The sequence below is a fragment of the Mesorhizobium sp. M2E.F.Ca.ET.209.01.1.1 genome, assembly GCF_004010375.2.
Taxonomy (GTDB): domain Bacteria; phylum Pseudomonadota; class Alphaproteobacteria; order Rhizobiales; family Rhizobiaceae; genus Mesorhizobium.
The window spans coordinates 111,878-166,524 of the sequence record NZ_SADP02000001.1 but is presented as its reverse complement, the minus strand read 5'-3'; the positions used below and the strand labels follow the sequence as shown (position 1 = coordinate 166,524).

The window sequence follows — 54,647 nt, the reverse complement described above, 5'->3', positions numbered from 1 at the left end:
AAGCAGCGAGAAGTCCTCGATCCAGAAGGCTCGCTGATCGCAATTTCCACTGCCTGGCCCAATTTCGCAGTCCGGCCTTGGACCATGCCGGGGTGGCGGTTTTTCACCGAAACGAGTAATGCCACGCCATAAAAGCGCCAGGACCGTGCCCGACCGCACGGCCGAGAGATGGCGCATGGCTTCTATGCCCGTCCCATGAGAGGCGGGATCTGAAAGGAACAAAAATGACATTGGCGAAGGAAACGGCCTCACTTCTTGAGAAACTCGGAGTCGCCAAGGAGGCGCTGTCAGGCGGCGACCTCATCGTGCGCAGCCCAGTGACGGGCGAGCAGATCGCGGCGCTGAAGCAGATTTCGGCCGCCGACGCTGGCAAGGCCATCGATGCCGCTCACAAGGCCTTCCAAGCCTGGCGGCTGGTGCCGGGTCCGAAGCGCGGCGAGTTGGTGCGCCTGCTCGGCGAGGAATTGCGCGCGCATAAGGACGAGCTCGGCCGGCTGGTGTCGATCGAGGTCGGCAAAATCCCGTCCGAGGGTCTGGGCGAAGTGCAGGAAATGATCGACATCTGCGATTTCGCCGTCGGCCTTTCCCGCCAGCTCTACGGCCTCACCATCGCCACCGAGCGTCCCGGGCATCGCATGATGGAGACCTGGCATCCGCTCGGCGTCGTCGGCGTGATCTCGGCCTTCAACTTCCCGGTCGCGGTGTGGTCATGGAATGCGGCGATCGCCTTCGTCTGCGGCGATGCGGTAGTGTGGAAGCCGTCGGAAAAGACGCCGCTGACCGCGCTTGCCTGCGAAGCGATCTTCAAGCGTGCCGCGAAGCGTTTTGGCGCCGATGCGCCGGCAGGTCTGCTGCAGGTACTGATCGGCGACCGTGTCGCTGGCGAGGTGCTGGTCGACCATCCGAAGGTGCCGCTGGTCTCGGCCACCGGCTCGACCCGCATGGGCCGCGAGGTCGGTCCGAGACTCGCCAAGCGCTTCGCCCGCGCGGTGCTTGAGCTCGGCGGCAACAATGCAGGCATCGTGACGCCCACCGCCGATCTCGATATGGCGCTGCGCGCCATCGCCTTCGGCGCCATGGGCACCGCCGGCCAGCGCTGCACGACGCTCAGGCGCCTGTTCGTGCATGACAGCGTCTACGACGCGCTCCTGCCGCGGCTGAAAAAGGCCTATGAGACCGTTTCGGTCGGCAATCCGCTGGAAGGCAAGGCGCTGGTTGGTCCGCTGATCGACAAGGCCGCTTTCGACAACATGCAGAAGGCGCTGAAGGAGGCCGAGGCGCATGGCGGCAAGGTGACCGGCGGCGCGCGCGTGGAGAACGGTCATCCGGACGCCTACTATGTGCATCCGGCGCTGGTCGAAATGCCTAGCCAAGTCTCGCCGGTGACGGAAGAGACCTTCGCGCCGATCCTCTATGTGATGAAATATTCCGATTTCGACGAGGCGCTCGAATTGCACAATGCGGTCGGCGCCGGCCTGTCGTCGTCTATCTTCACGCGCGACCTGCAGGAATCGGAACGCTTCCTCGGCGTTGACGGCTCGGATTGCGGTATCGCCAATGTCAACATCGGCACCTCCGGCGCCGAGATCGGCGGGGCGTTCGGCGGCGAGAAAGAAACCGGCGGCGGCCGCGAGAGCGGTTCGGACGCCTGGAAGGCCTATATGCGCCGCGCCACCAACACGGTGAATTTTTCCAAGGCGCTGCCGCTCGCGCAAGGCGTGTCGTTCGACATCGATTGAAACAATTGAGCGGTTCGGCTTGGAGAAGCCGAACCGCTCGCTATTGCTCCTCAGAAAGCCTTGCCGGTCGCCGGGTCGAACAGGCGCAGCGCGTCTTCGTCGAACACAAACGCGCATGGCTGGCCCTTCTCAACGCGGGCCTGCGGCGGCAGGGCTGCCGTCAGCCTTTGCGCGCCGATCCGGGCGGTGGTGACCTGTTCGGGACCGGTCAGTTCGACGACGTCGATCTCGACTGGCAGCGACAGGTCGGCGCCGCTGCCGGGCCCAAGGCGGAGCGCTTCCGGCCTCACGCCGACAATGACCTGGGCGCCGTCACCGGCTGCGCCTGTGAAGCGTGCCGGCAGCGCCAGACGCGCATCCGTGCCGGCGATGGCGAGCGTGCCGTCCTCGACGGTGGCTTCCAGCATGTTCATCGCCGGCGCGCCGACGAAACCGGCGACATAGAGCGTTGCCGGCTGGTTGTAGATCTCCTGCGGCGTGCCCAGCTGTTCGATGCGGCCGTCGCGCATGACGGCGATGCGGGTCGCCAGCGTCATCGCCTCGATCTGGTCATGGGTGACATAGACGACCGTGGTCTTGAGCATCTCATGCAGGCGCTTCAGCTCGGTGCGCATTTCCAGGCGCAGCTTGGCGTCCAGATTGGAGAGCGGTTCGTCAAACAGGAAGACCTGCGGCTTGCGCACCAGCGCCCGGCCGATGGCGACCCGCTGGCGCTGGCCGCCCGAGAGCTGGCCGGGCTTGCGGTCGAGCAGGGTCTCGATCTGCAGAAGCTTCGCCGCCTCGCGCACCGCCTTGTCGCGCTCGGCGGCGGGCACCTTGCGCATCTCCAGGCCGAAGCCGATGTTGCGGCTGACGGTCAGGTTTGGGTAGAGCGCGTAGGATTGGAAGACCATGGCGATGTCGCGGTTCTTCGGATGCACGCCGAGCACCGACCGGCCGCCGATCAGCACGTCGCCGCTGGTTGCCTCGGCAAGACCCGCGATGATGTTGAGCAAGGTGGACTTGCCGCAGCCGGACGAGCCGAGCAGCACCAGGAACTCGCCGTTTTCGAGCGCGATGTCGATGCCTTTCAGCGTCTCGACGCTGCCGTAACTTTTGCGGACATCGCGGATTTCAAGCGCGCTCATGGTCGGCATCCTCGAATTGGATCTGCCCGCCATAGTCGCGGGGCAAGGTTGAGATGGCGCGCGACGCCACCTTGATGGCGGCGGACAGGCAGTTCTTCAGCGGCCGGCCCTGTGCCAGCGCGGCCAGGAAGGCGGCGTTGAAGACATCGCCGGCGCCGATCGTATCGACCACGGTGACGTGGGGCGCCGGCACTTCAATCAACCCACTATCGGCGCCGATGGCGATCGCGCCGTCGGGCCCGCGCTTGACGACGACCGTCGCGCCATCCTTCATGCCGTCGCGGATCTTGCGCGCGGCCGCTACAGGACTTGCCAGGCCGGCCAATGTCGTCGTCTCGACCTCGTTGAACAGGGCCAGTTCGCAGCGCGACAGCCAGCCACGCGCCCCCGCGCAGTTCGCTTCAGTCCAGCCGTCGATCGGCCATCCGGTGTCGAGCGCGACGGCAATACGATGCGCCTCCGCCCAGTCGAAAAGCGCGCCATAGTCGCGCGTAAGATCGTCGGTAAGGAAGGAGCCGCTGAGCAGCACATAGCCGCCGGCGAGCCGGTTGCCGTCGAGCACCGAAAGCACATCGTCCAGGCTGAAGCGGGGCAGGTGGCCGCGCGTGGTGAAGAAGGTGCGCTCGCCATCGGGATGGGTCATGCCGACCGACAGCGTCGTGCCCTCGGGACGAACCGGCCATTTCTGCGCGCGGGGTCCGAACGCCTCGCGCAGCCAGCGGCCGAACTGGTCGTCGCCAACATTGGCGGCAATCTCGAAGTCGATGCCCAGCGCCTGCCAGGCAAGCGCCGTGTTGCCGGCCTGGCCGCCGACGCGCAGGTCGTCGTGGTCGACGACAGTCTCGGTGCCCGCCTTCGGCCAGGGCGCGACCGGGCCGACGATCAGGTCGACATTGACGTTGCCGATCACCGCAAGCGGCCGCATCATTCGCTCCTGGTGATCTTGGTGGTGCGCACCGGCGTTCCGGCATTCTCGACACGGCTGTCGGCGAAGGCGATCATCAGGCGCTGCGCCACCGGCAGCATGGCAAAGACCGCTGCCAGCCCGGGGGCAGGCTTGAACCTCAATGTAACGGCGCCCGCAATCGGCGGCATGCCCGAGGCGTCGAAGACGATCAGCGGCGCGCCGGTCTCGACGACGGACAGGGCCATCGCGGTGACGAGGTCGGCGGTCGGGTCGTCGCCGCGGAAGAGGACGACGCCGATCTTCGGCCCGAGCATCTCCATCGGCCCATGGCGCAGCTGGCCGCCTTCGAGAGAAAAACAAGGCAGGCGCGACAGTTCGGTGAGGCCGAGCGCCAGGGCTTCAGCTACGCCTTGCAGGCTGCGGCCCGACGTGACCACGGTCGCCACATTGCCGAGAGCTGCAAGCGCCGGATCGATCTCAGCCTTTTCCGGAGTCTTGAGCGCGGCCAGCGCCGCGGCAGGATCCTCGCCGAGCGCGGCCAGGATGGCGAGATGCAGGGCGAAGGTCACCGTCAGGCTGCGGGTCGCGGCGAAGGCGAGTTCGGTGCCGCCGGCGCCGACGAGGCAAGGCACTGTCCGGCCAAGGAACGAGCCGGCCTCCAACGTCAGGCCGAAGGTGTCAGCCTGCGGATTCGTTTCGGCGAACCAGCGCAGCACCTCGGCGCTCTCCCCGGACTGCGAGGTCACGATCACCGTCTTGCCGGCAAGCGGCAATGGCTGTCCGAGCTGTTCCGAAAGCGGCAGCGCGATGGCGTCGATGCCGTGCGCGCGATAGAGCGGCTCGACGGCGCGAGCGACGGCATGCGAGGCGCCCATGCCGAGCAGGAGGAGCCGTCCGGTCTTCCTGATGGAGGCGGCGACCCTGGCGGCTGCCTCGCGATTGCTCTCGAACGAGGCCAGCGCATCCTGATGCTGACGCGCCATCTCGCGGTCGATTGCGAGGAGGCCTGTCGGACGTTGTTTCTTTGCAGTCATCATTATCCTTTCACGCCGCCGCTGGTGAGGCCCGAGATCAGCGCGCGTTGCATGACGAGGCCGATCAGCACCGGCGGCAAGGCCGCGAGCACGCCGGCGGTGGCGATCAATCCGTAGTCGGAGACGCGACCGCCGGCGAGGTCGGCGATGGCGACCGTCAGCGTCTTCGCCCGCTGGTCCGAGGTGAAAAGCAGGGCATAGAAGAATTCGTCCCAGGCCAGCAGCACGGCAAACAGCGCCGATGTCGCCACCACGGGCGCCGCAAGCGGCAAGGTGATGATGCGCCAGGTCTGAAACAGGCCGGCGCCGTCGATCATGGCCGCGGCCTCGATCTCGCGCGGGATGGAATCGAAGCCCGATTTCATCAGCCAGGTGGTGAAGGGCGCCAGGATCGTCAGATAGATCAGCGCCAGGCCAAAGACGTTGTTGAGCAGGCCGAGATGGGAGAGACCCATATAGAGCGGCACCGAGAGCGCCACGGGCGGCAGCATGTAGGTGGCGATCACCATCGACAGCGACCAGCCGACCGACGGCGTGCGCGAGACCGCCCAGCCCGCCGGCACGGCAAGCAGGATCGCGGCAAGCGTCGCCATGCCGGCGACCTCCAGACTGTTGCGCAGCGATGCGGTGAAGGCCGCGCCGGCGCTGTTTTGAGCTGTCGATAGAAGCTGCCCGTAACGGGAGAAGTCTGCAGCCTGCGGCCACCAGCGCAGCGGCTTGGCGGCAAGATCGGCCGCCGGCGAAATGCTCATGACGAAAAGCCAGGCAAGCGGTGCCAGGATGACGGCGGCGAGCAGGATGGCGCAGGCGTAGACGAAGGCGGTGAAGACCGGGCTCTTGCGTTCCATCAGGCAGCGCTCCCCGCAGTCTTTCTCACCAGCGCCGCATAGGCGACGGCGAGCACGGTGACGAGCAAGGTGACGATCAGCGCCAGCGATGCGCCGGAGCCGGCGCGCTGGAAGGAGAAGGCTTCCTGGTAGACCAGGATCGACAGCGAGCGCGTGCTGTTGGCCGGGCCGCCGCGGGTCATCACCCAGATGATGTCGAAGACCTTGAAGGCCTCGATGGTGCGCAGCACCAGCGCCACCATCAGCGGGCCGGCAAGATAGGGCAGGATGACGAAGCGGAAGCGGTTGAACGGCCCGGCGCCGTCGACTAGCGCCGCGGCGGTGATGTCGCGCGGCACGGCCTGCAGGGCGGCCAGCGCGATCAGCGCGACAAGCGGGAAATTCTTCCAGCAGTCGGCAACGATCAGCGCCACAAGCGCCGTGCCCGGCTCGCCTAGCCAGGAGCGATAGTCATCGATGAGATGGAGCTGCGACAGCGCCGCGTTCAGCGCGCCATATTCGGGATTGTAGATCAGCCGCCACAGCGTCGCGTTGACAACGGTGGGCAGTGCCCAGGGCAGGATCATCAGTCCGCGCAGCACGGCGCGGCCGCGGAATTCCTGATTGAGCAGGAGGGCCGCGAGCACGCCGAGCACCATTTCGGCGGCGACCGAGACAACTGCGAACCAGGTGGTGGTCGAGAGCGTGCGGGTGAAATTCGAGCTGGTCAGCATTTTGGTGTAGTTGTCGAAGCCGACATAGTTGCCCGCCGTGCCGACCAGTTGGGCGTCGGTGAAGGAAAGCCTGACCGTATCGACCAATGGCCAGCCGATGACGGCGACCATGATCACCAGCAGCGGCAGCATCAACAGCCACGCGCGAGTCGTCATCCAGGTGCCTGACATCAGAGGCGCCTCTTTCCCTTCATTCGGTCAGAAACAGCACGGGCGGCACTCTTCCCATGAGGCCGCCCGCGTCGAGGAACGTCAGATCAGAGGCCGCTGTTTTCGGCGGCGGTCTTGAGCGCGTCTTCCGGCGTCGTCTGGCCGAGCAGCGATTCCTGGATGGCCTGCTGCAGAGCGGTCGACAGCTGCTGGTATTTCGGTGTGGTCGGGCGCGGGTACATGGCGGCGAGGCCCAGCTTGGCGGTGGCGATCAGCTCTTCCTGGCCCTTGGTGACGGCCGGGTCGTCGTAAGACGAGGCCCAGATCGGCAGTGAGAGCTTGGCATACTGGTTCTGCGTCGCCTGCGAGGTCATGAACTCGATGTACTTCCAGGCCTCGTCCGGATGCTTCGAGACAGCGGTGACGCCGAGGCCCATCGAACCGTTGACGGCCGAGACCTCGCTGGTGCCGGCAACGCCTGGCGCCGGCACGACGCCGACCTTGCCGGCGACCTTCGAGTCCTTCGGATCGTTGGCCATGTTGTACATGTAGGTCCAGTTCAGCGCGAAGGCGGCGTCGCCGTTCTCGAACACCTTGCGGACATCCTCTTCGAGGAATTCCTTGGAATTCGGGTTGGTGAGGCCGGACTTGTAGCTATCGACCATGTATTTCAGCGCCGATGCGCCGCCGCCATTCTGGAAGTCCGGCTTGCCGTCCTTGAGGAAGTCGCCGCCATAAGCGCTTACCAGCGTGGTGTAGTCGCAGATCACGGCTTCGGCCTGTGCCCAGCTCCAGGCGATCGGCGTCTTCAGCAAGCCTTTGTCCTGGATGATCTTGGCCTGCTCGCCAAGCTCTTCCCAGGTCTTCGGCGGCGCCTTGATGCCGGCCTTTTCCAGGATCTCCTTGTTGTAGAACAGATATTTGGTGTCAAGGATCCACGGCATGCCGTAGTATTTGCCGTCATACTGGACGGTGGTCCAGGCGCCCGGCAGCACGCCCTTCTTCATGTCGTCGGTGATCTTCGAGGAGACGTCGACCAGCACCTTGTTGGTCGCATATTCGGCCGGCCAGATGACGTCGAACAGCACCACGTCATAGCCGCCGCCCGACCCTTGAGCGAGCACGGTCTTGTCATGCAGGCCTTCATAGGGAACGAATTCGAGGTTCACCTTGATGTCCGGATTGGCCTTGGTGAAGGCCTCGGTCATGGCGCGCACATCCGCCTCGCTATAGGCGGCCTGCGCCATGAAGAGCGCGTTCAATGTGGTCTCGGCGAAGGCGTGCGGGACGAACAGTCCGCCAACGAACACCGCGCCCAGAAGTGTCTTACCGATCGATTTCAGCATTTGTCTTTCTCCCATTTTCGACAGCTGCGAGCAGGCGGCAGAGGCTTTACCGCTTCCTCGAATGTGCATCGCGCGTGACCGGATTGCCGGAACGGTTGGGCGGCGAGGGCTTTGAGCCATGCCGTCTTTTTCTCGAAACCGTCCGAACATCACCATTAAGTCAATTCGCTTGACTTAATTAGTCGATCAATCCTTTAATGGAGTCAAGAGGGGAAACGACGGTGCACGACATCAACCCGATCCGGGCCAAGAGCGGTACCAACCAGGAAGGTACCAGCGCGCACAACCGCCGCGTCATGATCGAGGCGCTGCGGCTCAACGGCGCGCTGTCGCGTGCCGACCTGGCGCGGGCAACACAGCTCACCAAGCAGGCGGTTTCCAACATCATCGAGGATCTCGAGCGGGACGGCTTGGTCGTGGCGCTGGATGCGGTGCGCAAGGGCAGGGGCCAGCCTTTCACGCCCTACCGGCTGGTGCCCGAAGGCGCCTTTGCCATCGGGTTGCAGATAGACCGGCATCTGACGCGCGTCGTGGTGGTCGACCTCGTGGGCAAGGTCATCGCGCGCGCCGAGGCAGGTCTGCCGCTCGACGAGCCGTCAGCCGGCGTCAAGATCATCCTCGGCCTGGTCGACCGCGTCAGGCGCGAGCTGGCTTCCTCTTTCGCACAGTCCGAACGGCGGCTGGTCGGCCTTGGCGTCGCGATGCCAGGGCCGTTCGGGCTGAAGGAATCCGACGACAAATGGATGATGCCTGCCTGGCAGCAATTCCCGCTGCTCGAGACGCTTGCCGCCGGCACCGGACTGAATGTCGGGATGCAGAACGACGCGGCGGCCTGTGCAACGGCGGAGCGCATCGTCGGCGCCGCGCATGGCGTCGATCACGCCGTCTGCCTGTATGTCGGCTACGGCATCGCCGCCGGGCTGATTCTCAACGGCGAGCTCTACAATGGCGGCAACGGCAATGCCGGCGAGATCGGCAGGGCGCTGCTGTCGCCGGCCGGTCCAGGCTCGATGCCGTTGGAGCATCGCGCCTCGCTTGCCTCGCTCTACCAGCATCTCGGCCTCGACCCCGCCGAGAGGGGGCTTTACGAGACGCTCGGCGCGCTGGCGCTGCAGCGAGACCCGCGGGTCATGAGCTGGGTCGAAAGAGCCGCGTCCGACCTGCGCTGGAGCGTGCATCTGATCGAAACGATCTTCGATCCGCAAACCGTCATCCTCACCAGCACCGCGCCCGAGGCGCTGGCCAGGCTTCTGCTTCAGGCCATGCACCCGCTGCTGCCGTCGATCGCGGACCGGCCCACCCGCCGCCTGCCGCGGCTGCAGCTCGGCACCACCGATCCCTGGGCGATCGCCGTGGGCGCCGCGGCCGAGCCGATCAGCCGGGCCTTCGATCCGCGCTTTTCAGCCATCCTGAAGGCCGGATAGAAAGCGGCATACGCTCAACTGGCCGTGCTCGCGGCGAAGGCTGCGTCGATGATGGCAAGCTTGACCGCCTGCGCGGTGATGTATTCGCCGTAGAATTCCTTCGAGATCCACATGACGGAATGACCGCGCTGCCCGAGCCAGCCGACGCTGCCGAGCGCCTCGGCGTCGCGCAGCTTGCGCGCAAGATGGGTACGCGACAGCTTCAGCCATCTAGCGAAATCGCCGATCGACAGCACGCCGGTCGGGATGCGCTCCTGGCCGGCATTCAGCGGGTCGACGCCGGCGATCAGCCAATCCATGACGACGCCGCCATTGTTGAGCCATGTGAACAGCGAAAAAGTCTGTTGCGGCTCCCGCACCGGCACCGAGGAGATCAGCCCGTCCGCGATCAGCGGCTGCAACCGCGCCAGCATTTGCGGCCTTGCCTGGAACGTTTCCAGCCGGTTCGCGCCGTCAAGAGCATCAAGCGTGCTCAGATGCATATGGATCCAGCCGATCAACGGCTCCAGGGTTATGGCGGGCAGGTGCAGGGGGCGAATGCGGCCGTCGTCGGCCGTTGGCCCGACTTCGACGAAATTATAGTGCTGCATTTCCTTGATGAAGGCATGGGCGGTGTTTCGGCTTGCCACCGCATGCTGAACGGTGACGTCGACGAAACGCGCGGCGGTCAGTTCCTTCCGGTAGTCGCTGGGATCCCTGCGGAAATGCAGGGCAAGACCGATATGCGCCATCAACCAGCGCTGCTGGGTGGCAAAGACCGAGGACGCGCGCGGGTTTCCTTCATAGGCCTGCTGCATCGCCCGGGCCTGTGCCTGGACGGCGGCATGCAGCGCCGGATGACCGACAATGTCTTCGAAGTTCAGCGCCATCCCCCCAGACTCGGCCAAATATCGCAATATGCGATGCGGATAGCAGTTTTGGCCGGCGCCTGCCAGCGCAACCAGCGGTATTTGTCGGCTGGGTCCGGGAAGCGACCGTTGCGCCGTCAGCTCTCGTCCGCCTGGGACAAACTACCCTCGAAAGCCATGTCGACGACGGCGAGCTTGGACGCCTGCACCGCCATGTACTCGTCGAAGAACTGGCGTGAAACCCACATGACGGAATGACCGCGCTGGCCGACCCAGCCGATGCTGCCAAGCGCCTCGCCATCGTTGAGTTTCCGCGCCAAGTGGGTGCGCGACAGCTTCAGCCAGTGCGCGAATTCACTGACCGAGATGACGCTGGTCGGTATCCTGTCGAGATGAACGTCCTCCGGATCGATACCGGACATCAGCCAGTCCATGACGATGCCGCCATTGTTCAGCCAGATAAACAACGAGAAAGTCCGCCCAGGCTCCCGCACGCCCTCGCTGGCCAGCAGTCCGTCGGCGATGAGCGGCTGCAGCCTGGACAGCATCCCGGGTCGATCGAGGAAAGTCGTCAGCCGGTTTCCGCCGTCTATGCGGTCGAGCGTCCTCAGATGCGCGTGGATCCAGCCGGTGAAGGTTTCGATGGTGCCCTCGGTGACCCGCATGGGGTGGGCGCGGCCGTCGCCGCTGGCCGAAACATACTCGGCGATGTTGTAGCGCAGCATCTCCTTGACGAAGGCTTCGGCGGTATTGCGGCTGGCCACGGAATGGCGTCGCACGACCTCGATGAACCGCGCCATTGTCATTTCGGTGCGGCGGTCATTGGGGTCGCGCCGGAAATGCAGAGCCAGGCCGACATGAGCGAGCAGCCAGCGCTGCTGGGTGGCGAAGACGGCGGCCAGCCGCGGGGTCGTTTCGAAGACATGGATGAGTGCGCGCGACTGTTCCTGCACACTGCGAAGCGCTGCCGGATGACGGACGATCTCTGCGGCACTCAGCGGCATTTCCTGCGGTACTCCATGCGATTCCACGCAACGACAAATGAAGATTCCCGATCTTCGCCGGTTGTGTCCAGTTGCCTATTGGAACAACGAACGATCATGCGGCGCGTTTGTTGCTAACTCTTTGCATCGGTTCGTTAAACCCGTCCCAATAATAGTCCGGCCCGCGGCCCTGCGTTGAATTGACGAGTCCCGTCAAGCAGGCATAGGTTCCGCGCCATCGGGGGTGCGGGGAGCGCTTTCCCGGAAAGAAGAAACAAGGACAGGGTCTGGCGCCCGATGCGCGGCATCGGCGGTGGCACTGAAGTTCTCGTGTGGACTTTGCGGCGTGGAAGCGGCTACCTATCCTGATGCCTTGACGCCGTTTGCCGAGGCCGCCCGGGTGAAATGATGCCGAGAACAATCCTGACACTGACCGCCAGCGAAGTGGAAACGCTCGTCGACTGGGCGGCTGGAGAGGGCTGGAACCCAGGCATCGGCGATGCCGCGGCGTTCAGGACAGCCGATCCCGACGGTTTCATCGGCGCTTTCGTCGGCCAAGAGATGGTGGCCGGCATTTCGGCCGTCGCATACGGCCCGGGTTTCGGCTTCATCGGCCTCTATATCTGCCGGCCCGACCGGCGTGGCGAAGGCCATGGCAAGGCGGTCTGGGATGCCGGCATGGCACGCCTCGGCAACCGCATCATCGGTCTCGACGGGGTGGCCGAGCAGCGGGCCAACTACCAGCGCATGGGCTTCGTGCCCGTCTATGAGACCGTCCGCTACAGCGGTCGCGCCGCCGGTTTGCCAGGGGGTGGCGAAATACGGCCAGCGACGGCCGGCGACATGGCAGGGATACTTGCCTATGATCGCCAGTGCTTCCCGGCGCCCCGGGAAGCCTTCCTCGGTGAGTGGCTGCGGCAGCCCCGGATTGCGCTGCTTTGTGGCGGCTCGGCCGGCATTGCCGGCTACGGCGCGGCCCGCCGATGCCGGGAAGGCTTCAAGGTCGGGCCGCTGTTCGCCGACAGGACGGACCTTGCCCTGGCATTGCTGGCGGACCTCGCGGGCCGGATCGGCAACGAGGTACTGCATGTCGACGTACCGGCCAGCCAGGTTCAATTCACCGCCATGCTTCAGGCCGCCGGCATGATGCCGGGCTTTGCGACGACACGCATGTACAAGGGCGGCAAACCCGGCAATGCCCCGTCGACGGTTTTCGGCATCACGACGCTCGAGTTGGGATGATCGGGGGCCGGCGGAACTGCTGAGGTCATTGTTTTGCCTGGCTGGTCCATGCGACAGGGCCCCATGACGTGATTTAGGAACATGGTTTGCCTTTGCCGGGCGCTGCGTGGCGTGGAGGTTTATCGAATGGTTGGCAGGACGGTTCTGATCGCCGGTGGCGCCGGGGGCATGGGGCTTGCGACGGGACTGCGCCTCGCGGCCGACGGCGAGCGGATCGCGCTTGCCGATCTTCCCGGCGCCAAGCTCGACGCAGCCGTGGCCAAGATTGTCGCGACCGGAGCGGATGCGGTCGGCTTGCCGCTCGACATCCGTTCCGTCGCTGCCTGCCGCGACGTGGTGGCCAAGGCCAGGGACTGGGGCGGCGCCATAGACATCCTCGTCAACGCCGCCGGCATCTGGCTCGAGGGGCCGGCGAGCGGGGTCCAGGAAGATCAGTGGGACCTGGTGCTGGACGTCAATCTCAAGGGAGCGTTCTTCCTGATCTCGGCGGCTGTCCCCCATCTGTCGGCGGCGCAAGGCGTGATCGTCAACATCGCGTCCGATGCCGGCCTCGTCGGCAACAATGGCGCGGCCGTCTATTGCGCCTCGAAGGGCGGGCTGGTTCTGCTGACCAAGGCTCTCGCCCTGGAACTCGCCCCGCAAGGCATCAGGATCAACGCCGTTTGCCCCGGCGATACGGCGACGCCGATGATCGAATATCAAGCCAGGACCTATGGCGGGGACGATCCCGACGGCTACAAGCGCCGGCTTCTCGGGCACTATCCGCAAGGGGACAAGGCAAGGTTCATTCAGGTAGAAGAGATTGCATCCTTCATCCACTATCTGTGCCAGCCGGGCGCGGCGCCGATCACCGGGGCCGCGCTTTCGATCGATTTCGGCGTCAGCGCCGGCTATTGAAAAAAGCCTGGGCGGTTTCATCGCGGGTATGACTGCCCGCGTCGGCATGCCGGCATTCCAATCGTGGAGAGGAAATGATCGTGTTCCGCAAGTCCCGCAGGGCGCTGGTGACAGGCGCGGGCGCTGCCGATGGCATCGGCATCGCGACCGCGCGGGCGCTGGGCGAGGCCGGCCTTTCGGTCGTCATCACCGCTTCGTCCGCGCGCGTCGAGCAGCGGGCCGGGGAACTGCGGGCGGAGGGGCTCGATGTCCGCGCCGTTGTGGCCGACCTGACGCTTTCGGGCGATGTCGAGCGCTTGTGCTCGCAGGCCGGCGAGATCGACGTCCTCGTCAACAATGCCGGGATGGGGACTGTCGGCCAGCCGGCGCTGCAGCGGCGGTTTCTCGATCTCAGCGAAAGCGACTGGGACCGCGGAATCGACGTCAGCCTGAAAACCGCGTTCTTGAGCACGCGCGGATTTCTCGCCGGCATGGTGCGGCGCGGCCATGGGCGCGTCGTCAACATGGCCTCAGTGACCGGGCCTTACGTCTCCAACGAAGGCGAGGCCGCCTATTCCGCGGCCAAGGCCGGCATGATCGGGCTGACGCATACGCTTGCGCTGGAGGTCGGACGCAGCGGCGTCACGGTCAACGCGGTCGCGCCGGGCTGGATCGCCACGGGAGCCTCGACGCCGGAGGAACTTGCCGCCGCCCGCAACACGCCGCTCGGCCGCGCTGGCAGCCCCGCGGAAGTCGCGGCCGCCGTGCTGTTCCTGGCATCCGACGGAGCGAGCTACGTCAACGGCGCCATCCTCGTGGTGGATGGCGGCAACATCCTGCAGGAACGCAAGGGATAAGCGCGGGGACGCGAAAGCTAGAAACGTGGGGCGATGTTAGCGGGGGTGCTACCGACTTTCCCCACACCGATCAGATCGAGGGTTCCGCTCAGCTGTCGATCTTGGGCTTCGGTAATCACGCAGTCACCGCCCGGTTGCGGGCCACGATTTCGTCGTGGCTCAGCTTACCGCTGGCTGCCATGAATTCCCTGAGAAGGGCGTCACGATTACTGGCAGCGCGAGACCACTTCGCCGACTGCAGCGCCGATTTCAGCTCGTCTGCCGTCAGCTCCGTGCAATAGGCCGGAGTGCCGGGTTGCTGGCGCGAACCAATACCCTCTCACACGGGCAGCTCGAGCTGCTTTCGCAGGCTTTTGTCAAACGCGGATGCGGGGACGAAACGGCGCAGGAAGCTGACCTGGCGCGCCATTTTTCCCGCCGCATAGCGCCTCTTCGGAGTGGGATCGGTCGCAGCCGCCAAAACGGTGTTGGCTACGACTTCGGGCGTATCGCCTTTTTCCATAGCCTTCCGCACGGCTGCATTCATGCTTGCGCGTGCAGTGTCATAGATATCAAGCAGCCGGTCCGGCTTGGCGAGATTGTCTTCGAACGACGTACGGGTATAAGCCGGCTCGACCAACGCGACGCGAATTCCGAACGGTCTCAGTTCGTGGTCAAGCGATTCGGAATAGCCTTCGACGGCATGTTTGGTCGACGAATAAAGCGCGAAATAAGGAGCTGGGATGAACCCCTGCACCGAGCTCAAGTTTATGATTCTTCCGCTCCGTTGACGGCGCATTGTCGGCAGTACCGCGTTGATCATCCGGATGACGCCGAACACGTTCACGTCGAACAAAGCCTGAGCCTGCGCGGTCGAGGATTCCTCCGCGCCGCCAAGGAGGCCCATGCCGGCATTGTTGACGAGCAGGTCGATGTGCCCCGCCTCGGCCAGCACCTCGTCGACCAGCTTCGCCACGGACGCGTCGTCGGTCACGTCGCAGGTCAGCATGGTAATGCCATCGGATTTCTTGGAAGCTGCGCGGCGGGTGGTTCCGAACACACGAAAGCCCGCATTCTGCAGGACCTTGGCGGTCACATGCCCGATGCCGGAGGATGCTCCTGTAACGATGGCGACGCCCGGATTGCTCTTGTTCATGGAGATCACATTCTCTGGTTTTGGTTGGAGAAGCGGGAAGTCCGGAGGGAAGCGTCAGTCATGAGCGACTCGACCGTTCACGCCGCTTGCGTCCCAGCGGCGAAACAGCGCGCTGGCGTTGACGCCTCCGAAGCCGAAGCCGTTGGCGATCGCATAATCCATCTCCATCGGCCGCGCCCGATTGGCGACGAAATCTATCCCGTCGCCTGCCGGATCTGGGGCGCTCAGATTGAGGGTAGGCGGTGCCACCTGATTCCTGAGCGCCAGGATCGTGAAGATCGCGCCAAGCCCGCCGGCGGCGCCGAGCAGGTGTCCGGTCGCCGATTTCGTTCCGCTGACGGCTATCGAGAAATCCGTGCCGAACACGCTCTTGATCGCTTCGATTTCTCCCAGGTCGCCCACCGGCGTGGAGGTTGCATGGGCATTGAGATGACGGACCTCGCGCGGCGAAATCCCTGCCTGGGCGATTGCGATCTCCATGGCCCGGCGCGCGCCATCGCCGTCCTCGGGGCCGGAAGTGACGTGGTGCGCATCCGCCGTCGTTCCGTAGCCGACGACCTCGGCGAGCGGTGTGGCGCCGCGCGCAAGCGCATGGCTCAATTCCTCGATGACCAGGATGCCGGCGCCTTCGCCCATGACGAAGCCGTCGCGCGACATGTCGAACGGACGGGAGGCCTGATCGGGACGGTGGTTGAAGGAGGTCGAAAGCGAGCGTGCGGCAGCAAAGCCGCCCAGACTGACCACGTTCATGCAAGCTTCAGTGCCGCCGCACACGGCGATGTCGGCTTCATCGGCGCGGATGATGCGAGCGGCATCGCCGATTGCCTGAATGCCGGCGGCGCACGCCGTCACCGGTGCGCCGATCTGGCCTTTGAAGCCATAACGAATCGATATGTGGCCGGCCGCGAGATTCACCAGGAACGAGGGCACCGTGAACGGCGAAAGACGCCGAACACCGCGCTGGTCGACTGTCCGCACCGCCTCGGTTATGGCCGGAAAACCACCGACACCTGAAGCGATAATCGTCGCGGTGCGAACCCGATCGCTCTCCGAGCCTGGCTTCCATCTCGCCTGGGCCAGCGCCTCTTCCGCCGCCGCCAAAGCGAAGAGAATGAACCGGTCGATCCTGCGCTGGTCCTTCGGAGCCACGAAGGCATTGGCGTCGAGACCGGCCTCGGGATCGTCTTCCAGAGAGGGAACCACGCCGCCGATCTTCGCGGGCAAATCTCCCACGACCTCGTCGGTAAGCCTCCGGATGCCCGAGCGGCCGGCCAGAAGGCGCGACCAGGACGTTTCGACATTGGCGGCAAGGGGCGTGACCGCCCCCGTGCCCGTAACAACAATCCGCCGCATCTATTGTCCTTTCGATTCCAGCACTCCTCCGATGCCAACCGGCGTGGCTCGGGGCTGGCGCGGCGCCGGCATCCAGCCGAGCTGGATGACCGTTTCGTCGCTCAGAGTGAAAACCACCGAAAAGTCCGAAGTCGAAGATGTGAGCGTCACGGCTGCCTCGCCCTTATGCGCAACTCGGAGACTTGCGCTTCGAGACCCCTGACGCGCCTTTCGAGGAGATCCAGTTCGGTGGTCTCGATCGCTTCCTCAAACCGGTGCAGTTCTTCCAGCCAGTGGCGCCAAGACGCGCCAGAAAATAGCCACCGAAAATTCGGTCGAATCCCTCGTCTCTTGGTTGGGGAAGCCATCGTCATTGGGGCATTTCCCATTGGCGATCAGCGGTCAGCCCTGCGTGTATGCTCTCGGCTGCCGCTTGCAGAAACTGCTTCGACAGCTGCTTGTCGTTGACGGCTCGCGAAAGGACGACCGCACCGACCATCGTCGAGAGAATGGCCATGGCCGCTCCGCCGGGATCCTCGCCGTGGGCATCGCCAACCCACCCACAGAGCAGCCCGAGGTATTCCCTGATCCCGGCTTCGAAAGATGCTTTCACGTCGCTGCCCTGCCTGGCAGCATCCGAGCCCAGCGCCACGACCGGGCAGCCGTCCATCCTTTCTTCGCGATGTCCGACGCTGAGGTAGAACGCGATCACAGCACCAAGCGGGTCCTTGGGACTTTTCGCGGCCGCGTCCGACCATCGACGGAATGCGTGCTGAAGTGCCCGCCTGGACGCCAGTGCCTCCAAGTCCTCCTTTGACGCGAATTGCTTGTAAAAGGCGCCCTGGGTCAGCCCGGCACCTTTCATCAGATCCTTGAGGCCGATGCCATCAAAGCCGTGTTCCCGGAAAAGGCGGCTTGCCACATCGATCACCGTCTCCCGGTTTTCCGCAGCCTGAGTGCGACTTACGCGCATCATCGATCTCCGTTTTAGATTTCATTCGTAATCTATATCGAGTATAGAGTTCGAACGCAATCTATTTCGATGTGAGGGTATAGGCATGAAAAAGAGACCCGTAATTGTGCTGGGCATTCTGATCGCAGGGTCAGGGCGCTGGCATTCGTGACCTTTGGCAGCCGCCGTCATGCGAATCGACGAGACCGATCTCGGCAAAGCGCAACGTCAACGGCGCCGTCCTCGTCGTGGATGGCGGTAACGGCGGGCGCGAACAATGGTCAGGAGCGGTTCTGTCGACTATACAGGCGTTTTTCGAGCCTGATCGCCGTTCCGTGAACCCTGCCGCCCGCCTGCAAGCCACAATCGAACTTATGCATGAAGTCGACAGCGTCGCGCGTCCGGCGGATGCTGTCGTCTCGGCCTGGTTTCGATCCCGGCGCTATATCCACGACAGCGACCGTGGTCGGATTTTAGAGTTGCTCTATGCGCTTCTGCGACACCATGCACGGCTCGGCTGGTGGCTGGGCAGGCATGGGCGCGAGGACAGGCCCCGCAACCGCCTGCTCGCGTGGCTGACGCTGAAGGAAGGCGAGACGCCCGGTCAGATCAAGCGCCTGTTCGACGGGGCGAAATTCGCGCCTGCCATGCTGACGGATCACGAGCACGCGCTGCTGGTCAAATTGCGGGGATGCACGATCGACCATCCCGGCATGCCGGAAGAGGTGCGCCTTGAATGTCCGTCCTGGGCGGCCGATCCGCTGCGGCGCCGTTTCAAGGAAGCGTTCGGCCAGGAGATGGCCGCGCTTCTGACTCCGGCGCCGCTTGACCTGCGCGTCAATCTGATCAAGTCGACGCGCGAGGCCATGCTTGGCGCGTTGAAGGATCTCGGCTTGCAGGCGCAGGCATCGGCCCTGGCTCCTTACGGCATTCGTGTGCATGAGCGCCCGTCGCTGGCGAGCCTGCCGATGCTTAAGAACGGTGAGGTCGAGATCCAGGACGAGGGCTCGCAGCTTGTCGCCATGCTGGTCGATGCCCGGCCGGGCGAGCGCGTGGTCGATTTCTGCGCCGGAGCCGGCGGCAAGACGCTGGCCATCGCCGCGCAGATGAACAACAAGGGCCATGTTGTCGCCTGCGATGTCATGGAAGGCCGTTTGAAGCGCGGTGCCGAGCGCTTCCGGCAAGCGGGATTGCACAATATCGAGACGCGGCTCCTGGCCGGCGAAACGGATCGCTGGATCAAGCGCCACAAGGGCGGTTTCGATCGCGTGCTGGTGGATGCGCCATGCAGCGGCACCGGCACATGGCGCCGCAATCCCGATGCACGCTGGCGCGCAGAGGAGGAACAGGGTCTGGACAAGCTCGTGTCGTTGCAAGCCCGGATTCTGGCGAGCGCGGCGCGCCTGGTGAAGCCCGGCGGACGGCTGGTCTACGCAACATGCTCCCTAATGTCCGAGGAGAATGAGGACCAGGTGGCCGCTTTCCTCGCGGCGCAACCCGCTTTTCGTGCTGTGCCGCTGCGCGAGGCCGCGCCGCACCTGACGAATTCAGCCCATGCCGACTATCTGTCGCTGACGCCCGCGCGCCACGACACCGACGGCTTCTTTGCCGCCGTGATGCAGCGAGAAGGCCTGCTCCCAGGCGGGGCCGCCCATAGCCATTCGCGATCCATTTCCTGAATGACCCATTCGAATGGGGCCGATAGCGGGTCGGCGGCTTTGAGGCATAATAGCCAGAAGCGGACGATGGGGCACCCCGCTTGCCTACCTATGAACTGACCCAAAGCGGTCAGGCGCAGGTCGATCGGTCCGCGAAGTCTTCAGACAGTTGCCACCGGCATCGCAACCAGGACCGAGCCGCCTTCCACCTTCGCAGGATAGGTCCGCAGATTTATGCAGGGCGGCAGGCGCTTGGCGGCACCGGTGCGGTAGTCGAAGGCGCCGGCATGTTTCGGGCATTCGACCTCGTAGTCCATGACCAGCCCATCGGCGATGTGCACCGCCTCATGCGTGCAAAGCCCGTCGGTGCAGAACACCTCGTCGTCTGGCGACCGGAAGACGGCGTAGGTCCGGCCCCCATGATCGAAGCGGCGCGCGCCTTCCTGTTCGATGTCGTCGAGGCCGCAAGCCCTGATCCAATTGGTCATTTTTTCCCATCCGTCAAATTCGATCGAGGCGCAGCTCCGCATAGCCTTCTTAGCCGCCCGGGCCTCGCACGCGGCTGTGCGTGCAGATGTCATTTGATGGCCGCCGCGTTGGCGCGTGCCTTCTTCCTCTCGTAGCGGGCCTGCATGAGGGCCTCGCCTTCCTTGCTGCCGTCGTGGAAGGTGCCGAACCAGCGGTCGAACGGAATCAAGCCGTCGCCGTAGTTCACCTCGAAATATCTGTGGTGGAGGTAATGGATATAGGCGTGGCTATCGATGCCGGCGCCTTCGGTAAGCTCGATCTTGTCGAAGCCGACATGGCCGGGAATGGCGCCGAAGCCGGCATAATGGAGCTGGTAAAGCGCCAGGAGCGGGTTCGACGGGATGATCAGGTGCCAGAAAGCGACGCCGAGATAGCCGAGCTGCTCCACCGGGTGCATCGACAGCGACGACCAGGGGGACGGGTTGACCGAATTGTGGTGCACCGAATGCACCCATTTGTAGAGGGGGCCCCAATGGATCGCCCGGTGCAGCAGGAAGAAATGCGTCTCGTGGATGATCGGCACCACCAGCGCCAGGCAGAACAGGTAAACCGGATGCTCTGCGAAGGTCAGCCACGGCACATAGCCATTGGCGTAAGCGTAGAGGATCGCCACTTCGATCGCCGTCCAGATCGGCATGCCGGTGCCGAAGGTCCGCAGCATGTTGTCGATGTTCTGGTTCTGGAAGAAGAAGGCCTTGTTCTTCTGCTCCGACGGCCATTTGCCGTTGTATTTGAATCGGGTGCCCTGGGCTCTCAGAATGTAGAGTCGAAACTCGAAGGCGCCAAAAAAGACGAGCAGCGCCACGCTGTTGACAATGAACAGGCGCAGGACCCAGCCGGCAGAGAGCATCTTCATCATCTCGACGTCGGGCAGCACGTAGCGCCACCAGACGACGGCCGTGAGCGCGAAGAGCAGATTGTAGGGCAGGAAATAGCTCGGCAGCCATTTCAGCACCGCCAGCGGGCGTGGCGGGAAGACGAAGAGCGGCGCGGTGCCGGCCGGTTCGTTCGGAGCCCAATCACCCCTTTTGTTGCGCGTGCCGTATTGCAGGTCTTCCATGGTGGCCTCACAGAGACTGAGAGAGGGTGAGGAAGCGGTCGTAGGCGGCATCGTCCATGTCCACCTGGTGCTTCGCTTCGGGATAGCTGCCTTCGGCGACGTCGCGGCCGAAGGCGCGGAAGGCACTGATGCGCTTTTCCTGCAGCTCGGCCTCCAGCGTGACAAAGTCGGCATAGCGCTTGGCGTGGCGCGGATAGTGGCCGGTGTGGGTACCCAGCACATCGCAGGAGAACAGGTATTGCGTGTCGCAGGCGCTGCCGCAGCCCATGCCCATGGTGATCAGCGGCGTCGAGCGAGTGATGTGGTCGGCAAGACGCACCGGCACGACCTCGACCTCGATGCAGGCGGCGCCCGCATTCTCGAGGTCCTTCGCCGCGCGCAGTACGTTGAGCGCTTCCTCGGCGGTGCGGCCGATGGCGCGGAAATTCGTCCAGGTGGCGCGGTTAGGCACCAGGCCGACGTGGCCGGTGACGGGAATGCCTTCCGCCGCCATGGCCTCAATGAAGCGCGGCGAGTGTGATGAATAGACCGCATCGGCGCCGCGCTTCATCATAGCGAAGCCCAGCCGCACAGCCCCCTCAGGCGAGGCGACCGCGCCATGCGGCATGCCGACGGAGAGGAACGCGTAAGGTGCCGCCCGTCGGATGGCTTCCAGATTGTGATCGGGCTCGCAGGAGAGGATGACGATATCGCAGGCCGCTGCGGCAGCGGCTTCAGCCGGCGTGTCGACATGCAGCTGCAGCCACTTTCTGCTGCCTTTGGCGCTCTGCAGGTCGTAGGCCGTCAGCCGTCTCGCCACCGATGATCCTCCCGTTTCGCGAGGAGATAACACCGCGCCCCGGCGGGCGCCGCTTGTTCCTTGATCAAATCAGATCAAAGGTTCTCGGCGGTGAAGGTGATGAAGCGGATCGGAGGGTTCTCGACCGGCAGGTCATGCAGATTGAGCGCGGCGAGCACCAGGTCAATGGCGCGGCGTGCCTGCGCTTCTGGCGCCTGGTCGAGCACGACATCCATCGTGCCCTCGCGCAAGGCCTTGGTGCTGCGCTCGGTGAGCTCATGGCCGACGAAGAAGATATCGCGGTTTCTGCCCTGCTTGCGCAGCACCTCGTTCAGTGCGGTGTTGCCGCCGCCGGCATTGTAAAGGCCGGCGAGGTCAGGCCAGCGCTTCAACGCCTCGTGCAACTGCTCGGCATTGCGGTCGCCGTCGTCGAAGCCGAACAAAGCAGCGATCGGCTCGAGGTCCCGCCCCTCCTCGATCAGATAATCGAAGAAGCCGCGCACGCGGTCGCGGTGGACGCGGTAGATCTGACTATGGCAGATCGCGATCACCTTGCCTGGCCGGCGCTGCATCTTGGCCATGAGCAGCCCGGCCACGCGGCCAGCGGCGTAATTGTCGATGCCGACATAGGTGCTCTTGGTACGGGAGATCTGGGTGACGATCTGCACCGTCGGGATGTTCTCAGCCTCGAGTTTCCGCAAGGCGTCGCTGACCAGCGGATGGTCGGGCACGGCGAGAATGAGCGCCGCGCGGCGCAAATCGGGTTCCAGGATGCGTTTGGCGATCGCCGCCGGCTTCGCCTCGTCGAGAAAGGTACGGTGCACGGCAATCGAGCGGTCGAGCGTCGCGGCGATGCGCTCGAAGGCACCGGAAAGACGGGCGAAGAAGGTCGCGTCCGGCCTGACCAGGATCACCTCGATGCGAATGACGCCGCGATGCGCCTCCGGCAGCCGGCGCGGATAATCGAGCGAACGCGCCGCCGCCACCACCTTCTCGACGGTCTGCGGCCGAACCCCGCCCCTGCCGTTCAGCACGCGCTCGACCGTGGCCGTGCCGACCCCGGCGCGGCGCGCAATCTCTAGGAAGGTGGGCTTAGGAATGTTGATCCTCCGCTGGCTGTACGCCGGAGGCTAGCCAGCCGCACATGCTTTTCCAAGACATGTGCCTCCCTTCGGAATCGAATGCGCGTGTGCGACCCCCGGGCACAGTCAGCCAAAACGTCGGCTTTCGGGGGCGGCAACGGCCGCCTTGGTGGCCAAAATTGAGGCGCCAAGCTGTCGGCGAAATCGGATCTGCCTGTGGCTCGGATCGCTATCCGGCAGGCCAGCTATGCTGACGGTGCGCTACAAAGAGACTATCGGCCCCTAGGCTCACTTCTTTGGGAAGGGCACGCCCTTGGTGGTGAATCGCTGCCCTCTGCCGATAGGGCGCACGGGGCGCTTCGTGGCGGCGGCCTTGCCGGTTCCTGGCGGCTGGTGAGCGGGCACGAGCTGGTCGGGGCGGGGGCCAATCAGGTCGGCGCGGCCCATCTCCTTCAAGGCATCGCGCAGCAACGGCCAATTGTCGGGGTCGTGGTAGCGCAGGAACGCCTTGTGCAGCCGGCGCTGCCGCCCGCCGCGAACGGTCTCGACCTTGTCGGTCACGCCGCGCCGGACGCCCTTCAGCGTGTTGACGCCGGTGTGGTACATGGCCGTCGCCGTGGCCATGGGCGAGGGCAGGAAGGTCTGCACCTGGTCGGCGCGGTAGCGGTTCTTCTTCAGCCAGAGCGCCAGCTGCAGCATGTCCTCATCGGTCGTGCCGGGATGGGCGGCGATGAAATACGGAATGAGATAGTACTTCTTGCCGGCTTCCTTGGCGGCGGCGTCGAACATCTCCTTGAAGCGGTCATAGGTGCCGATGCCGGGCTTCATCATCTTGTCGAGCGGTCCGCGCTCGGTGTGCTCGGGCGCGATTTTGAGATAGCCGCCCACGTGATGGGTCACCAGTTCTTTGACATATTCGGGACTCTTGACGGCGAGGTCGTAACGAACGCCGGAGGCGACCATCACCTTCTTGACGCCCTTGACCTCGCGCACCTTGCGATAGAGCCGGATCAGGTCGTCATGCGAGGTGTTGAGGTTGGGGCAGATGTCGGGAAACACGCAGGACGGCAGGCGGCAGGCCGCCTCGATCTTGGGGTCCTTGCAGGCCATCCGGTACATATTGGCGGTCGGCCCGCCGATATCGGAGATCACCCCAGTGAAGCCCGGGGTCTTGTCACGGATCTTCTCGATCTCGCGCAGGATCGAGCCCTCGGAGCGGTTCTGGATGATGCGGCCTTCGTGCTCGGTGATCGAGCAAAAGGTGCAGCCGCCGAAGCAGCCGCGCATCACCGTCACCGAGAACTTGATCATATCCCAGGCAGGAATTTTGGCATCCCCATAGGATGGGTGAGGGGCGCGCGCATAGGGCAGATCGTAGACGGCGTCCATCTCCTCGGAGGTCAGCGGGATGGGCGGCGGGTTTAGCCACAGGTCGCGATCGCCATGGCGCTGGACGAGCGGGCGTGCGTTGCCGGGGTTGGCCTCGCGGTGCAGCACGCGCGAGGCGCGGGCATAGGCATCGCGATCGCCCTCGACCTGCTCGAAGGATGGCAGCCGGATCACGATGTCGCCGGGCTTGCGGCTCGCGCCCTCGTCGGCGGAATCGAGATCGTCGGCGTGCAGTTCGGTAAAATGCTCGGGCACGCAGCGGAACAGGGCGACGCCCCTTATGGTGTCGAGCTGGCGCGGCGTGTCGCCGGCGGCGAGCCGGTTCGCCACCTCGACGACGGCGCGCTCGGCATTGCCGTAGATCAAAAGATCGGCCTTGGCGTCGGCCAGGATCGAACGGCGCACCTTGTCGGACCAATAGTCATAGTGGGCGATGCGGCGCAGCGAGGCTTCGATGCCGCCCAGCACCACCGGCACGTCCTTGTAGGCCTCGCGGCAGCGCTGCGTATAGACGATCGTACAGCGGTCCGGCCGCTTGCCGCCCTCGCCACCCGCCGTATAGGCGTCGTCATGGCGCAGCTTGCGGTCCGAGGTATAGCGGTTGACCATGGAATCGAGGTTGCCGCCGGTGACGCCGAAGAACAGCCGCGGCCGGCCCAGCGCCTTGAACGGCTCCGCCGACTGCCAGTCGGGCTGCGAGATGATGCCGACCCGAAAACCCTGGGATCGAGGAGGCGCCCAATGATCGCCATGCCGAAGCTCGGATGATCGACATAGGCGTCGCCCGTGACCAGCACGATGTCGCATTCACCCCAGCCGAGCGCCGCCATCTCGGCGCGGCTCATCGGCAGGAACGGCGCTGCCCGTCCGGAATGAGGCGCGCGGACGGACAGCGGAATGATGTTCTTCTGGGCGCTGGCTATGGTTTCCATCGGCCGACGTATAGGCCGCCGCCAAGGCGAATTCAATTAAGCTCGATTTTGGGCTGCGGAAGGGATGCGGTGCGACGTGTCAGGACACAGCGCTTAGCCGCCCATCGGTTTCATTAAATTCTTTGGATGCCCTGGAGAGGGTTGGTAGCGGGAGAGCGCTACTTCGCGAGACCCACTATCGAAGGGCGTTCTGTTACTATCGAAGGGGCATTCTTTTGCCATCGGAGGCACGCGGCTTAGTCGAAATTTTCCAATTCTGGGTACAGAGGTCAGCCGATACCCTCCGTGAACCGCTTGAGCATAGTGGGACGGTGATGCGCTAAGGATGTGCGTTACCGAGCATCGCACGGAGTCCAGAGTCGTTCTGGCGGAGACGTTCCTCGATCCATTGCGCCGTGCGGTGGTAGGCGTCCGAATACAACTCGGAATGCCGACTCCAATCCATGAAGGTGCCCGAAACCTGCGGACAGACCAAGACATCCTCATCGCCGACAGCAAGGTCCTGCGGCCCGTGTGCCAGCATACTCGCGGCAATAACCTGAAGCATGCTCGGAACCTGCGGCAAGCGCGCACGGCCGAAAGGGTTCAGCAGGGCGGCCGCCAGTTCCGATCTGCCGGGGATGCGGTCATAGTCGATGTGGTATTTTTGCGGTCCGCTGGTCCCAAAGCTCACGATGACATTGGGGCCGGTCTTGAGTTCCCTCATCTGTTCCAGCGGCAAATTGTTCATGATGGCGCCATCCACCAGCATATCGCCGTCAGCCGTAAAGAAAGGCGGCAGGACACCCGGGAGCGAGCCTGATGCCCGAACGGCTTGCCAGAGTTTTCCACGACGGTGGACATGGGGCTGACGGCTGCTCAGATTGGTCGAAAGCGCGAAGAACGGAAGCCAGAGATCTTCGATCAGAACGTCGCTGTATTCCTCCCGAAGGGCCCGATCGAAGGCTTTGTGATCTAGAAGCGCGAAACGCGGCAAGGTGGGGCGCCGAAACGCCCGACTCTTGACAAACACGTTATGCGTGCCGCGGTCGATCTGCTCCGCGTCCAACCCTCTTGCGAAGCCGGCCATCATCGCCGCTCCGGAACTCGTCCCGCCGAGATAGTCGAAGCGCCCGCCCGCCTCGACGAAGGCTTTGTAGACGCCCACATGGGCGCTGCCCAGGGACCCACCCCCCGCCGCCACGAAGCCACGTGCCTTGCGGGAAATAAATCGGACCAGGCGCTGGATATCAGACATATCCTCCAGCGCAACATGATGATGCTGGCCGATATGGGGACGCTCATCGAGCCACGCCGAGGTTCCGGTGACCGCAGCCGAGCGACTGTCGTGAATTAGGACAAGCCGACCGGTCGATGGTGGATGGACCGATAGCGCCAATTCCTCGGAGGTGTTCAAGTGAGGCGAGGAGGACGCGTTCGCTATCAACAGGACGGTATCGGCTTGGCGAATGCAGACTCGTGTCCATTCATTAGGTTCTTCATCGGCCACGTAGACAACGAATTCAGCTTGCGCCTCCAGTTCGTTCAACCAGTTAAGGACCGGCTGGTCGTCGATCGGACGACCTGCGAACTTCGCGTGGACGTCAAGCCGGGAAACGAACTGAGCGCGCGTGACCGCGCCGAACTCTTGCTGTAGGTGCCCAATGAAAACCGGTGAGATGCGACTTCCGCCGGCTGCAATGATGGCTAGCGTTCGGATCTTGGCGGGTTTCTGGAGACGTGACAAAATCGGAGATTGCGAGGCGAACCGGCGCGCCAGAGATATTGTGACGGCCTCTCTCAGGTTCGGCAAAGCCTTGGCCGCCTTCTCGAAATTATTACGGCTGATTTCAAGGACGATCGAATCGCGCGCTGCAAGGACAGTGGCCGTACGGGGCAGCCCTGCAAAGAAACCAATTTCGCCGACTAGTTCGCCCTGTGCGATCTCGGCGACCGAGCCAATCGGATCTCCTTTGTGCACCGTAAAGCGACCGGACAGCACAACGAAGAACCTGTCCGATGGATCGCCTTCGCGAACCAGGACCTCACCGCGCCTCAGGACCCGACGATCGGATTCGGCAGCCAAAGCCTCGAGCGCCAGCAACGACGCCCGATCGAACATCAATGTCGCCGACAATAATCTCGCGGCGAGAGAATCGATGGAGGACATTTGAGCCATCCCGGGGACGCATTCGCTCCGGCAATTGTATCCCTTACCGGTCGTGTTTGCAGCGTCGCACGGCGCGATCCGAGCCGAACCGCAACGTTGCCGGCTGGAGCCTGTCTATGGATCAAAATTCTGATGTGCCGACCTCATGCGAAGCATTGGTTCCCTGTGGCGTCTGCGAGGCGCTCGATCCGCGGCAATCGGTGGGATTCGCCAGGCCGTCTCGAAGGCGCACCGTCGCTGCGTGGACAGCGTGATCGTCTACCCGGATCGGCATGGGGGCGTGAGTGTCGACATTCGCGGAAAACTAGATGCCTTGGGAGCGAGAGGCTTCGGAAGCCTCGGTGTTGCTAACGGTGGTAGCTGAGGACCGTTCTCCCCGCTTTCAACATTCGGCGCCGGCCCATCTTTCAGTGGGAACGATGGTAGCGGGAGACCGCTACAAGCGTTCCCCACATTCCGAACCGGTGCCGTTCGTATATCGTGCTGCGTCGTAGGGAACGCGCCCTCAATCGAAGACCAATCGACGGCTGTGTCCTTGCGCCGTCTCCAAGCGTGATTAACGAAATCGCTGGCGGCCGGCGCCCAGACGCGTATCCGCCGAAAGCTTCGATCAATTCAAATGCCGCTGCATTATGGCGCGTAGCCACCGAAAAAGGCTCATGTCGGCTGGACGGCGGCCATATTCTTCGATCGCCGTTTCGAGCGTCAGCTCAACCAATTTCTCCGCCGATTTGGCTGATCCGCCTCGATACTGGCGGGCCATGATACGCAGAGCTCCGAGCAAATGCTCGTCACCGCATTGGCCGGGGAGAAGGTCTTTGTCCTTGAAAGGCACTCGCCGAACCCGATCTTCGTGCAGCACCGAGATACCGGTCGATAGTGCGGCCGTAGCCGCGGCACCGCGAGCCTGGAGTTTTCTCGTTAGCAAGGGGGCTTCGCGGATGAGCGATGCTCGGTCGTCTCCCAGAACGGCTCGGCCAGGACGATCAATTCAAATCAGACGGTTGCGTTCTGCGACTTCCCGTGTCCGCCTCAGAGCGCCGTCGGTGTCAGCGATCCTGCGCCTTGCCGCTTCGTCGGTTCTGATGGTCAGTCGAGCCGACAGAATCCTGGATGACTTGGTGACCGCCACGATCACGACGGGCGGGGCATCCGGTGTTTTCATGGTTCTCATGGGTCTTATCCTTTCAAGTGAAATGAAATGCAGGAGGCAGTCGACATTCGGCGATTGCTCCACATGATCGGGCGAGGAGCGCTGAACCGCGATATCGGCCTTGCCGCTCAATCAGGATTCCCATCCGGCCTCTTCCCGCCGCTTGGCGTCCTGAAGGTTCAATTCGCCAGCGATCTTTTCCGCCCGCCGCGTCTTGATGCCGATCATCATCTTTTTCTCAAACTCGGCAGGTTGGCCGGTGAAGACGTCGATAATGGTGCAACTGTTCGGCTTGTCCATCCGAAGCGCGTAGCGCTTTGCCATGCTGGCATCCTTCTTGTTTTCGGCCTCGACGAATGCCGACCGGGTCAGGCTTTTATGACGACAAAAACCGAGGCCAGCACACCGACAATCCAGAGCGTGACGCACACCTTCAAGGCTAGCGGCCCATATGAAGGGAGCGTCGACGCCACGAGCGTCCCCACCGTTCCATTCGCGCCAGTGCGCCCCGTCGCGACAGCGAGCGGCATCTTGGTGCCAAGCTTGCCGAAAGCGTGAGGCGGTTTGCGCTTGGACGAGACCCCGGATGTGCCCAAAATGCCAGGCTTCACGGTTGGCGCGGCTGTCGGGCGACCAAGCTTCGATGGCAACTTCTTTCTTACGGGGGAACGGGCGCGCATGTCCTTCTATAGACTGCTTACCCCGCGATAGATAGGAGAACCGAAATTATTCGTCAGGTCGGGGAAATTATCTGCCTCAATTATTGCGAGACGCGTAAAATATCGCATTGGATGAGGAGAATTTCTGCCGATTTTTTCGACCTCGGTGTTCGGATTTTTATTTAACCAATGAAAATAAAACGCCATCGCCGTCTTGCTCGCGGCGCAATTGGGGCGCTTATATAAAATTCGTTGATTTGGTCGAGGTGGCTTTCGTGATAGCGAAGCCTCGCCATCCGCCTCCGAATTTTCGACAGTGAATGCATTGCGCCGCTCCCGGCGCGGCATCTCGCTTCGTTCGAACCCTGAAATGATACCGGTGCTGACCACGGATGTACTGGCAGCACCGGACATCGTTTCGGCGGTTCGGCTGCAATCAAGGCGGAAAGGCGCATGCGCGTGTTTCCGCAGAAAGCCGCAAGTGGCCACTCGCACCACGCAGACCGTCGTTCGCTTCAACTCGGCGTTCGCGCTGCCGGGTCTCGATGCGCCGCAGCCAGCCGGAGAGTATCACGTCGATCTCGACGAAGAATCTCTCGAAGGGGCTTCCCGCACAGCATGGCGTCGCGTGGCAACTTTCATTCACCTGCCGGCGATCTCCGCGAAGGGATCCACGCAGCAAATGGTGCCGATCGAACCAGCCTCGCTCGAGGCCGCGCTCGATAAGGACCGGAGGCAATCATGACGACCCTCATGCAACGCAACGCACGACCAATCCAGCACGGAGCCCCGACGCGTCTTTTTGACATCGGACAGGCGGTCCGGCTTAAAGGCGGTCCCGGCGTTGGTCCGAAGGCCGGTGAAATCTACCATGTCACCCGTACCCTGCCGCCGAGGGGAAATTCGCCCCAATACCGCATCCGCAGCGACGCCGAACCGCATGAGCGGGTGGTGACGGAGGACAGGCTGGAACCGGTCGACGAGGTGTCGGACGGTGGCCTAATGCTCATCGAAAGGACGTTCGGACATGGCCAAGGGACAGAAGCGCTCGAACAGAGAGATCAGAAAGCCGAAGCAGGAAAAGGCCCCGGTCAAGCCTGAGAGTGCGTTCGGCCAAATCAAAGGTGCCGGTGGCACCCACACCCAAAACAAGAGCAAGGGCTGACGCCAGGATGTTTGCGCGAGGCGGACTCGTATGAAGGTTGTGATCGAATTCTATCGCACGCGCATTGCCGACGACGCGCACGCCGTCATCGGCCGCGAGACCGTGGATGCGGCCGACCTCGACGCCGCGATCGAGATCGCGCGGCTTCTGGCAAGGACGCTGAACATGCCCCAGTGGCCAGATGCGGTCGCCATCGCCGACTCCGAAGGGGCGACGATCTATTCCAGCATCATCGCCGCGCAGGCGGGCACAGACGAAGGGCCGACATCTTGAACGCCGACGACCCTCGCGCCGATGTCGCTCGCGACGCCTTGGCTCATCCCGGCGAGGAAAATGCACGCGGCGCGCGGGTATGTGGCTTTGGGGACCATCAATATGGCCGCCGCGTCGAAGCCGATCGTTCCTGGACCGTCTATCACGTCTTCACCGGCATTCCAGCGCATGTGAACGGCGCCTCCATGATCGGGCTCAGCCGTTCGGAAGCGACGAAAAACATGCTGTCCCTGAACTTTTGCAGCAGCGAGCGCCGCAAGGAGAGGATCGCCGCTCGGCTCTTCGCTGCGCTTGAGAAGCCGGCAGGCCAGTCATGACGCTCGCGTTCCCGAACCCCAGCCGAAGTTTTGATCAGGAGCGTCACGGCGTCTACTTCATCGGTCATGACGGCATGTTTCAAATCCGTTTCTTCATCGAGGCCGAGGCACTGGCCAAAAACGGCATTGCCCTGGGCGGCAAGGCTAGCGTGGAGACGGCCTATCTCTCGGCATTCGATGGCTTGCGAACCTCCATCCAGCAAGTCGCAGGCAAGGTCTATGCGCGCCACCGCCGCGACTCCTACACTTTGACCGCCGCCGATTTCAGGTAGCGGCATCCGCTTGCGATCAAGGCGGGTGAACAATCGACCCGCCGCGCTCGTCTTTCCATGCAATTGGGCGTAGGGTGCACAATGGCTGGCAAAAAATTCCGGGTTCCCGTGGTTGTCTATGTCGCCGGCCCGATCGGCTTCACTCTGATTGAGTCAGTCGCACAGGCTTCGGATTTCCTGTTTGACCATTGGCCAGGAAACGACAGCGTGGCTTGGACCGACGCGATGAAACGCTGCGCCGAAGACGGCGCTGCCGATGACGCGAGTGCTGCATTCCTCACCGCATTTCAGGAGGCGGGGATCGGCTACGACCGCACAGTTGAGATTTACTGAGCTTGACGGGCGACTGCGCGGTTTGAAGCCGCGCGCTGGCCGGATTGCGATCCTCAGCCAGCATTCGGCCTGGCGGATCCACCAGACGGGGAGAGTTCGAATGGCGATGAAGCCGAACTATCGATACGAGCGCAGTCAACGGGACAAGGCCAAGGCGGCCAAGAAAGAAGCCAAGCTTGCGGGGAAAGCCGCGAAGGAGAAACCATTATCCATAGAGCAGAAAGAACAGCGAGAGCCCGCTGCTGACGAAAGCTGAGGCATGGCGATGACGCAGCGCGAGACGGACAGCTTCGAAATCGACGTGGAATGTCCCCGTTGCCATCATCAGGCAAAGACGCTCGTCGGTTGGATTCGTACCCACACCCAGATGGAATGCGCGAACTGCGGCGACATCATCGACATTGAGAGCAAGAACTTCAGGTGCCATGAACAGCGCTGAGGAAAAGACCACGATGCCGCCAGAGCCGCGCTCGCCACGCCTTGCCGTTCTCATCGATGCCGACAACGCCTCGGCCAAGATCGCCGATGGGCTGTTCGAGGAGATCGCCAAGATCGGCGAGGCCAGCGTGCGTCGCATCTATGGCGATTTTTCCAGCTCGCGCTCGAAAGCGTGGGCCGACGTCCTTTCGAAGCACGCAATCATACCCCAGCAGCAGTTCGCCTACACGACAGGCAAGAACGCCTCGGACATCACGCTCGTCATCGACGCGATGGATCTGCTGCACAGCGGCCGGTTCGACGGTTTCTGCCTGGTTTCCTCCGACAGCGATTTCACCCGGCTCGCGGCCCGTATTCGCGAGCAGGGCATCGACGTTTTCGGCTTCGGCGAGCAGAAGACGCCTGAGAGTTTCCGCCAGGCATGCCGGCGATTCGTCTATACCGAGAACCTGCTGCCGTCCGCGCCAGCAAACGAGCCTGAAGCCTTATCGACTGTGAAGCCGCTGCAGCCGCCTTCCGCGGCCGTGCCGATCATCCGCAAAACCATCGCGCAGATGGAAAGCGAGGATGGCTGGGTTCCGCTCGGTGCCGTCGGCACGCAGCTTGCAAATCTGGCTTCCGACTTCGATCCGCGCACCTTCGGCTTTCGCAAGCTGAGCGATCTCGTCCGCAAGACGAACGCGTTCGAAATCGACCGCCCCGAGGGCGGAACGCTCCGCATCAGAATAAAACCAGAGGCCGCGCGAGGGCGAAAGCGCCAGAAGTGATCGCTACGGGGCCACGTATACCGGCGTCTTTTCGGAGGAGACAATTCCCATGAAAGCAATCGTTGCAACGGACCGGACTGCGGGAACGGCCGGCATGACACTGGTGGAGCGGCCCGAACCACAGGCAGCAATAAACGACGTTGTCGTTCAGGTTCATGCGGCGGGGTTCGTCAACACGGAACTGGAGTGGCCTTCGACTTGGGCGGATCGGGCCTTCCGTGACCGGACGCCGTCGATTCTCGGCCATGAATTGGCTGGTGTGGTCACGGCGCTTGGCTACGGTACCACGGGGCTGTCAATCGGTCAGCGCGTGTTCGGCCTGTCGGACTGGCATCGCGACGGCACCCTTGCTGAGTACGTCGCCATGGAAGCACGCAATCTCGCACCATTGCCTGGCGATATCGACTTCGCGGTGGGCGCGAGTCTGCCGATCTCGGGCCTCACCGCATGGCAGGGCCTGTTTCAGCACGGCCGGCTTCAGGCAGGACAGAGCGTGCTGGCGCATGGCGCGGCGGGCGCCGTCGGTTCGGTCGTGACGCAGCTTGCGCGGGAAGCCGGCGCCTATGTCATCGGCACTGGACGCGCCGCGGACCGCGAGAAGGCGCTCGACTTCGGTGTGAATGAATTCGTCGACCTCGGGAACGATAGCCTGGGGGACGTCGGCGGCGTCGACCTGGTATTCGATGTCATCGGCGGTGACATTCAGAAGCGGTCCGCAGCGTTGATCCGGGCCGGAGGAACGCTGGTGACCGTCGTCGGCCCGGCCGAGGCGCGGCCCGCAGACGGGCTGGCGGTTGACTTCGTTGTCGAATCCGATCGCGCCCAACTGAGTGAGATCGTCCAGCGGGTGCGGGACGGACGACTGCGGACGAACATCGGCAGAGTTTCGGCCCTCGACGCGGCCGTTGCAACCTTCAACGCAAGCGAGCGACGCACGGGAAAGACGGTCATCCGCGTTCGTCCGTAAGAAGCTGGGGAGAGAGGGCGGTTTCACTCTCCTCGATTATCGTCTACGCCTCACCGGGCCGCCTGGTGAGCGATGTGACGACGACTGGCCGTTCGAAGATCGGCTGCGACGCAGAGGAGCGCTACAAGCGCTCCCCACCGCGAACAAAACCCACACAGGTGTGTTGGGATCGATGGTAGCGGGAGAGGGACTTGAACCCCCGACCCCAGGATTATGATTCCCGTGCTCTAACCAACTGAGCTACCCCGCCAGGGTGGCAAATGGCCCGGAAAACCGTCCTGGATGGACGGGCGTCGCGAGGCGTTCGCCAAGGTCGCGCGGATATAAGGTTGGGAGGGTGAGCCTGTCAAGCTTGGATGAGGCCGACATGCCGGCATAATCCAGCCCGCATATTCTCGTCCCAGAAAAGCTTTGCCGGACAGCCACTCAGGGCATGTCCCGGGGTTGAGTTCGGCGGGGCACGTCGCTATGTCTCGGCCATGAAATTCTAGAGTTTGAACGAATGAAGCCGCGCATCGCCGTCCTCGGTTGCGGATACTGGGGCAGCAACCATATCCGCACCCTCAAGGCGCTTGGCGCGCTCTATGCCGTTTCCGACGTCAACCGCGCTCGTGCCGAAGGTTTCGCCAGCGAGCAGGATTGCCTGGCGATCGAGCCGGACAAACTGTTCGAGCGCAACGACATCGACGCCATCGTCATGGCGCTGCCGCCGCAATACCATGCCGATACCGCGGTGCGCGCCGTCGAAAGCGGCAAGGACGTGCTGGTGGAAAAGCCGATCGCGCTGACCGTCGCCGATGCCGAGCGCGCGGTGAAGGCGGCAAAGGACAATGGCCGCGTCTTCATGGTCGGCCATGTGCTGCGCTTCCACCCCGCCTTCGAGACGCTGAAGGGGCTGATCGACAATGGCGAGCTCGGCGAGGTGCGCTACATCCATTCGCACCGGCTCGGCCTCGGCAAGTTCCACACCGAAAACGACGCGCTCTGGGACCTTGCGCCGCACGACCTGTCGATGATCCTGGCCATCACCGGCACCGAGCCGATCGAGGTGAGGGGCGAGGGAGCGGCGCTGCTCGACAATCTCAGCGACTTCGCGCATTTGCATATGCGCTTCCCGAACGGCCTGCGCAGCCATCTCTTCGCCTCGCGCCTCAATCCCTATCGCGAGCGGCGCCTGACGGTGGTCGGCACCAAGGCGATGGCGGTGTTCGACGACGTCGAGCCCTGGGAGCGCAAGCTTGCCGTTTACCGCCACGCGGTCTGGCAGGACAGCGGCCAATGGGCGTTCACGGCCAACGAGCCTTCCTACGTGCCGGTCGGCGAGGGCATGCCGCTGACGCGCGAGCTTGCCCATTTCATGCAATGCATCGAGACACGCGCCGAGCCGCGCACCGACGGCGAGGAAGCGATCCGGGTGCTGCGCATCCTGACTGCAGGTACGGTGATCCATATGGGCTCGCCCGCCTGAGCCCGCACCGAAGCAGTCTCTCTGAAAAGTTGGACAGCTGAAAGTCGGCTGACCGATGGGCGAATACCCTATTCAGCCGGAATCTGCGCCGGTCTGGCGGCTAGCCTGGACAGCATGGCCTCGGCCTCGGCGCCGCGCTCGGAACGCTCGATGAAGCCGCCGCCGAACACCCGCGCCTCGTTGCCGTCATCGGAATAGAGCACACAGGCCTGTCCTGGCGCGATGCCGGACTCGCCGTCGGCCAGTTCGACCGAAGTCACGCCGTTGCGATGATGCAGCACGGCCGGACGCGGCGGCCTAGTCGAGCGGACTTTTGCGAAGAGCTCGATCCCGCCGGCCGGAACGTCCGACAGCGGTCCGTCGCCCAGCCAGTTCATGGCGCGCAGATAGATCTTGTGCGTCTCCAGCGCCTCGCGCGGACCGACGATGACGCGCGCCCGGTCGGCATCCAGATGGACGACATAGAGCGGCTCGCCGGAGGCGATGCCGATGCCGCGGCGCTGGCCGATCGTGTAGCGCAGGATGCCTTCGTGGCGGCCGAGCACGCGGCCGTCGATATGGACGATGTCGCCGGGGTTGGCGGCCGCGGGCTTCAGCTTGGCGATGATGTCGGAATATTTGCCCTGCGGCACGAAGCAGATGTCCTGGCTGTCCTGCTTGGCTGCGACGGTCAGCCCCATCTCCTCGGCGATGGCGCGCACCTGCGGCTTGGAAAGACCGCCGAGCGGGAAGCGCAGGTAATCGATCTGCGCCTGCGTGGTGGCGAACAGGAAATAGCTCTGGTCGCGGTCGGCGTCGACCGGCCGGTAGAGCGCGCGATGCACGCCATTGGCGCGCGAGCGGATATAGTGGCCGGTGGCCAGGGCGTCGGCGCCGAGGTCCTGCGCGGTCGCTAGCAGATCGGCGAACTTCACCGTCTGATTGCACGATACGCAGGGGATCGGCGTCTCGCCGGCGACGTAGCTCTCGGCAAAGGGATCGATGACCGCCTTGCGGAAGCGCTCTTCATAGTCGAGGACATAATGCGGGATGCCAAGCGTCTCGGAAACGCGGCGGGCATCGTCTATGTCCTGGCCTGCGCAGCATGAGCCGACGCGATGTGTGGCCGCGCCATGATCGTAGAGCTGCAGCGTCACGCCGACGACGTCATAGCCTTCGCGCTTCAGGATGCCCGCGACCACAGAGGAATCGACACCGCCCGACATCGCGACGACGACGCGGGTTTCTTCGGGGCGGCGAGGGAGATCGAGGCTGTTCATGGTGCTTTCACTGTGCGGCGCTCAAATGCCAATGGCCGGAATATAGGTCAAGCGCCCCGTCTGCGCCAGCTTGCGGCGCGGGACGAGATTACCGGCAATTCAGGGCCTGGAGGCCGGTGTTTCAAATTCTAAACGATATCCTAACCGGGCGTTCACGATCCTTACCTAGTGATTAGGGTTCGCTTAGGCAATTTTTAAAGCTGTGGCGGTACTGTGGCGGGGATTGGGTCTTTGAGTTTTTAGTAGAGAGTACGATGACCGATCTGGTTAGACCTAGAGTCAAGTATGTTATTGGGCCCGACGGCAGCCCTCTTACGATCGCCGATCTGCCCCCGACGAACACGCGGCGCTGGGTTATCCGGCGCAAGGCGGAAGTGGTCGCAGCCGTGCGCGGCGGCCTGCTCAGCCTTGAAGAAGCCTGCCAGCGCTACAAGCTCACCACCGAAGAATTTCTCTCCTGGCAGGCATCGATCGACGAATATGGCCTTGCCGGGCTGCGCACAACCCGCATCCAGCAATATCGGCACTAGGCTGGACAGATATAAAACGAAAAGGGCGCGGTGCTCCGCGCCCTTTTCGCTTCTGTAAAACCTCAGACCGTCAGCACAATCTTGCCGATCGGCCGCGTGGCCAGAAAGGCATGGGCTGCTCCCGCCTGTTCGAGCGGGAAGGTCTTCGCCACATGGGGCGAGAGCTTGCCTGCATCCACCAGCCTGGCAAGCTCGACCAGGCCATCGCGGTCGGGCACCACGGACATGCGCTCGACGCGGATACCGCGCGCGCCGGCCTTCGCCCGGGTGGCATCGTGAACGTTGAGCAGCGAGACCAGAACGCCGCCGTCACGCAGGACTTCCAGCGATTGGTCGGCATGGTCGCCGCCGATCGGATCCAGCACCAGATCGACATTGCCGGCCTTTCTCGTGAAATCTTCCCTGGTGTAGTCGATCACCTCGTCGGCGCCGATCGCGCGGACGAAATCCGTTTTGTCCGGGCTCGCGGTGGTGATGACGTAGGCGCCGCGCGCCTTGGCGATCTGTACCGCCAGATGGCCGACGCCACCGGCGCCGGCATGAATCAGCGCGCGCTGCCCCGCCTGCAGGCCGCCATGGCGGACGAGGCCTTGCCAAGCCGTCAGCCCAGCCAAAGGCAGCGCGGCGGCGCGCGCATGGTCGATGGCGGCAGGTTTGGCGGCAATCTCGTCCACCGGCGCCGTTGCAAGCTCGGCATAGGCACCGGCCTGTTTGGGGAAGTGGGGCATGCCGAACACGTCGTCGCCGACTTTGAACTCGCGCACGCCGGCGCCGAGCGCCGCGACGGTCCCTGAAATGTCCCAGCCCAGTGTGAATGGCGGCTCGCCGAGCAGCGGGTAGAAACCGCCGCGCACGGCGCCATCAACTGGATTGATACCCGCCGCCTTGACGCGGACGAGCACTTCACCGGGTTTGGGCGAGGGGTCGGGCTGCTCGGCGACGAAAAGGACGTCGGGTCCGCCGACGGCATTCTGGATAACGGCACGCATGGAAGCCTCCTGCTCGATTGGTGCGCCGCTATCATTTGGATAGTGATATTCTGTTGTCTAGTATGTACCTTTTCTATATATAGGCACCTCATGGATAGTGAAGACGGCTCCCCACTCGGCTACGACGCGTTCCGGCGCACCTGCCGGTCGCATACCGTGCTCGAGATGTTGGCCAGCAAATGGGTTTATCTTACCGTCTGCGCATTGCGGCGCGGCCGGCTGCGCAATGGCGAGCTGGCGCGCAAGATGGAAGGCATTACGCCCAAAATGCTGACGCAGACTCTGCGCGTGCTGGAACGCGACGGTCTTGTACGGCGTGAGGTGTTTCCCGTCATTCCGCCGCGCGTGGAGTATGAGCTTACGGAGCTTGGCCAGAACCTAGCGGGGCTGCTCAGCCAAATCCGATCCTGGGCCGAAGAGCATACGCCGGAAATCAAGGAAGCCCGCGGCCGGGCATCGGCTGATCATGATGAGATGGCCGCTGCGTCCTGAAGCAGGCGGCGAGGCCGATTCGACCGGTTGGCGGTGCTGAAGCCGCGTGCCGGCATGCCTCCGGCTCCACATGTCTCCCGCAAGGACTGCAAACATGCCGGCGATCAGCCGATCATGGCGCTGCGGCCGCCTATTTCGGCGTCGCGGATCTTGGTGTCGCGCGATTCCAGCATCTCCGCCTTGGAAAGCTCCGCTTCAGCTTCGCCGAGTAATGATTCGGCGGTGCTTCGCTGCTGGGCGAGGTCGCTTTGTGAATTTCTAAGGTTGTCACGGCGAAGGCGGGCCGCTTTGGCGAAGGTCGGATAGGCGAAATGGTTGATGTCGGTGATGCCGGCTTTTTTCTCCTCGGCGATGATCTGCGCTTCCAGCTCGACGGCCATGCGTTCGAACTCGGCGATCATCATGTCCAGCTGCAAGAGCTGCCGCCGCTTCTCATTCACCTGAAATTGCTTCAGCCGAACGAGGTTTTCACGTGACTTCATGACTCGATACTCCGCAAACGCACACCTGCAATACCGTCCAGTCCGCCCGGAACGACCCAAGCGCTGCCCGTTTCCCCCGGCTTTCCCTGGGCTATAGGAAACAAAGCCCTAAAGATTTTTGCCGGCGGTAACCATTCGTTTACGGGCATTGTTAATCATACGGGCGAGGACTTAAGGCCGGGTAAAAATTCCGGCTCTCGGCGAAAGCCCGGGCCAGCGAGTCTCTGGAGTCACTTAGGCTGACTTTTTGATGTGGTGCATTAACGGTTTGCGTCTGTGATTCATTATTAGATTCAAGTGGGTGTAGAAAGGGGTTAAAAAATCTGATATCGTGGACGACACGAAATTAGGATTTGTTAACCAGTCGGTGGCACCTTCTGTTCAGGCAATCACTGCTCCGGGTCCCGGACGGGTCGCGGCACGGCCCGGCAGCAGAAAAGGGGAATGAAATGCGTGTTCTGCTGATTGAAGATGACAGTGCAACCGCACAGAGCATCGAATTGATGCTGAAATCGGAGAGCTTCAACGTCTATACGACCGATCTCGGCGAAGAAGGTGTCGACCTCGGCAAGCTCTACGATTACGACATCATCCTTCTGGATCTCAATCTCCCCGACATGTCGGGTTATGAAGTCCTGCGCACGCTGCGCCTCTCCAAGGTCAAGACGCCGATCCTGATCCTGTCCGGCATGGCCGGCATCGAGGACAAGGTGCGCGGCCTCGGCTTCGGCGCCGACGATTATATGACCAAGCCCTTCCACAAGGACGAACTGGTGGCGCGCATCCACGCCATCGTGCGCCGCTCCAAGGGTCACGCCCAGTCGGTCATCACCACGGGCGACCTGGTGGTCAATCTCGACGCCAAGACGGTCGAGGTCGGCGGTCAGCGCGTGCACCTGACCGGCAAGGAATATCAGATGCTGGAGCTGCTCTCGCTGCGCAAGGGCACCACGCTCACCAAGGAAATGTTCCTCAACCATCTCTATGGCGGTATGGACGAGCCGGAGCTGAAGATCATCGACGTCTTCATCTGCAAGCTGCGCAAGAAGCTGGACGCGGCGTCCGGCGGCCAGAACTACATCGAGACGGTGTGGGGCCGCGGCTATGTGCTGCGCGAACCGGAAGATATCCGCGTCAGCGCCTGAGCGATCACAGTGCCTTAAGACAAAAACCCGGCTCAGGCCGGGTTTTTGTTTGGAGCCGCTCCCTGCGAATCAGGCGGCGATCTTCAGGAAACGGAAGCTTTCGAGCAGTTGCGCACGGTTGAAGGGCTTCAGCAGATAGCCCTGAGCGCCGGCTCGCTTGGCGCGCATGATCGCCGCGGCATCGACCTCGATCAGCGAGACCAGGATCTGCGGCTTGATGGGAGCTTCGATGGCGCGGATGCGGCGAATGAGGTCCACGGCCTGTACGTCGGCCAGCCCGCCGTCGATGACGATGACATCCGGCATGTCGTCGGCGCAGATTTCGGTAGCCTCGACCCCGGTCGACGCCTCGACGACAATCATGTCCGAGCCGCCAAGAATACGTTTTGCGACCTTCCTGATGACGCTCGAATCGTCGACGAACAGGCAGCGCTTCATGTCCGGATCCTCTTTGCCATCTGCCGAACCGGCAGCCTCCGGGTAACAGGGCAGCACTATAGGCCAATCTGGTAAAGAAGCCGAAAAGCCGTTAGGTAAAGTTTTTCCAAAGAGGCGTTTCATGCCATCCCGAACCGTGGCGCGGCTGTCGCAACGGATGCAAAACATTGCTGCGCCTGCACTGCGGGCGCAAGTATCATGGATGAGCGATACTGCAGCGTTTCTTGATATTATTCGGCCCTGAGCACGATCTCGTCGGCGGTCGCGTGGATCGAGATCGTCATGTTGGCCTCGCGCGCCAGAAGCAGCGTGTAGTAAGGCTGGACCGAATGTGCGTCGATCGGCTCCTCGGGCTTATGGCCGGAATGCAGTTCGAGGAATTTCGGCGGCACGCGCAGCATCGGACCACTGGCCGACAGCGAAAAGCGCGGTTCGGTTTCGAGATTTTCCAGCGTGATCACCAGCTTGCCGCCGCGCGGGATCGCCGCATGGGCGACAAGAATGAGGTTGAGCAGCAGCTTGACCTTGTTCTTGGGCAGCAGCGCGCGCGAGCCGTTCCATACCAGTTCCGGTTTTTCGTTCTTCAAGAAGGCGATGGCCACGGCCTCGGCATCACCGGTGTCGATCATCATGCCGGCGGAACCCGCGGCGCCGAAGGCGATACGGGCAAACTGCAGCCGCGCCGAGGCGTTCTTGGCGCTCTGGCGAATGAGCTTCATGGCGTCTTCGTCGGCGCCGCCTTCGTCGAGCAGTTCCAGGCCGTTGTTGATTGCGCCGACCGGCGAAATGATGTCGTGGCAGACGCGGCTGCAAAGCAGCGCCGCGAGATCGGGCGCGGAAAGGGTGAAGAGCTCGGCCATCGGTGAAATCCCTGCTTAAGTCACTTGTTCAAGGCCGAGCGACCGTTTTCGCGCCCGCCCACACGAATCACGCGCCTCCCCAACGCTTTCTGAATACACAGCGCCTGAGCGCGCAGCAACAAATCCAAAATTGCCGACCGCGAAAATGGTGCGTTCACAAGGGGAAAACCGGTGGTCGCGGCTAAAGCTCAGCCTTCGAACCGCCATCTTCGTGTGGGAGCTTAATGGTTGAAAAAGGATTACGGCATAGTTTGCCCGTGATAGCCACCCTGAACGGCCGCCAAGAGCCGCAAGGGTGCGAGGCGTCGGCGAAAGTGCTCCCTGACGGAGATTGGAAGCATGTTTTCCCGATACTACGACCGGACATTCGTCCGTGTACTCACCATGACGATCACACTCCTGGGGGCTTTGGTCCTTTCGACCGCGGCATCGCGGGCCCAACAGTACACAGCGCAGGAAATCATCGATTCCGGTCATAAATTCTTCGGCGAGACATCCGGTGGCCTAGCCACCGTCGTCGAAAAGATATTCGCGTCCTACGGCCTGCCGAACGGCTACCTGCTGGGCGAGGAGGGATCCGGGGCCCTCATCGGCGGCCTGACCTATGGCGAGGGGACGCTCTACACCAAGAATGCCGGCGACCATAAGGTGTTCTGGCAAGGGCCGTCGCTCGGCTGGGACTTCGGCGGCGAGGGCTCTCGGGTGATGATGCTGGTCTATAACCTCGACGACATCAGCAGCCTCTACAACCGCTTCGGCGGCGTGGCCGGGTCCGCTTATGTCATAGCCGGCGTGGGCTTCAACGTGTTGCAGAGCAACCGCGTGCTGATCGTGCCGATCCGCACCGGCGTCGGCGCTCGCCTCGGCGTCAATCTCGGCTATCTGAAGCTCACCGAAAGGCCGACCTGGAACCCCTTCTGATCGGGTTCTGCCCGTTACAATCGCTCGGACCGTGCTCACCACGCCGCGGCAAGCTCTTGCCGCGGCGTTGAATTTCCGCCATGCCAAGGTGGCACAATCCAGCGATTGCCGCTCCGTAAAGTGGATAGCTCGCCTTGGTCCAGTCGGTCCTGTTCTTCGCACTCGGTTTCCTTTGCGCCGCTTTTCTGGTGTCGCTGATCGCGCCGGCGGTCTGGCGGCGGGCCGTCGTGCTGACGCGCAGGCGCCTGGAGGCGTCGCTGCCGCTGACGCCTGCCGAGATCCAGGCGGACAAGGACCGGGTCCGGGCGGAGTATGCAATGACGACGCGCCGCCTGGAAATAACCGTCAAGAACCTGCAGGAGAAGGTGGCCGAGCAGGTGGTGGAGATCGCTCGCGGGCACGAGGCCTTGAAGGGGCTCGCGGTCGAAAAGAAGGACAAGAACCAGGCGCTCTCCGATCTCCAGGCCAAAAACGCGGAACTCAGGCAGCGCGAGGAGGATTTGCACCGCCTGTCGGAGAAGCACGCGCAGGCCGAGCGGGCGTTGGAGAAGCGTGCGCTGGAACTGCAAAAGCTCGAGCAGATGTATGACGACGCCAGTTTCTCGTCCTCGAACCGCCAGATCGAGCTGGTTGCCCGCGAATCGGAACTGGACAAACTCGCCAGCGACATCGCGGTGCTGCGCAGCCAGCGCAAGGAGGCGGACAAGCGCAACCAGGAGATCGTCTCGGAAAGCAAGGCTGCGCGCGAAGCCTTGAAGGTCGAGAAGAAGAAAGTGGCCGAGCTCGAGAAGAAGGTAGAGCGGCTGCTCGCCACGCTTGCCGACCGTGAGGAAAAGCTCGACCGGCGTGAGAAGGACCTTGCCCGCATGCGAGAACGTTCGAAGGAGACCGCTGTGGCAAACGGCGTCGCGCGGCTGACTACCGGCTCGGATGCGAAAAGCGACGATGTCGACAAGGCAATCGCCAGGCTGGAGGGCGATCGGGAACGGCTGGAGGCAAGGCTGACGGCGCTGGCGCGTGAGAACAAGCAGCTGAAAACCGACCTTGCCGCTTCTGGAGCAGCGAAACCCGAATCAGCAGGAGATCCACGCTCCGGCCTTCGGGAGCAGATGAACGAACTGGCGGCCGAGGTTGTCAATCTGACGATGAAGCTCGACGGGCCGGATTCCCCTATCGCCAAGGCCCTGGCGAGTGACGGGCAGCAAAATGGGCGCGGCATCAGCCTTGCCGATCGCGTGAGGGCTCTGCAGAAGGCCGGCTCGTCCAACTGAGGAGACGATCGCGGGGCGTCCCCCAGGGATCGTTCAGCGGACTGCTATCGGGCGGAAAAGTGATGCAGGGCGATCGCCGAAGCCGCCGCGACGTTTAGGCTGTCGAACCCTTCTGCCATGGCAATCCTTACCGTGTGCAGGCGGGTAAGCAAATCCGGCGGCAGGCCTTCGCCTTCAGTGCCGAGATAGAGCGCCAGTCTGGCGGAATGCTGCGCGACCCGGATGTCGGTGGTGCCGCGCGGCGAGAGCGCGAACTGGCTGAAGCCAAGCCGGTCGAGCGTGGCGGTGAAGGCCGCCGTATCGTCGAAGGACGCGAAGGGAACCTTCAGCGCCGCGCCGACGGAAACGCGGATTGCCTTGCGGTAAAGCGGATCGCAGCAGGTCCGGTCGAGCAGCACCGCGTCCGCGCCGAAGGCCGCGGCATTGCGGAAGATCGCCCCCATATTGTCGTGATTGGATATGCCGACCAGGACGACAGCTAAGGCGTGCCGAGGCAGGCCTTCCAACAGAAGCTCGGCGGGCGCTGGATCGCCGCGCATGCCGATCGCCAGGATGCCGCGATGCATGTGGAAGCCGGCGATCCGGTCCATGACCTCGCCGGCTGCGACATAGACCGGGAAATCCGAAGGCGCCTTGCGCAGGATTTCCTGCACACCGGCCAGCCTGTTTTCGAGGATGAGGGCAGACTCCGCGGGGAAGCGCCCTGTCGACAGCAAGAGGTCCAGCACCACCTTGCCCTCGGCGATGAAACGGCCGCGCCTGCCGATGAGATCGCGCTCGCGGATGTCGAGATAGGCGGAGACGCGCGGGTCCCGAGGGTCGTCGATGGGGATGAGGTTCATACAGGCCTCGCCGAAGATTGGTCAGCGAGGTAATGAGCGACTGGAGCCGCGGGTCAAGCCCCGGCGCGGCGCAACCGATAGGCCATCTGGGAGAGATCGCCGTCGCCGAAAATGCCTTCCAGCATACGCAGCAATTCGCGCACCGCTTCGGATTTGCAGGAGTAGTAGATCATCTGGCGGTCGCGCCGCGTCTCGACAAGATTGAGCGCCCTCAGCTTGGCGAGATGCTGCGACAGCGCGGACTGGCTGAGTTGCACCTTTTCGGCGATGGCGCCGACCGACATTTCGCCATCGATCAGATAGGCCACGATCAGCAAACGCTTTTCGTTGCCCATGAGAGTGAGAAACGCGGCGGCCGATTCCGCATTGGCGATTAGTTTGTTTGAGATCATAGATCCCCCAAGGGTCCTGGCTCATCCTGGCGCCAGGGGGCAATGGCGCCTGATTCCACAATGTTCAGATGTCGACAGGCGCTGCTGAATCAGCGCCACAACAAAGGTAGATCATTTCGTTTAACTATCAAGCGTTGCTTTCGCCGGCGTGCGATCAACTAACGCTCTTGCTCTGCCGCGCGTCCCGCCTTCGCCATCTCGACGAGCACCGAACGCAATTCGCGCGCCGCTTGCAAAGGCTGGGGAAAGAAGATCCTGCAGGTCGCGTCCGGGGCGGCGAGATCCATGCCGTCGGCATCGAAGCCGGTGACGATCCAGCCCTCGCCCGCGGCGCCGCCGAAGTGACGGGCATAGAGGGCAATCGCGTCGCGATGGTCGGCATTCATGTGATCGAGTGCTGCCTGCTCGCTGCCGGCCAGTTCCTCGACAAGGGCGCCGCCGGTGATGAAATCATCGCGCTCGAGAAGATAGGCCTTGCCGAAGCCGCCATTCAGGCTGGCGCGTCCAGGCTCGAGCCGGAAGAACGAGAAATCGCCGAGTCCGGTATAAAGCTTGGCCTTTGGATTGCGATTGAGGTAGCGGCGTTCGGCTCGGACCTGGTCGGCCGATCCCCGTTCCAGCCGCACGGCCCGGCATGACAGGCTAATGCGCGGATACGCCAGCGGATCGCCCTTGCCGGGCTCGCCGAGCAGCAGCGAGCAGCGCGGATCGGCGACAAGCGCGCCGGTGTGCGCGGACAGCATCGAGATCAGGATAAGCGGCGCGCCGTCGATGTCGGTGGCGACGCCGACCCTGCTTGCCAGCGGCGCGCCGGTGCCGGGCTCGATAACCGCGAGCGCGCCGAAACGCGCTGCGCGGATCAAGGTTTTCGCCAACCTGATCGCTTCGGCGTCGGTCTGGCGAATGACATCTTTTTTCGGTTCGGTCATAAGCTCACCCGAGATAAGTTGATTTGTATTCTCCGGTTATCGGCCGATTACACCCGCCTTTGCAAGGGCTGCGACTTCCTCTTGGCTGAAGCCAAAACGGGCCAATATGCTTGCGGTGTCGCGATCGGCGGCGGCCGGTGCTGCCGCAGCCGCTGCCGGGGCATGCGAGAAACGCGGCGCCGGCGCTGGGCGCTCGAGCCCGCCAGACGTCACAAAGCTTTGCCTGGCGCGATTGTGCGGGTGGTTCCTGGCTTCGACCAGCGACAGCACGGGCGCGACACAGGCATCGGACCTGGCGAAAAGCTCGGCCCATTCGTCGCGCGTTTTCTCCCTGACCCGGGCGGCAATCGCGACGCGCATCGCGGGCCACGATGACTTGTCATATTGGCTGCCGACAAAATGCCCGGCGAGCGGCAGCAGCCTGGCGAATTCGCCGAAGAAGCGCGGTTCGAGGCAGCCAACGGCAATGTGCCTTGCGTCCGCCGTCTCATAGGTGTCGTAAAATGGCGCGCCGGAATCGAGTAGGTTCTCGCCGCGCCTGTCGCTCCACAGACCCGCCGCCATGTAAGCGTGAATCGGCGCCGCGAGCATCGAGGCCCCCTCGATCATCGAGGCATCGACCACCTGGCCCTTTCCGGTCAGCGAACGCTGGAAAAGGGCGGCGAGCACGCCGGCAATAAGCATCATGGCGCCGCCACCTTGATCCGCGACGAGATTGAGCGGCGGCACGGGCGGCGCGTCCTTCCTGCCGATAGCATGCAGCAGGCCCGCATAAGCGAGATAGGTGATGTCGTGCCCCGCTCGCCCGGACAGCGGTCCGTCTTGGCCGAACCCGGTCAGGCGGCCATAGATCAGCGCCGGATTGCGTTGAAGCAGCACATCGGGCCCGAGGCCGAGGCGCTCCATCACACCGGGGCGGAAGCCTTCGACAAGCAAGTCTGCCCATGCCGCGAGCCGCAGCAAGAGCTCCGGGCCCGCCGGATGTTTGAGGTCGAGCTTGAGGATGGAACGGCCGTGGCGGTCGAGGTCGTATTCTTCCGGTAGGTCCAGAAGCGGCTGGCCGGCATCGGCGCGTTCGATGCGCAACAGATCGGCGCCCATCTCGGCCAGCACCAGGGCGGCAAGCGGCACCGGGCCGAGCCCGGCCATTTCGATGACTTTTAAGCCGGCGAGCGGGCCGGTCTTTTCGGTGGAAGCACCGGCGCCTGTCGGCGAGCCAGTCATCTCGGCTTATTTCGGCGCCATGCGGATGGCGCCGTCGAGCCGGATGGTTTCGCCGTTGAGCATCTGGTTCTCGACGATGTGCAGCGCAAGGGCCGCATATTCCGACGGCTCGCCGAGCCGCGGCGGGAAGGGCACCGCGGCGCCGAGCGAATCCTGCACTTCCTGCGGCATGCCGGCCATCATCGGCGTCTTGAAGATGCCGGGCGCGATGGTGCAGACGCGAATGCCGGAGCGCGCCAGATCGCGCGCCACCGGCAGCGTCATGCCAACGACGCCGCCCTTGGAAGCAGAATAGGCGGCCTGCCCGATCTGACCGTCATAGGCGGCAACGGAGGCGGTGTTGACGATGACGCCGCGCTCGCCCCCGGCAAGCGGATCGAGCTTCGCCGTGCGATCGGCAACGAGGCGGATCATGTTGAACGTGCCGATCAGGTTGATCTCGATAACCTTGCGGTACTGGTCGAGCGGATGCGGTCCGTCCTTGCCGATAGTCTTCACGCCGATGGCTATACCGGCGCAATTGACCAGGATGCGCGGTTCACCGAGCTTTCCAGTCACTTCGGCGATCGCGGCCGTGGCGCTGTCGCCGCTAGAGACATCGCATTGGACGGCAATGCCGCCGATGTCGGCTGCGACTTTCGCCGCGCGCTCGATGCCGACATCGAGGATGGCGACGCGGGCGCCCTTGGCGGCAACCGCGCGCGCCGTCGCCTCTCCCAGGCCGGATCCCCCGCCGGTGACGATCGCGATCTGGCCGTTCGGGTTCATGCAAGCCTCCCAGGTTTCGAATTATGCTACGAGGCGCGCAGGGGAGGCGCAACCGCAATGGCCGGCTCGATCGACAGCTGCGCATTGCCGGCCGGCCGTGCCAGGGCCGGGGCAAGTTCCGCAACCCTTGCCGTGTTGGCGTGGCAGACCTCGCCGGCGAAGCGCGCGACAGCGCCCGGCTTGATCTCGTGATGCAGCAGCCGGTCGAGATCGACCGGGCGCGGCATGGTGATCTGCCCGCGCGGGAAGCGCTTGAAGCCGAGCGGCCCATAATATGGCTCGTCGCCGACCAGGATGACGGCAGGCGCGCCGGCCTTCCTGGCCGCCTCCAGCGCGATCGCGACCAGCTTGCGGCCGATGCCGAGATTCTTGAAGGCGGGGCGCACCGCAAGCGGGCCGAGCATCATGGCGCGTCCCGCGCCCGCGGCCACGCGCGTCATGCGCACCGAGGCGATCACCGCGCCGTCCTTGACGGCGACATAGGACATCGAGCGGTCATGACCGCCCGACTCGCGGATCTTGTAGGCGGCAAGCACGAAGCGGCCCGGCCCGAAGGCCTCGTCGTTGATGGCTTCGATTTCAGCATCATGCGCCGGGGTTTCCGGCAGGTATTTCACGTCGGCAAGGCTCATGGTCTTTGCGTTCCGGTATGCGAGGAAGGTTTGCTGCAAGCGGCAGCGTTCGCCAGTCAGCGCTTGTTAAGCGCGGGCGCCCTTTCGTCGTCGGTCGAACCGGATCGAGGCAAAGTCGAACATGGGCGCCTCCGCTAGCACCAATTTTGTGCCGCTGCAATCGGCGCTTTTTGTCTTTCTTTGTGTCATTTGACGAACTGGTTCGTCATTTGACGAACTGTTCAGCGCCGAGGGGCTTCGCCAACCCGGTTATCGGCCTAGATTATTGCGAACCGTAGGGAGATTTCCGCATGGGATTGCTGATCGAAGGCAAATGGCAGGACCGTCCGTTCGAGACCGATAGCGGCGGACGGTTCATTCGGAGAGAGTCGCAATGGCGCGACTGGATCACGCGTGACGGTAGTCCGGCGCAAGGCAGCAGGCGCGGCTTCAAGGCGGAACCCGGCCGTTATCACCTCTATGTCTCGCTTGCCTGCCCCTGGGCACACCGCACATTGATCTTCCGGACCCTGAAGAAGCTCGACGGCATCATCTCCGTATCGGTGGTGCACCACTTCATGGGCGAAAACGGCTGGACGTTCAAAGCCGAGGACGGCGCCACCGGGGACACGCTCTACGGCCTCGATTTCCTGCACCAGATCTACGCCAAGGCCGATCCGGCCTATTCCGGCCGCGTTACGGTGCCGGTGCTGTGGGACAAGCGGGAACAGACCATCGTCAACAACGAGTCCTCCGAGATCATCCGCATGCTCAATTCCGCCTTCGACGAATGGGGTGATGCAGGTCTCGACTTCTATCCGGCGGCGCTGCGCGCGGAGATCGACAGGATCAATGCGCAGGTCTATCCGGCAATCAACAACGGCGTTTATCGCGCCGGTTTCGCCACCACGCAGAAAGCCTACGAGGAAGCTTTCGGTGAATTGTTCCAGGCTCTCGACATGATCGAGGAGAGGCTGTCGCGACAGCGCTACCTGGCCGGCGAACACATCACCGAGGCCGATTGGCGGCTGTTCACGACGCTGGTGCGCTTCGATCCGGTCTATGTCGGCCACTTCAAATGCAATCTGCGCCGCATCGCCGACTATCCGAACCTGTCGAATTATCTGCGCGATCTCTATCAGGTGCCCGGCGTCTCCGGCACGGTCAACCTGCACCACATCAAGTCGCATTATTACGGCAGCCACAGATCGATCAATCCGACGGGGATCGTTCCGGTGGGGCCAGAGCTCGATTATGCGGCTCCGCATGACCGGGGCAGGTTCAGGAAGGCGGCGTAAAAACTGTTTTACTGGAAAGGCTTTGCATCGAGTTGAGCCCGTCTGGCCCTGTTGGCCTTCAAGAGCCTCTTACCGATCCGTTTATTGAAGCCGATTGCGTTGAGGCAAAAACCAAAAAGCGCAAGTATCGCCATGACCATTATCCAGGCGCCGGTCGATACGCCATCGACGGCCACCGGCGCAATGCCGACTGCTATCGAAACCAGCAGGCAAACGATCGAAAACAGCAACGATGCGGCTGTCGAGAAAGTAACAATTTTCCAGTACTCGTGCCTTTCGAAGAGTCTTCCGTGTTGTCTTATGAAATAGAAATAAGAACAAGAGGTTGAAGCGAATATTATAGATAGATTCACGGGAGTCGACGTACTCTTTTCCATGGACGGAAAGGCGTACACAAAAGCGATCCATGCGAGATAAAGTACAATTGTGGTAGCAAGGTAAATGCCGACATATCGCCAAATGTTGACCGTTTCAGTCTCGCTCATGGACATTTGCTTCCCCTGCGTTGCTCGAAAATAGAGTCTTGATATTCAAACGCAAGAGAAAATCGCTGTTGCCGCGGCTACCAATAAGGTGACATGGATTCGCCGCCGAAAACCTCCGCTATCCGCCGCAATGTCGCCGGGGTCGTGCCCTCCGGTAAATGATCGAGCGGGAAGAAGCCCGCTTCGGCGATCTCATGGTCGGGCCGTTTCGGAGCCGTCTGGCTGAAGGCTTCGATCAGATAAAGGCCGACATGGTCGCGCTTGCTGGAGCGGCGGTTGAAATGCATAGACCTCAGCACTGGTGGCGCGGTCAACGCGATGTTGCCTTCCTCGGCCAGCTCGCGCGCCAGCGCATCCTCGAGCGTCTCGTCGGGCTCGACGCCGCCGCCGGGCAATTGCCAGCCCGGCACATAGGTGTGTCGGATGAGGAAGACTGAATTGGAGGCCCGGTCGTAAACGAGGCCGCGCACGCCGAGAGTCATCGGGCGGCGCAGCAGGAAATAGAAGTGGAACAGTCTTGCTCGCAGTCCCGGCCAGCCGGTCTGGCGGAGCGCCTCCTCCGAATCCGATCCGGCATTCATCCGCGAAACCTTGAGTGGAAAGCCTCGCCGGCGTCCCTTAAGAAGGGGCTATGTTCAGGCTCGCGCATATTTCCGATGCTCATCTGGGACCGCTGCCCGATGTAACCTATCGCGACCTCGCGTCCAAGCGCGTGCTGGGCTACGTCAACTGGCAGCGCAACCGACGCCGCCATATGCATGACGCCGTCATCGACACAATCGTCGCCGACATCAAGGCGAACGCGCCGGACCATCTCGCCGTCACCGGAGACCTCGTCAACCTCGCGCTCGACGGCGAGATCGAGATGGCCAAGCACTGGCTGGAGACGCTCGGATCGCCGCAGGACGTTTCCGTGGTTCCCGGCAACCACGACGCCTATGTGCCGGGCGCCTTCGACAAGGTCTGCCGGGCATGGGCTCCCTGGATGACGGGCGACGGCGTCAACAGTCCGGTCGACCGCGATTCCTTTCCGTATCTGCGCGTGCGTGGCAATGTCGCGCTGATCGGCGTCACCACGGCGCGCGCCACCGCACCCTTCATGGCCAACGGCTTCTTCATGGAAGGGCAGGCCGAACGGCTCGGCAAGGTCCTCGATGATACCGCGAAACGGGGGCTCTTCCGGATCATCATGATCCACCACCCGCCGGTGCGCGGCGCGGTCCCGCAGCACAAGCGTCTGTTCGGCATTGCCCGTTTTCACAAGGTCGTTCGCCGGCATGGCGCGGAACTCGTCCTGCACGGCCACTCGCACCTGCCGTCCTTGTTCACCATCGGCGCACGCGGCGCCAAGGTGCCGGTGGTCGGTGTTGCCGCCGCCGGCCAGGCGCCGGGTGGCAACCATCCGGCGGCGCAGTACAACATGTTCGAAATCGATGGTGAAAGGGGCAACTGGCGCCTGCGCCTGACCAGGCGCGGCCTGACCGGACCGGCCATGCCGCCTTCGGACCTCCAGACCATGGACCTCGACGTGCCGGCAGACGGGCGCCAACTCGTCAGAAGCTGATCTTCATCTGCATGATGCGGTCCCAGAACAACGCCAGCGAAACCGCCAGGCCGACAAGGGCGCCGGCGGCGATCAGGCCAAGGCCGGCGAAGAAGGTTGTCCAGCCGTTGCGGCCCGTTTCGGATCGGATAGGCGGCTCCGCTTCCTGGACCACGTGTCGATGCAGGCCGGGAACGGCGCTTTCCATGCCGCCCTCCATCATGCGCTGCCGCTCGACGACACGTTCGGCCACGTAGCGCGTGACAGCGTCGGCGACGGCTTTCATCTCGGTCGATTCAGCCAGCACCACACGGCCGACGCGCGTGTCCTTGAGGAAGCGGTAGGTTCGGCGGTCGCGTCCCATTGCGACGTGGCTTACCGCGTCGATCCATAGCCGCGGCTGCAGGCCCGACGAGACGGCGAAGTCGAAGCTGTCGATGTCGGCCGGGACATCGGCAAAGACGGGGGCGAGCTCAACTGCCAGCAGATCGAGCCGCATGCGGTGCGCCTCGCGCATGTCGACAACCACGTCATCGCGGTCGGCGAAGGCGTTCTTGACGTCGCGTATGGCATCCGAAAGCTTTCGCGATGGCTCGATCGGGGTGATTATGTCGCCTGCATCCTTCATGGGCGGCCGCCTCGCTGCTGGTTAACAGCGAGTTAACACAGTCGCCGGCAAAATGCACGCCGATGACATACCGGGCCGCAGCCTCGGTCCAGGCGGAAACCCGTTTCGGATCTTTTCGGTTGGTCCGGAGCCGACCCGGCAGGGACATCGCCCCGCGATCAACTGGCCGCGGCGCTCGGCGCCGGACGCAACCGCCTGGCGCGCCGTCGCGTGTTGCGGCGCACGATCTCGGCGATCAGCTCCGGAGCCTCCTCGACCAGCATGTGACCCGCGTCAAGGACATGGTGAAGATGGAAATGCGACGGCAGAGCCTCGGCCTGCCCGACAGGCAGGAGCGGATCCTCCGCTCCCCAAACAACCATCACCGGCATGTCGAGCGCATCGAGCTGCGCTCGAGGGATGACCCCTTGCCGGTCATCCCTGGTCATCGCCGCCGCCATATCGATCAAGGTCTGCAACTGGCCGGGCTGTTTGCGCATGAGGCAGAGGGCATCCACCACGTGGTCGGGCGGCACGCCGCGCGGGGCCGACATGGCCGCAAGGCTGGCGCGGATCTGCTTCCTGCCGGAAGCCGCCGCATAGCGGCGCAGCAGGGCTGCGTTTATCTCCGGACCGAAGCCGCCGGGCGCCAACAGCGTGAGCGAAGCCACGATGCCAGGATCGGCTAGCGCCATCAAGGTCGCGATCGCGCCGCCCATGGAATGACCGACGAGATGGACCTTGTTCAGCTGGCGGGCGGCAAGATCAGCGAGGATGGCTCGCGCGGCCGGCTTGGCGCCGCCCATGCCTTCGCATTGCAGCGAACGACCATGGCCCGGCAGGTCGTAGGCCAACACTCTCGCCTCCGCCGCCAGCGGCGCCATGACGTCACGCCAGATCTCGCGGCACGCTCCGAAGCCGTGCAGAAGGACGATCGTCTTCGGACCGGCGCCGCCCTCGACGGCATAAGGGAAGGGAAGCATGAAAAATGGAGCTGTGAACAAGACAGGCTGCAATTGGAAATTGTGGCTGAATTGCTCCCGATCCAGAGGGATAGCCAGTAAAATTTTCGCGACCGAAGCAGCCTGTCAGGCGCTCGACGCGCAAGCGCGTCCTAATAGGTTTCGGATCACAGCGTGATACTTCCGCACTGCGGCCATCGGCTGGCACAAACACGGGCGGAAGGTGTGCCTATGTCCTTGTCTTGCTGCAATTCCGGCACGAAGGCTGCGGCGTGGCCGCCGAACCCAACCGCCCACGCTTTTCCGGAAAGTTTTTTAGCTCGGATTGCCGATCCCGGCGGCACGCAAGGATTGCACCAGCCGATCGGTGAGATCCGCCGGATATTTGCGGTCGACGAATGTCGCGCGCGGGTCGGCGGCGAATTTCGGGAATTCGGTGGTGAGCTCGTTGGCAAGCTCGCCCGCCAGCTTGTCCCGACCCGAAATCTTGGCGCCGATCAGGCGCGCGGCCAGATAATGCGACTTGGATGCCGTCGTGCGCAGCGACTCGCTGGCGATGGCGGCCTTTTTCATGTCGCCCTGCATGAAGGCGCCGACGAACAGGCCATAGTCCCACCAGGTCGGATGGCCGCTGAAGGCCTCGACCGCGTGGCCCAGGATCGGCGTTCCCTCATCATATTTGCCGGCGAAGATCAGCCCGTAGCCATAGGCGGCGGCCATGCCGAGATCATACGGGTTGAGTTCGTAGGCCTTGCGCGTCAAGCGGATCGCTTCGTCCGCGTTGCCGAGGCGCGAGTTGAGGTAGCCGAGGGCGCGATGCGCGTGCGGGTTCATAGGCCCCATCTGGACGGCGCGATGCGCAAGCGACATGGCCTTTTCGAGCGTCGCATCGGGTGGATAGGGATAGTGGACGGTGACGGCCTCCCCATGAAGCGCGGCCAACTCCGCGTAGACAAGCGACGATTTGGTGCCTTCGCTGGTGAGCTTCTCCAGGCAGCGATAGGCAGCTTCGTGCGTCTTGGCGTTCATGTCGAGATAGTAGTGGTCGTCGAGCACCAGGCATCCGATCTGGCTCGTGCGGATGTCGCTCTGGTCGATGTAGCTGTAGATCGCGCCGGAAGCGGGAACGGTCGAGGTGAGGAGGCTGGCGATGTTGCTTTCAACCACACCAGGCGCGGTTTCGGCCGATGTCAGGTTGCGCGACAGCAGGACCCGGCCGGTCGCGACGCTCTGCAATTCCACCGTGACGTCGCCGGCGGCGGGCCCGGGGACAATATCGAAGACGAAACTAATCGGGTCGGCCGATTGATCGCGCGTTGAATCCGCGTCGCGCCCGATGAAGTCGATGGTGTCGAAACCGGCAAGGCCGGCGCGCAGCGACGACGCGACGCGAGCCGCCTCCGCTCCATCGGCTTTCGTGGCAAGGTAGATGAGCGGCAAGGAGTCGAATATCGGCTGAGCGGCGGTGCCGGCAGCGCCCGCCGTTGCGGCCGTCGCCGCCGTGTCGCCGCCGCCGAGGAAGGCATTGCCCTGGCGAAGGATGAGCAGGCCTAGCATGGCAATGACCAGAACCATGGCAGCCCAGAAGAACCGCAACTGCCGCGTCAGTGATTGTGCAGGTGCGGCTGATGCAATGGGGGCCGCAGGCTCGCCCGGCGTCGGGCTGTCGAGATATTCGGCCGCGGCCGGGGCGGCTTC

61 protein-coding genes, 1 tRNA gene and 1 pseudogene (2 of these 63 running past the window's edge) are annotated in these 54,647 nt (G+C 63.4%); 25 read left to right on the top strand and 38 right to left on the bottom strand.

Features of this window, described 5'->3' with window-relative positions; all coding sequences use genetic code 11:
- Together EN852_RS00885 and EN852_RS00880 are read left to right on the top strand one after the other, a co-directional pair.
- On the top strand, nt 1-37 hold the 3' end of the coding sequence (locus EN852_RS00885) for an RNA polymerase sigma factor (RefSeq protein ID WP_127874545.1). The gene continues 1,238 nt to the left of window position 1, outside the view; only the last 37 of its 1,275 coding nucleotides appear in the window; the start codon falls outside the window, past its left edge; its stop codon occupies nt 35-37.
- 187 nt (nt 38-224) lie between these two features.
- Complete coding sequence (locus tag EN852_RS00880; RefSeq protein WP_127874544.1) at nt 225-1,739, top strand: aldehyde dehydrogenase family protein; 1,515 nt, start codon at nt 225-227, stop codon at nt 1,737-1,739.
- 50 nt (nt 1,740-1,789) lie between these two features.
- On the opposite strand, the gene ugpC is transcribed toward EN852_RS00880, so the two are convergent.
- The 6 genes from ugpC to EN852_RS00850 form a co-directional block, all read right to left on the bottom strand.
- Nucleotides 1,790-2,866 (bottom strand): sn-glycerol-3-phosphate ABC transporter ATP-binding protein UgpC, encoded by a 1,077-nt coding sequence (gene ugpC, locus EN852_RS00875; RefSeq protein WP_127864369.1) that lies wholly within the window; start codon nt 2,864-2,866, stop codon nt 1,790-1,792.
- Nucleotides 2,853-3,791 carry a PfkB family carbohydrate kinase gene (locus EN852_RS00870; protein ID WP_127874543.1) on the bottom strand — a complete coding sequence of 313 codons (939 nt, stop codon included), beginning with the start codon at nt 3,789-3,791 and terminating at the stop codon, nt 2,853-2,855. The genes ugpC and EN852_RS00870 overlap by 14 nt, the downstream gene beginning before the upstream one ends.
- Nucleotides 3,791-4,813: an SIS domain-containing protein gene (locus EN852_RS00865; RefSeq protein ID WP_189545683.1), complete on the bottom strand. Its 1,023-nt coding sequence runs from the start codon at nt 4,811-4,813 to the stop codon at nt 3,791-3,793. The genes EN852_RS00870 and EN852_RS00865 overlap by 1 nt, the downstream gene beginning before the upstream one ends.
- Nucleotides 4,810-5,655 (bottom strand): carbohydrate ABC transporter permease, encoded by an 846-nt coding sequence (locus EN852_RS00860; RefSeq protein WP_127864370.1) that lies wholly within the window; start codon nt 5,653-5,655, stop codon nt 4,810-4,812. Before EN852_RS00860 ends, EN852_RS00865 begins: the two co-directional genes overlap by 4 nt.
- Nucleotides 5,655-6,539, bottom strand: coding sequence for a sugar ABC transporter permease (locus tag EN852_RS00855; protein ID WP_127874541.1), 885 nt, complete (start codon nt 6,537-6,539; stop codon nt 5,655-5,657). Before EN852_RS00855 ends, EN852_RS00860 begins: the two co-directional genes overlap by 1 nt.
- Before the next feature lie 86 nt (nt 6,540-6,625).
- Entirely contained in the window at nt 6,626-7,864 is a 1,239-nt protein-coding gene (locus EN852_RS00850; RefSeq protein WP_127874540.1) for an extracellular solute-binding protein, read from the bottom strand.
- 221 nt (nt 7,865-8,085) lie between these two features.
- Here EN852_RS00850 and EN852_RS00845 point away from each other — a divergent pair, with 221 nt between their 5' ends.
- Nucleotides 8,086-9,288 carry an ROK family transcriptional regulator gene (locus EN852_RS00845; RefSeq protein ID WP_127874539.1) on the top strand — a complete coding sequence of 401 codons (1,203 nt, stop codon included), beginning with the start codon at nt 8,086-8,088 and terminating at the stop codon, nt 9,286-9,288.
- 14 nt (nt 9,289-9,302) lie between these two features.
- Here the strand turns inward: EN852_RS00845 and EN852_RS00840 are convergent, their stop codons facing one another.
- Nucleotides 9,303-10,157, bottom strand: coding sequence for a hypothetical protein (locus EN852_RS00840; protein WP_127874538.1), 855 nt, complete (start codon nt 10,155-10,157; stop codon nt 9,303-9,305).
- A 116-nt stretch (nt 10,158-10,273) separates the two neighbouring features.
- Complete coding sequence (locus EN852_RS00835; RefSeq protein ID WP_127874537.1) at nt 10,274-11,140, bottom strand: hypothetical protein; 867 nt, start codon at nt 11,138-11,140, stop codon at nt 10,274-10,276.
- Nucleotides 11,141-11,527: 387 nt separating this feature from the next.
- On the opposite strand from EN852_RS00835, the gene EN852_RS00830 reads away from it, so the two are divergent.
- From EN852_RS00830 to EN852_RS00820, 3 genes are all read left to right on the top strand, one after another.
- Nucleotides 11,528-12,361 carry a GNAT family N-acetyltransferase gene (locus EN852_RS00830; RefSeq protein ID WP_127874536.1) on the top strand — a complete coding sequence of 278 codons (834 nt, stop codon included), beginning with the start codon at nt 11,528-11,530 and terminating at the stop codon, nt 12,359-12,361.
- 126 nt (nt 12,362-12,487) lie between these two features.
- Nucleotides 12,488-13,258 (top strand): SDR family oxidoreductase, encoded by a 771-nt coding sequence (locus EN852_RS00825; protein WP_127874535.1) that lies wholly within the window; start codon nt 12,488-12,490, stop codon nt 13,256-13,258.
- 80 nt (nt 13,259-13,338) lie between these two features.
- Nucleotides 13,339-14,094, top strand: a complete 756-nt coding sequence (locus tag EN852_RS00820) for an SDR family NAD(P)-dependent oxidoreductase (RefSeq protein WP_246694133.1) — start codon at nt 13,339-13,341, stop codon at nt 14,092-14,094.
- Between the two features lie 319 nt (nt 14,095-14,413).
- On the opposite strand, the gene EN852_RS00810 is transcribed toward EN852_RS00820, so the two are convergent.
- From EN852_RS00810 to EN852_RS00800, 3 genes are all read right to left on the bottom strand, one after another.
- Entirely contained in the window at nt 14,414-15,229 is an 816-nt protein-coding gene (locus tag EN852_RS00810; protein WP_127874533.1) for an oxidoreductase, read from the bottom strand.
- A gap of 54 nt (nt 15,230-15,283) precedes the next feature.
- The gene (gene fabF, locus EN852_RS00805; protein WP_127874532.1) at nt 15,284-16,582 is read right to left on the bottom strand and encodes a beta-ketoacyl-ACP synthase II; all 1,299 of its coding nucleotides are present in this window, start codon (nt 16,580-16,582) and stop codon (nt 15,284-15,286) included.
- A gap of 349 nt (nt 16,583-16,931) precedes the next feature.
- Nucleotides 16,932-17,534, bottom strand: coding sequence for a TetR/AcrR family transcriptional regulator (locus EN852_RS00800; protein WP_127874923.1), 603 nt, complete (start codon nt 17,532-17,534; stop codon nt 16,932-16,934).
- 353 nt (nt 17,535-17,887) lie between these two features.
- Between EN852_RS00800 and EN852_RS00795 the strand changes: the two genes are divergently transcribed.
- Nucleotides 17,888-19,192 carry an RsmB/NOP family class I SAM-dependent RNA methyltransferase gene (locus EN852_RS00795; protein WP_210238210.1) on the top strand — a complete coding sequence of 435 codons (1,305 nt, stop codon included), beginning with the start codon at nt 17,888-17,890 and terminating at the stop codon, nt 19,190-19,192.
- A 140-nt stretch (nt 19,193-19,332) separates the two neighbouring features.
- Here EN852_RS00795 and EN852_RS00790 read toward each other — a convergent pair whose 3' ends face one another.
- From EN852_RS00790 to EN852_RS00745, 10 genes and pseudogenes are all read right to left on the bottom strand, one after another.
- Nucleotides 19,333-19,659 (bottom strand): MocE family 2Fe-2S type ferredoxin, encoded by a 327-nt coding sequence (locus tag EN852_RS00790; protein ID WP_127874530.1) that lies wholly within the window; start codon nt 19,657-19,659, stop codon nt 19,333-19,335.
- A gap of 89 nt (nt 19,660-19,748) precedes the next feature.
- Nucleotides 19,749-20,759, bottom strand: a complete 1,011-nt coding sequence (locus tag EN852_RS00785; RefSeq protein ID WP_127874529.1) for a sterol desaturase family protein — start codon at nt 20,757-20,759, stop codon at nt 19,749-19,751.
- A gap of 7 nt (nt 20,760-20,766) precedes the next feature.
- On the bottom strand, nt 20,767-21,558 hold the full coding sequence (locus EN852_RS00780) for a 3-methyl-2-oxobutanoate hydroxymethyltransferase (RefSeq protein WP_127874528.1): 792 nt from the start codon (nt 21,556-21,558) through the stop codon (nt 20,767-20,769).
- A 74-nt stretch (nt 21,559-21,632) separates the two neighbouring features.
- Nucleotides 21,633-22,637 carry a LacI family DNA-binding transcriptional regulator gene (locus EN852_RS00775; RefSeq protein WP_127874527.1) on the bottom strand — a complete coding sequence of 335 codons (1,005 nt, stop codon included), beginning with the start codon at nt 22,635-22,637 and terminating at the stop codon, nt 21,633-21,635.
- A gap of 270 nt (nt 22,638-22,907) precedes the next feature.
- A pseudogene (locus EN852_RS00770) lies at nt 22,908-24,940 on the bottom strand (YgiQ family radical SAM protein).
- Nucleotides 24,941-25,259: 319 nt separating this feature from the next.
- Entirely contained in the window at nt 25,260-27,089 is a 1,830-nt protein-coding gene (locus tag EN852_RS00765) for a patatin-like phospholipase family protein (protein WP_189545648.1), read from the bottom strand.
- Between the two features lie 610 nt (nt 27,090-27,699).
- Entirely contained in the window at nt 27,700-27,924 is a 225-nt protein-coding gene (locus EN852_RS00760) for a hypothetical protein (RefSeq protein ID WP_127874525.1), read from the bottom strand.
- Between the two features lie 156 nt (nt 27,925-28,080).
- On the bottom strand, nt 28,081-28,374 hold the full coding sequence (locus tag EN852_RS42125) for a hypothetical protein (protein WP_246694132.1): 294 nt from the start codon (nt 28,372-28,374) through the stop codon (nt 28,081-28,083).
- Nucleotides 28,375-28,671, bottom strand: a complete 297-nt coding sequence (locus EN852_RS42120; RefSeq protein ID WP_246694131.1) for a hypothetical protein — start codon at nt 28,669-28,671, stop codon at nt 28,375-28,377.
- 257 nt (nt 28,672-28,928) lie between these two features.
- Nucleotides 28,929-29,315, bottom strand: a complete 387-nt coding sequence (locus tag EN852_RS00745; RefSeq protein ID WP_127874524.1) for a hypothetical protein — start codon at nt 29,313-29,315, stop codon at nt 28,929-28,931.
- Nucleotides 29,316-29,382: 67 nt separating this feature from the next.
- Here EN852_RS00745 and EN852_RS00740 point away from each other — a divergent pair, with 67 nt between their 5' ends.
- From EN852_RS00740 to EN852_RS00700, 10 genes are all read left to right on the top strand, one after another.
- Entirely contained in the window at nt 29,383-29,646 is a 264-nt protein-coding gene (locus EN852_RS00740; RefSeq protein ID WP_127874523.1) for a hypothetical protein, read from the top strand.
- On the top strand, nt 29,643-30,002 hold the full coding sequence (locus EN852_RS00735) for a hypothetical protein (protein ID WP_127874522.1): 360 nt from the start codon (nt 29,643-29,645) through the stop codon (nt 30,000-30,002). Before EN852_RS00740 ends, EN852_RS00735 begins: the two co-directional genes overlap by 4 nt.
- 94 nt (nt 30,003-30,096) lie before the next feature.
- Nucleotides 30,097-30,339, top strand: a complete 243-nt coding sequence (locus tag EN852_RS00730; protein WP_127874521.1) for a hypothetical protein — start codon at nt 30,097-30,099, stop codon at nt 30,337-30,339.
- Nucleotides 30,336-30,656, top strand: coding sequence for a hypothetical protein (locus EN852_RS00725; RefSeq protein ID WP_246694130.1), 321 nt, complete (start codon nt 30,336-30,338; stop codon nt 30,654-30,656). Before EN852_RS00730 ends, EN852_RS00725 begins: the two co-directional genes overlap by 4 nt.
- On the top strand, nt 30,653-30,928 hold the full coding sequence (locus EN852_RS00720; RefSeq protein ID WP_127874520.1) for a DUF1488 domain-containing protein: 276 nt from the start codon (nt 30,653-30,655) through the stop codon (nt 30,926-30,928). Before EN852_RS00725 ends, EN852_RS00720 begins: the two co-directional genes overlap by 4 nt.
- A gap of 81 nt (nt 30,929-31,009) precedes the next feature.
- Nucleotides 31,010-31,261: a DUF982 domain-containing protein gene (locus EN852_RS00715; protein ID WP_127874519.1), complete on the top strand. Its 252-nt coding sequence runs from the start codon at nt 31,010-31,012 to the stop codon at nt 31,259-31,261.
- A gap of 100 nt (nt 31,262-31,361) precedes the next feature.
- Nucleotides 31,362-31,517, top strand: coding sequence for a hypothetical protein (locus EN852_RS40695; RefSeq protein WP_095777384.1), 156 nt, complete (start codon nt 31,362-31,364; stop codon nt 31,515-31,517).
- 3 nt (nt 31,518-31,520) lie between these two features.
- Entirely contained in the window at nt 31,521-31,700 is a 180-nt protein-coding gene (locus EN852_RS00710) for a hypothetical protein (RefSeq protein ID WP_127864387.1), read from the top strand.
- Between the two features lie 13 nt (nt 31,701-31,713).
- Nucleotides 31,714-32,466 (top strand): NYN domain-containing protein, encoded by a 753-nt coding sequence (locus EN852_RS00705; protein ID WP_127864831.1) that lies wholly within the window; start codon nt 31,714-31,716, stop codon nt 32,464-32,466.
- A 49-nt stretch (nt 32,467-32,515) separates the two neighbouring features.
- Nucleotides 32,516-33,433 carry an NADP-dependent oxidoreductase gene (locus tag EN852_RS00700; protein ID WP_127864388.1) on the top strand — a complete coding sequence of 306 codons (918 nt, stop codon included), beginning with the start codon at nt 32,516-32,518 and terminating at the stop codon, nt 33,431-33,433.
- 173 nt (nt 33,434-33,606) lie between these two features.
- Here the strand turns inward: EN852_RS00700 and EN852_RS00695 are convergent.
- Nucleotides 33,607-33,683: transfer RNA gene (locus tag EN852_RS00695), tRNA-Met, on the bottom strand.
- A gap of 252 nt (nt 33,684-33,935) precedes the next feature.
- Here EN852_RS00695 and EN852_RS00690 point away from each other — a divergent pair.
- Complete coding sequence (locus EN852_RS00690; RefSeq protein WP_127874518.1) at nt 33,936-34,901, top strand: Gfo/Idh/MocA family oxidoreductase; 966 nt, start codon at nt 33,936-33,938, stop codon at nt 34,899-34,901.
- Between the two features lie 68 nt (nt 34,902-34,969).
- Here EN852_RS00690 and mnmA read toward each other — a convergent pair whose 3' ends face one another.
- The gene (gene mnmA, locus EN852_RS00685) at nt 34,970-36,160 is read right to left on the bottom strand and encodes a tRNA 2-thiouridine(34) synthase MnmA (RefSeq protein WP_127874517.1); all 1,191 of its coding nucleotides are present in this window, start codon (nt 36,158-36,160) and stop codon (nt 34,970-34,972) included.
- A gap of 254 nt (nt 36,161-36,414) precedes the next feature.
- On the opposite strand from mnmA, the gene EN852_RS00680 reads away from it, so the two are divergent.
- A complete protein-coding gene (locus EN852_RS00680; protein ID WP_006203587.1) occupies nt 36,415-36,690 on the top strand; it encodes a DUF1153 domain-containing protein in 276 nt (91 codons plus the stop codon).
- 62 nt (nt 36,691-36,752) lie between these two features.
- On the opposite strand, the gene EN852_RS00675 is transcribed toward EN852_RS00680, so the two are convergent.
- Nucleotides 36,753-37,679, bottom strand: coding sequence for an NADP-dependent oxidoreductase (locus EN852_RS00675; RefSeq protein WP_127874516.1), 927 nt, complete (start codon nt 37,677-37,679; stop codon nt 36,753-36,755).
- A 90-nt stretch (nt 37,680-37,769) separates the two neighbouring features.
- On the opposite strand from EN852_RS00675, the gene EN852_RS00670 reads away from it, so the two are divergent.
- Nucleotides 37,770-38,171 (top strand): helix-turn-helix domain-containing protein, encoded by a 402-nt coding sequence (locus EN852_RS00670; RefSeq protein WP_127874515.1) that lies wholly within the window; start codon nt 37,770-37,772, stop codon nt 38,169-38,171.
- A 104-nt stretch (nt 38,172-38,275) separates the two neighbouring features.
- Here the strand turns inward: EN852_RS00670 and EN852_RS00665 are convergent, their stop codons facing one another.
- Nucleotides 38,276-38,653, bottom strand: coding sequence for a flagellar export protein FliJ (locus EN852_RS00665; RefSeq protein WP_126064596.1), 378 nt, complete (start codon nt 38,651-38,653; stop codon nt 38,276-38,278).
- 449 nt (nt 38,654-39,102) lie between these two features.
- Between EN852_RS00665 and ctrA the strand changes: the two genes are divergently transcribed.
- On the top strand, nt 39,103-39,798 hold the full coding sequence (gene ctrA / locus EN852_RS00660; RefSeq protein ID WP_006203583.1) for a cell cycle two-component system response regulator CtrA: 696 nt from the start codon (nt 39,103-39,105) through the stop codon (nt 39,796-39,798).
- 69 nt (nt 39,799-39,867) lie between these two features.
- Here the strand turns inward: ctrA and EN852_RS00655 are convergent, their stop codons facing one another.
- The gene (locus EN852_RS00655) at nt 39,868-40,236 is read right to left on the bottom strand and encodes a response regulator (RefSeq protein ID WP_127864432.1); all 369 of its coding nucleotides are present in this window, start codon (nt 40,234-40,236) and stop codon (nt 39,868-39,870) included.
- A gap of 230 nt (nt 40,237-40,466) precedes the next feature.
- Nucleotides 40,467-41,096, bottom strand: coding sequence for a histidine phosphotransferase family protein (locus EN852_RS00650; RefSeq protein WP_095817211.1), 630 nt, complete (start codon nt 41,094-41,096; stop codon nt 40,467-40,469).
- A 384-nt stretch (nt 41,097-41,480) separates the two neighbouring features.
- Here EN852_RS00650 and EN852_RS00645 point away from each other — a divergent pair, with 384 nt between their 5' ends.
- Together EN852_RS00645 and EN852_RS00640 are read left to right on the top strand one after the other, a co-directional pair.
- Entirely contained in the window at nt 41,481-42,017 is a 537-nt protein-coding gene (locus tag EN852_RS00645) for an EipA family protein (protein ID WP_245431486.1), read from the top strand.
- 134 nt (nt 42,018-42,151) lie between these two features.
- Nucleotides 42,152-43,288, top strand: a complete 1,137-nt coding sequence (locus EN852_RS00640) for a hypothetical protein (RefSeq protein ID WP_127874514.1) — start codon at nt 42,152-42,154, stop codon at nt 43,286-43,288.
- 44 nt (nt 43,289-43,332) lie between these two features.
- Here EN852_RS00640 and EN852_RS00635 read toward each other — a convergent pair whose 3' ends face one another.
- The 6 genes from EN852_RS00635 to EN852_RS00610 form a co-directional block, all read right to left on the bottom strand.
- Entirely contained in the window at nt 43,333-44,130 is a 798-nt protein-coding gene (locus tag EN852_RS00635; RefSeq protein ID WP_127874513.1) for an RNA methyltransferase, read from the bottom strand.
- A gap of 53 nt (nt 44,131-44,183) precedes the next feature.
- The gene (locus tag EN852_RS00630) at nt 44,184-44,522 is read right to left on the bottom strand and encodes a metalloregulator ArsR/SmtB family transcription factor (RefSeq protein ID WP_127864435.1); all 339 of its coding nucleotides are present in this window, start codon (nt 44,520-44,522) and stop codon (nt 44,184-44,186) included.
- A 158-nt stretch (nt 44,523-44,680) separates the two neighbouring features.
- Nucleotides 44,681-45,451, bottom strand: a complete 771-nt coding sequence (locus EN852_RS00625; RefSeq protein ID WP_127874512.1) for a HugZ family protein — start codon at nt 45,449-45,451, stop codon at nt 44,681-44,683.
- Between the two features lie 36 nt (nt 45,452-45,487).
- Nucleotides 45,488-46,675 (bottom strand): CaiB/BaiF CoA-transferase family protein, encoded by a 1,188-nt coding sequence (locus EN852_RS00620; protein ID WP_127874511.1) that lies wholly within the window; start codon nt 46,673-46,675, stop codon nt 45,488-45,490.
- 6 nt (nt 46,676-46,681) lie between these two features.
- The gene (locus EN852_RS00615; RefSeq protein WP_127874510.1) at nt 46,682-47,443 is read right to left on the bottom strand and encodes a 3-hydroxyacyl-CoA dehydrogenase; all 762 of its coding nucleotides are present in this window, start codon (nt 47,441-47,443) and stop codon (nt 46,682-46,684) included.
- A 26-nt stretch (nt 47,444-47,469) separates the two neighbouring features.
- The gene (locus tag EN852_RS00610; RefSeq protein WP_127874509.1) at nt 47,470-48,075 is read right to left on the bottom strand and encodes an N-acetyltransferase; all 606 of its coding nucleotides are present in this window, start codon (nt 48,073-48,075) and stop codon (nt 47,470-47,472) included.
- Nucleotides 48,076-48,365: 290 nt separating this feature from the next.
- Between EN852_RS00610 and EN852_RS00605 the strand changes: the two genes are divergently transcribed.
- Complete coding sequence (locus tag EN852_RS00605) at nt 48,366-49,352, top strand: glutathione S-transferase family protein (RefSeq protein ID WP_127874508.1); 987 nt, start codon at nt 48,366-48,368, stop codon at nt 49,350-49,352.
- 8 nt (nt 49,353-49,360) lie between these two features.
- Here the strand turns inward: EN852_RS00605 and EN852_RS00600 are convergent, their stop codons facing one another.
- A complete protein-coding gene (locus tag EN852_RS00600) occupies nt 49,361-49,837 on the bottom strand; it encodes an ABZJ_00895 family protein (protein ID WP_127874507.1) in 477 nt (158 codons plus the stop codon).
- Between the two features lie 77 nt (nt 49,838-49,914).
- Entirely contained in the window at nt 49,915-50,418 is a 504-nt protein-coding gene (locus EN852_RS00595) for an NUDIX domain-containing protein (protein ID WP_127874506.1), read from the bottom strand.
- Nucleotides 50,419-50,468: 50 nt separating this feature from the next.
- Between EN852_RS00595 and EN852_RS00590 the strand changes: the two genes are divergently transcribed.
- Nucleotides 50,469-51,401: a metallophosphoesterase gene (locus EN852_RS00590; protein ID WP_127874505.1), complete on the top strand. Its 933-nt coding sequence runs from the start codon at nt 50,469-50,471 to the stop codon at nt 51,399-51,401.
- Here the strand turns inward: EN852_RS00590 and EN852_RS00585 are convergent.
- From EN852_RS00585 to EN852_RS00575, 3 genes are all read right to left on the bottom strand, one after another.
- Nucleotides 51,391-52,008 carry a hypothetical protein gene (locus EN852_RS00585; protein ID WP_127864443.1) on the bottom strand — a complete coding sequence of 206 codons (618 nt, stop codon included), beginning with the start codon at nt 52,006-52,008 and terminating at the stop codon, nt 51,391-51,393. The two genes, EN852_RS00590 and EN852_RS00585, sit on opposite strands and share 11 nt — an antisense overlap.
- A gap of 158 nt (nt 52,009-52,166) precedes the next feature.
- Entirely contained in the window at nt 52,167-52,970 is an 804-nt protein-coding gene (locus tag EN852_RS00580) for an alpha/beta fold hydrolase (RefSeq protein ID WP_127874920.1), read from the bottom strand.
- Nucleotides 52,971-53,264: 294 nt separating this feature from the next.
- Nucleotides 53,265-54,647: the 3' portion of a hypothetical protein gene (locus tag EN852_RS00575; protein ID WP_127864444.1), read on the bottom strand. The gene runs 408 nt beyond the window's last position; 1,383 of the gene's 1,791 nt are visible here — the last part of the coding sequence; its start codon lies beyond the right edge, outside the window; the stop codon is at nt 53,265-53,267.

Bases quoted from the DNA above. Each gene is read 5' to 3' on its own strand.
- EN852_RS00795 (WP_210238210.1), top strand. From the start codon at position 17,888: ATGCATGAAGTCGACAGCGTCGCGCGTCCGGCGGATGCTGTCGTCTCG.
- EN852_RS00680 (WP_006203587.1), top strand. From the start codon at position 36,415: ATGACCGATCTGGTTAGACCTAGAGTCAAGTATGTTATTGGGCCCGAC.
- EN852_RS00590 (WP_127874505.1), top strand. From the start codon at position 50,469: ATGTTCAGGCTCGCGCATATTTCCGATGCTCATCTGGGACCGCTGCCC.
- EN852_RS00580 (WP_127874920.1), bottom strand. From the start codon at position 52,970: ATGCTTCCCTTCCCTTATGCCGTCGAGGGCGGCGCCGGTCCGAAGACG.
- EN852_RS00745 (WP_127874524.1), bottom strand. From the start codon at position 29,315: ATGTCCGGTGCTGCCAGTACATCCGTGGTCAGCACCGGTATCATTTCA.
- EN852_RS00855 (WP_127874541.1), bottom strand. From the start codon at position 6,539: ATGTCAGGCACCTGGATGACGACTCGCGCGTGGCTGTTGATGCTGCCG.
- EN852_RS00665 (WP_126064596.1), bottom strand. From the start codon at position 38,653: ATGAAGTCACGTGAAAACCTCGTTCGGCTGAAGCAATTTCAGGTGAAT.
- fabF (WP_127874532.1), bottom strand. From the start codon at position 16,582: ATGCGGCGGATTGTTGTTACGGGCACGGGGGCGGTCACGCCCCTTGCC.
- EN852_RS00595 (WP_127874506.1), bottom strand. From the start codon at position 50,418: ATGAATGCCGGATCGGATTCGGAGGAGGCGCTCCGCCAGACCGGCTGG.
- EN852_RS00700 (WP_127864388.1), top strand. From the start codon at position 32,516: ATGAAAGCAATCGTTGCAACGGACCGGACTGCGGGAACGGCCGGCATG.
- ugpC (WP_127864369.1), bottom strand. From the start codon at position 2,866: ATGAGCGCGCTTGAAATCCGCGATGTCCGCAAAAGTTACGGCAGCGTC.
- EN852_RS00600 (WP_127874507.1), bottom strand. From the start codon at position 49,837: ATGAGCGAGACTGAAACGGTCAACATTTGGCGATATGTCGGCATTTAC.
- EN852_RS00610 (WP_127874509.1), bottom strand. From the start codon at position 48,075: ATGAGCCTTGCCGACGTGAAATACCTGCCGGAAACCCCGGCGCATGAT.
- EN852_RS00835 (WP_127874537.1), bottom strand. From the start codon at position 11,140: ATGCCGCTGAGTGCCGCAGAGATCGTCCGTCATCCGGCAGCGCTTCGC.
- EN852_RS00705 (WP_127864831.1), top strand. From the start codon at position 31,714: ATGCCGCCAGAGCCGCGCTCGCCACGCCTTGCCGTTCTCATCGATGCC.
- EN852_RS00840 (WP_127874538.1), bottom strand. From the start codon at position 10,157: ATGGCGCTGAACTTCGAAGACATTGTCGGTCATCCGGCGCTGCATGCC.
- EN852_RS00785 (WP_127874529.1), bottom strand. From the start codon at position 20,759: ATGGAAGACCTGCAATACGGCACGCGCAACAAAAGGGGTGATTGGGCT.
- EN852_RS00810 (WP_127874533.1), bottom strand. From the start codon at position 15,229: ATGAACAAGAGCAATCCGGGCGTCGCCATCGTTACAGGAGCATCCTCC.
- EN852_RS40695 (WP_095777384.1), top strand. From the start codon at position 31,362: ATGGCGATGAAGCCGAACTATCGATACGAGCGCAGTCAACGGGACAAG.
- EN852_RS00675 (WP_127874516.1), bottom strand. From the start codon at position 37,679: ATGCGTGCCGTTATCCAGAATGCCGTCGGCGGACCCGACGTCCTTTTC.
- EN852_RS00870 (WP_127874543.1), bottom strand. From the start codon at position 3,791: ATGCGGCCGCTTGCGGTGATCGGCAACGTCAATGTCGACCTGATCGTC.
- EN852_RS00630 (WP_127864435.1), bottom strand. From the start codon at position 44,522: ATGATCTCAAACAAACTAATCGCCAATGCGGAATCGGCCGCCGCGTTT.
- EN852_RS00605 (WP_127874508.1), top strand. From the start codon at position 48,366: ATGGGATTGCTGATCGAAGGCAAATGGCAGGACCGTCCGTTCGAGACC.
- EN852_RS00790 (WP_127874530.1), bottom strand. From the start codon at position 19,659: ATGACCAATTGGATCAGGGCTTGCGGCCTCGACGACATCGAACAGGAA.
- EN852_RS00650 (WP_095817211.1), bottom strand. From the start codon at position 41,096: ATGGCCGAGCTCTTCACCCTTTCCGCGCCCGATCTCGCGGCGCTGCTT.
- EN852_RS00860 (WP_127864370.1), bottom strand. From the start codon at position 5,655: ATGGAACGCAAGAGCCCGGTCTTCACCGCCTTCGTCTACGCCTGCGCC.
- EN852_RS00690 (WP_127874518.1), top strand. From the start codon at position 33,936: ATGAAGCCGCGCATCGCCGTCCTCGGTTGCGGATACTGGGGCAGCAAC.
- EN852_RS00615 (WP_127874510.1), bottom strand. From the start codon at position 47,443: ATGAACCCGAACGGCCAGATCGCGATCGTCACCGGCGGGGGATCCGGC.
- EN852_RS00880 (WP_127874544.1), top strand. From the start codon at position 225: ATGACATTGGCGAAGGAAACGGCCTCACTTCTTGAGAAACTCGGAGTC.
- ctrA (WP_006203583.1), top strand. From the start codon at position 39,103: ATGCGTGTTCTGCTGATTGAAGATGACAGTGCAACCGCACAGAGCATC.
- mnmA (WP_127874517.1), bottom strand. From the start codon at position 36,160: ATGAACAGCCTCGATCTCCCTCGCCGCCCCGAAGAAACCCGCGTCGTC.
- EN852_RS00645 (WP_245431486.1), top strand. From the start codon at position 41,481: ATGACGATCACACTCCTGGGGGCTTTGGTCCTTTCGACCGCGGCATCG.
- EN852_RS00625 (WP_127874512.1), bottom strand. From the start codon at position 45,451: ATGACCGAACCGAAAAAAGATGTCATTCGCCAGACCGACGCCGAAGCG.
- EN852_RS00730 (WP_127874521.1), top strand. From the start codon at position 30,097: ATGAAGGTTGTGATCGAATTCTATCGCACGCGCATTGCCGACGACGCG.
- EN852_RS00735 (WP_127874522.1), top strand. From the start codon at position 29,643: ATGACGACCCTCATGCAACGCAACGCACGACCAATCCAGCACGGAGCC.
- EN852_RS00850 (WP_127874540.1), bottom strand. From the start codon at position 7,864: ATGCTGAAATCGATCGGTAAGACACTTCTGGGCGCGGTGTTCGTTGGC.
- EN852_RS00710 (WP_127864387.1), top strand. From the start codon at position 31,521: ATGGCGATGACGCAGCGCGAGACGGACAGCTTCGAAATCGACGTGGAA.
- EN852_RS00670 (WP_127874515.1), top strand. From the start codon at position 37,770: ATGGATAGTGAAGACGGCTCCCCACTCGGCTACGACGCGTTCCGGCGC.
- EN852_RS00635 (WP_127874513.1), bottom strand. From the start codon at position 44,130: ATGAACCTCATCCCCATCGACGACCCTCGGGACCCGCGCGTCTCCGCC.
- EN852_RS00720 (WP_127874520.1), top strand. From the start codon at position 30,653: ATGACGCTCGCGTTCCCGAACCCCAGCCGAAGTTTTGATCAGGAGCGT.
- EN852_RS00585 (WP_127864443.1), bottom strand. From the start codon at position 52,008: ATGAAGGATGCAGGCGACATAATCACCCCGATCGAGCCATCGCGAAAG.
- EN852_RS00715 (WP_127874519.1), top strand. From the start codon at position 31,010: ATGGCTGGCAAAAAATTCCGGGTTCCCGTGGTTGTCTATGTCGCCGGC.
- EN852_RS00800 (WP_127874923.1), bottom strand. From the start codon at position 17,534: ATGCGCGTAAGTCGCACTCAGGCTGCGGAAAACCGGGAGACGGTGATC.
- EN852_RS00765 (WP_189545648.1), bottom strand. From the start codon at position 27,089: ATGTCCTCCATCGATTCTCTCGCCGCGAGATTATTGTCGGCGACATTG.
- EN852_RS00655 (WP_127864432.1), bottom strand. From the start codon at position 40,236: ATGAAGCGCTGCCTGTTCGTCGACGATTCGAGCGTCATCAGGAAGGTC.
- EN852_RS00825 (WP_127874535.1), top strand. From the start codon at position 12,488: ATGGTTGGCAGGACGGTTCTGATCGCCGGTGGCGCCGGGGGCATGGGG.
- EN852_RS00620 (WP_127874511.1), bottom strand. From the start codon at position 46,675: ATGACTGGCTCGCCGACAGGCGCCGGTGCTTCCACCGAAAAGACCGGC.
- EN852_RS00830 (WP_127874536.1), top strand. From the start codon at position 11,528: ATGCCGAGAACAATCCTGACACTGACCGCCAGCGAAGTGGAAACGCTC.